This is a genomic window from Kribbella sp. NPDC050281 (assembly GCF_040655855.1).
GTDB lineage: Bacteria > Actinomycetota > Actinomycetes > Propionibacteriales > Kribbellaceae > Kribbella.
This window is the reverse complement of the sequence record NZ_JBFAKS010000017.1, coordinates 113,582-167,435: the sequence shown is the minus strand read 5'-3', so window position 1 is coordinate 167,435 and position 53,854 is coordinate 113,582. Positions and strand designations below refer to the sequence as shown.

At 69.1% G+C, this 53,854-nt stretch carries 43 protein-coding genes (1 of these 43 only partly in view); 24 read left to right on the top strand and 19 right to left on the bottom strand.

The features are described 5' to 3' along the window. Positions 1-74: 74 nt before the first annotated feature. The 4 genes from AB0I34_RS20410 to AB0I34_RS20395 all read right to left on the bottom strand — a co-directional run bounded on the left by AB0I34_RS20410 (position 75) and on the right by AB0I34_RS20395 (position 5,357). Entirely contained in the window at positions 75-2,000 is a 1,926-nt protein-coding gene (locus AB0I34_RS20410) for an ABC transporter ATP-binding protein (RefSeq protein WP_360447076.1), read from the bottom strand. Positions 2,001-2,143: 143 nt separating this feature from the next. Next, a complete protein-coding gene (locus AB0I34_RS20405; protein ID WP_360447062.1) occupies positions 2,144-3,877 on the bottom strand; it encodes an ABC transporter ATP-binding protein in 1,734 nt (577 codons plus the stop codon). After that, positions 3,871-4,545 carry a TetR/AcrR family transcriptional regulator gene (locus AB0I34_RS20400; RefSeq protein ID WP_360447059.1) on the bottom strand — a complete coding sequence of 225 codons (675 nt, stop codon included), beginning with the start codon at positions 4,543-4,545 and terminating at the stop codon, positions 3,871-3,873. Before AB0I34_RS20400 ends, AB0I34_RS20405 begins: the two co-directional genes overlap by 7 nt. Positions 4,546-4,586: 41 nt before the next feature. Then, a complete protein-coding gene (locus AB0I34_RS20395) occupies positions 4,587-5,357 on the bottom strand; it encodes a TetR/AcrR family transcriptional regulator (RefSeq protein ID WP_360447057.1) in 771 nt (256 codons plus the stop codon). Positions 5,358-5,535: 178 nt separating this feature from the next. Between AB0I34_RS20395 and AB0I34_RS20390 the strand changes: the two genes are divergently transcribed. The 10 genes from AB0I34_RS20390 (at position 5,536) to AB0I34_RS20345 (ending at position 19,664) form a co-directional block, all read left to right on the top strand. Then, on the top strand, positions 5,536-7,422 hold the full coding sequence (locus AB0I34_RS20390) for an ABC transporter ATP-binding protein (protein ID WP_360447074.1): 1,887 nt from the start codon (positions 5,536-5,538) through the stop codon (positions 7,420-7,422). Between the two features lie 48 nt (positions 7,423-7,470). Then, a complete protein-coding gene (locus AB0I34_RS20385) occupies positions 7,471-10,302 on the top strand; it encodes a DEAD/DEAH box helicase (RefSeq protein ID WP_360447055.1) in 2,832 nt (943 codons plus the stop codon). Beyond that, on the top strand, positions 10,299-11,489 hold the full coding sequence (locus tag AB0I34_RS20380) for an SWIM zinc finger family protein (RefSeq protein WP_360447053.1): 1,191 nt from the start codon (positions 10,299-10,301) through the stop codon (positions 11,487-11,489). The genes AB0I34_RS20385 and AB0I34_RS20380 overlap by 4 nt, the downstream gene beginning before the upstream one ends. Positions 11,490-11,672: 183 nt before the next feature. Next, positions 11,673-12,173 carry an N-acetyltransferase gene (locus AB0I34_RS20375; protein WP_360447051.1) on the top strand — a complete coding sequence of 167 codons (501 nt, stop codon included), beginning with the start codon at positions 11,673-11,675 and terminating at the stop codon, positions 12,171-12,173. Between the two features lie 183 nt (positions 12,174-12,356). Beyond that, positions 12,357-14,051: an ABC transporter substrate-binding protein gene (locus AB0I34_RS20370; protein ID WP_360447049.1), complete on the top strand. Its 1,695-nt coding sequence runs from the start codon at positions 12,357-12,359 to the stop codon at positions 14,049-14,051. Between the two features lie 49 nt (positions 14,052-14,100). Then, complete coding sequence (locus AB0I34_RS20365) at positions 14,101-15,054, top strand: ABC transporter permease (RefSeq protein WP_360447047.1); 954 nt, start codon at positions 14,101-14,103, stop codon at positions 15,052-15,054. Then, positions 15,054-15,935 (top strand): ABC transporter permease, encoded by an 882-nt coding sequence (locus tag AB0I34_RS20360; RefSeq protein ID WP_360447046.1) that lies wholly within the window; start codon positions 15,054-15,056, stop codon positions 15,933-15,935. Before AB0I34_RS20365 ends, AB0I34_RS20360 begins: the two co-directional genes overlap by 1 nt. After that, on the top strand, positions 15,932-16,927 hold the full coding sequence (locus AB0I34_RS20355; RefSeq protein ID WP_360447044.1) for an ABC transporter ATP-binding protein: 996 nt from the start codon (positions 15,932-15,934) through the stop codon (positions 16,925-16,927). The genes AB0I34_RS20360 and AB0I34_RS20355 overlap by 4 nt, the downstream gene beginning before the upstream one ends. Further along, positions 16,927-17,910, top strand: a complete 984-nt coding sequence (locus AB0I34_RS20350) for an oligopeptide/dipeptide ABC transporter ATP-binding protein (protein ID WP_360447042.1) — start codon at positions 16,927-16,929, stop codon at positions 17,908-17,910. Before AB0I34_RS20355 ends, AB0I34_RS20350 begins: the two co-directional genes overlap by 1 nt. Continuing rightward, a complete protein-coding gene (locus AB0I34_RS20345) occupies positions 17,907-19,664 on the top strand; it encodes a gamma-glutamyltransferase family protein (RefSeq protein WP_360447040.1) in 1,758 nt (585 codons plus the stop codon). Before AB0I34_RS20350 ends, AB0I34_RS20345 begins: the two co-directional genes overlap by 4 nt. On the opposite strand, the gene AB0I34_RS20340 is transcribed toward AB0I34_RS20345, so the two are convergent. Beyond that, entirely contained in the window at positions 19,646-20,323 is a 678-nt protein-coding gene (locus tag AB0I34_RS20340) for a GntR family transcriptional regulator (protein ID WP_360447038.1), read from the bottom strand. The genes AB0I34_RS20345 and AB0I34_RS20340 overlap by 19 nt on opposite strands. A gap of 90 nt (positions 20,324-20,413) precedes the next feature. Here AB0I34_RS20340 and AB0I34_RS20335 point away from each other — a divergent pair, with 90 nt between their 5' ends. After that, positions 20,414-21,295 carry a GNAT family N-acetyltransferase gene (locus AB0I34_RS20335; RefSeq protein ID WP_360447036.1) on the top strand — a complete coding sequence of 294 codons (882 nt, stop codon included), beginning with the start codon at positions 20,414-20,416 and terminating at the stop codon, positions 21,293-21,295. A 9-nt stretch (positions 21,296-21,304) separates the two neighbouring features. Further along, positions 21,305-21,685, top strand: a complete 381-nt coding sequence (locus AB0I34_RS20330; protein ID WP_360447034.1) for a tautomerase family protein — start codon at positions 21,305-21,307, stop codon at positions 21,683-21,685. Between the two features lie 231 nt (positions 21,686-21,916). Here the strand turns inward: AB0I34_RS20330 and AB0I34_RS20325 are convergent, their stop codons facing one another. After that, positions 21,917-23,683: a M1 family metallopeptidase gene (locus AB0I34_RS20325; RefSeq protein WP_360447032.1), complete on the bottom strand. Its 1,767-nt coding sequence runs from the start codon at positions 23,681-23,683 to the stop codon at positions 21,917-21,919. 130 nt (positions 23,684-23,813) lie between these two features. On the opposite strand from AB0I34_RS20325, the gene AB0I34_RS20320 reads away from it, so the two are divergent. Next, the gene (locus AB0I34_RS20320) at positions 23,814-24,758 is read left to right on the top strand and encodes a M28 family peptidase (protein ID WP_360447030.1); all 945 of its coding nucleotides are present in this window, start codon (positions 23,814-23,816) and stop codon (positions 24,756-24,758) included. On the opposite strand, the gene AB0I34_RS20315 is transcribed toward AB0I34_RS20320, so the two are convergent. Continuing rightward, entirely contained in the window at positions 24,755-26,098 is a 1,344-nt protein-coding gene (locus AB0I34_RS20315; protein ID WP_360447028.1) for a CapA family protein, read from the bottom strand. The two genes, AB0I34_RS20320 and AB0I34_RS20315, sit on opposite strands and share 4 nt — an antisense overlap. Before the next feature lie 78 nt (positions 26,099-26,176). On the opposite strand from AB0I34_RS20315, the gene AB0I34_RS20310 reads away from it, so the two are divergent. Then, on the top strand, positions 26,177-27,730 hold the full coding sequence (locus tag AB0I34_RS20310) for an adenylate/guanylate cyclase domain-containing protein (protein ID WP_360447026.1): 1,554 nt from the start codon (positions 26,177-26,179) through the stop codon (positions 27,728-27,730). On the opposite strand, the gene AB0I34_RS20305 is transcribed toward AB0I34_RS20310, so the two are convergent. Genes AB0I34_RS20305 through AB0I34_RS20295 form a run of 3 tightly spaced genes read right to left on the bottom strand, consistent with a single transcriptional unit; the run spans position 27,668 to position 30,023 of the window. After that, on the bottom strand, positions 27,668-28,426 hold the full coding sequence (locus tag AB0I34_RS20305; RefSeq protein ID WP_360447024.1) for a TioE family transcriptional regulator: 759 nt from the start codon (positions 28,424-28,426) through the stop codon (positions 27,668-27,670). The two genes, AB0I34_RS20310 and AB0I34_RS20305, sit on opposite strands and share 63 nt — an antisense overlap. Before the next feature lie 30 nt (positions 28,427-28,456). After that, positions 28,457-29,209, bottom strand: a complete 753-nt coding sequence (locus AB0I34_RS20300) for an SDR family oxidoreductase (RefSeq protein ID WP_360447022.1) — start codon at positions 29,207-29,209, stop codon at positions 28,457-28,459. A gap of 19 nt (positions 29,210-29,228) precedes the next feature. Then, the gene (locus AB0I34_RS20295) at positions 29,229-30,023 is read right to left on the bottom strand and encodes a GNAT family N-acetyltransferase (protein ID WP_360447020.1); all 795 of its coding nucleotides are present in this window, start codon (positions 30,021-30,023) and stop codon (positions 29,229-29,231) included. A 110-nt stretch (positions 30,024-30,133) separates the two neighbouring features. Between AB0I34_RS20295 and AB0I34_RS20290 the strand changes: the two genes are divergently transcribed. Beyond that, positions 30,134-30,928 carry a metalloregulator ArsR/SmtB family transcription factor gene (locus tag AB0I34_RS20290; RefSeq protein WP_360447018.1) on the top strand — a complete coding sequence of 265 codons (795 nt, stop codon included), beginning with the start codon at positions 30,134-30,136 and terminating at the stop codon, positions 30,926-30,928. A 3-nt stretch (positions 30,929-30,931) separates the two neighbouring features. Here AB0I34_RS20290 and AB0I34_RS20285 read toward each other — a convergent pair whose 3' ends face one another. The 3 genes from AB0I34_RS20285 to AB0I34_RS20275 form a co-directional block, all read right to left on the bottom strand. Continuing rightward, positions 30,932-33,064: a DEAD/DEAH box helicase gene (locus AB0I34_RS20285; RefSeq protein WP_360447016.1), complete on the bottom strand. Its 2,133-nt coding sequence runs from the start codon at positions 33,062-33,064 to the stop codon at positions 30,932-30,934. Between the two features lie 68 nt (positions 33,065-33,132). Continuing rightward, positions 33,133-33,612, bottom strand: a complete 480-nt coding sequence (gene soxR, locus AB0I34_RS20280; RefSeq protein WP_360447014.1) for a redox-sensitive transcriptional activator SoxR — start codon at positions 33,610-33,612, stop codon at positions 33,133-33,135. Between the two features lie 46 nt (positions 33,613-33,658). Next, entirely contained in the window at positions 33,659-34,933 is a 1,275-nt protein-coding gene (locus tag AB0I34_RS20275) for an MFS transporter (RefSeq protein ID WP_360447012.1), read from the bottom strand. A gap of 70 nt (positions 34,934-35,003) precedes the next feature. Here AB0I34_RS20275 and AB0I34_RS20270 point away from each other — a divergent pair, with 70 nt between their 5' ends. Beyond that, a complete protein-coding gene (locus tag AB0I34_RS20270; RefSeq protein WP_360447010.1) occupies positions 35,004-35,999 on the top strand; it encodes a helix-turn-helix domain-containing protein in 996 nt (331 codons plus the stop codon). A gap of 6 nt (positions 36,000-36,005) precedes the next feature. On the opposite strand, the gene AB0I34_RS20265 is transcribed toward AB0I34_RS20270, so the two are convergent. Continuing rightward, positions 36,006-37,133 carry a Xaa-Pro peptidase family protein gene (locus AB0I34_RS20265; protein WP_360447008.1) on the bottom strand — a complete coding sequence of 376 codons (1,128 nt, stop codon included), beginning with the start codon at positions 37,131-37,133 and terminating at the stop codon, positions 36,006-36,008. A 78-nt stretch (positions 37,134-37,211) separates the two neighbouring features. On the opposite strand from AB0I34_RS20265, the gene AB0I34_RS20260 reads away from it, so the two are divergent. The 3 genes from AB0I34_RS20260 to AB0I34_RS20250 are packed head-to-tail and all read left to right on the top strand — an operon-like array spanning position 37,212 to position 40,532. Beyond that, complete coding sequence (locus AB0I34_RS20260) at positions 37,212-38,030, top strand: alpha/beta hydrolase (protein WP_360447006.1); 819 nt, start codon at positions 37,212-37,214, stop codon at positions 38,028-38,030. 10 nt (positions 38,031-38,040) lie between these two features. Continuing rightward, on the top strand, positions 38,041-38,931 hold the full coding sequence (locus AB0I34_RS20255) for an SDR family NAD(P)-dependent oxidoreductase (protein ID WP_360447004.1): 891 nt from the start codon (positions 38,041-38,043) through the stop codon (positions 38,929-38,931). Then, on the top strand, positions 38,928-40,532 hold the full coding sequence (locus AB0I34_RS20250; protein WP_360447002.1) for an AMP-binding protein: 1,605 nt from the start codon (positions 38,928-38,930) through the stop codon (positions 40,530-40,532). Before AB0I34_RS20255 ends, AB0I34_RS20250 begins: the two co-directional genes overlap by 4 nt. Here AB0I34_RS20250 and AB0I34_RS20245 read toward each other — a convergent pair. After that, positions 40,518-41,312 (bottom strand): TIGR03619 family F420-dependent LLM class oxidoreductase, encoded by a 795-nt coding sequence (locus AB0I34_RS20245; protein ID WP_360447000.1) that lies wholly within the window; start codon positions 41,310-41,312, stop codon positions 40,518-40,520. The two genes, AB0I34_RS20250 and AB0I34_RS20245, sit on opposite strands and share 15 nt — an antisense overlap. A gap of 174 nt (positions 41,313-41,486) precedes the next feature. On the opposite strand from AB0I34_RS20245, the gene AB0I34_RS20240 reads away from it, so the two are divergent. From AB0I34_RS20240 to AB0I34_RS20230, 3 genes are all read left to right on the top strand, one after another. Next, positions 41,487-41,894, top strand: a complete 408-nt coding sequence (locus AB0I34_RS20240; RefSeq protein ID WP_360446998.1) for a universal stress protein — start codon at positions 41,487-41,489, stop codon at positions 41,892-41,894. A gap of 258 nt (positions 41,895-42,152) precedes the next feature. Beyond that, positions 42,153-46,085, top strand: a complete 3,933-nt coding sequence (hrpA, locus tag AB0I34_RS20235) for an ATP-dependent RNA helicase HrpA (protein WP_360447072.1) — start codon at positions 42,153-42,155, stop codon at positions 46,083-46,085. A 34-nt stretch (positions 46,086-46,119) separates the two neighbouring features. Then, positions 46,120-47,328 carry a PQQ-binding-like beta-propeller repeat protein gene (locus tag AB0I34_RS20230; RefSeq protein WP_360446996.1) on the top strand — a complete coding sequence of 403 codons (1,209 nt, stop codon included), beginning with the start codon at positions 46,120-46,122 and terminating at the stop codon, positions 47,326-47,328. Here AB0I34_RS20230 and AB0I34_RS20225 read toward each other — a convergent pair. Both AB0I34_RS20225 and AB0I34_RS20220 read right to left on the bottom strand, forming a co-directional pair. Further along, a complete protein-coding gene (locus AB0I34_RS20225; protein WP_360446994.1) occupies positions 47,304-50,126 on the bottom strand; it encodes a BTAD domain-containing putative transcriptional regulator in 2,823 nt (940 codons plus the stop codon). The two genes, AB0I34_RS20230 and AB0I34_RS20225, sit on opposite strands and share 25 nt — an antisense overlap. A 58-nt stretch (positions 50,127-50,184) precedes the next feature. Further along, complete coding sequence (locus AB0I34_RS20220; protein WP_360446992.1) at positions 50,185-51,027, bottom strand: AraC family transcriptional regulator; 843 nt, start codon at positions 51,025-51,027, stop codon at positions 50,185-50,187. A 69-nt stretch (positions 51,028-51,096) separates the two neighbouring features. On the opposite strand from AB0I34_RS20220, the gene AB0I34_RS20215 reads away from it, so the two are divergent. Next, on the top strand, positions 51,097-51,843 hold the full coding sequence (locus AB0I34_RS20215; RefSeq protein WP_360446990.1) for a phytanoyl-CoA dioxygenase family protein: 747 nt from the start codon (positions 51,097-51,099) through the stop codon (positions 51,841-51,843). A gap of 53 nt (positions 51,844-51,896) precedes the next feature. Here AB0I34_RS20215 and AB0I34_RS20210 read toward each other — a convergent pair whose 3' ends face one another. Both AB0I34_RS20210 and AB0I34_RS20205 read right to left on the bottom strand, forming a co-directional pair. Then, positions 51,897-52,313: a VOC family protein gene (locus AB0I34_RS20210; protein WP_360446988.1), complete on the bottom strand. Its 417-nt coding sequence runs from the start codon at positions 52,311-52,313 to the stop codon at positions 51,897-51,899. A gap of 191 nt (positions 52,314-52,504) precedes the next feature. Then, positions 52,505-53,161 (bottom strand): CGNR zinc finger domain-containing protein, encoded by a 657-nt coding sequence (locus AB0I34_RS20205; protein ID WP_360446986.1) that lies wholly within the window; start codon positions 53,159-53,161, stop codon positions 52,505-52,507. A gap of 51 nt (positions 53,162-53,212) precedes the next feature. Between AB0I34_RS20205 and AB0I34_RS20200 the strand changes: the two genes are divergently transcribed. Further along, a protein-coding gene (locus AB0I34_RS20200; protein WP_360446984.1) for an MFS transporter crosses the window boundary here: on the top strand, positions 53,213-53,854 show its 5' portion. 576 nt of this gene lie beyond the right edge of the window; the window shows 642 of its 1,218 coding nt (coding positions 1-642); its start codon is at positions 53,213-53,215; its stop codon lies off the right edge, out of view.

Sequence of the window (53,854 nt, the reverse complement as noted above, 5' to 3'; positions counted from 1 at the left end):
CCCACTCCGCCTGTGTGTCTGGGCACCACATTGGGTGTGGCGGGGGCCGCGGGGGTCGGCGCCCCCGGCCCGGATTATCGGCGTACGGCGGGGGCTGCCGCCGGGGTCGGCGTCAGGGCTGCGGCTTCCTCGTCGATGTCTACTACCGCGCCGCTGAACTGGGCGTTGTAGAGGCGGGCGTAGGCGCCGTCGGCCGCGAGCAACTCGCGGTGGTTGCCTTGTTCGACGATCGCGCCGTTCTCCATGACGAGGATGAGATCCGCGTCGCGGATCGTGGAGAGGCGGTGGGCGATCACGAAGCTGGTGCGGTCGGAGCGGAGTGCGGCCATCGCCCGCTGCACCAGGACCTCGGTGCGGGTGTCGACCGAGCTTGTCGCCTCGTCCAGGATCAGCAGTTGCGGATCGGCCAGGAACGCCCGCGCGATGGTCAGCAGCTGCTTCTCACCGGCACTGACGTTGCTGCCCTCCTCGTCGATCACCGTGTCGTACCCGTCGGGCAGGCTGTGCACGAACCGGTCGACGTACGTCGCCCTGGCCGCGGCCAGCATGTCCTCCTCGGTGGCCTTCAGGTTGCCGTAGAGGATGTTGTCCCGGATCGTGCCGCCGAACAGCCAGGTGTCCTGCAGCACCATCCCGATCCGCGACCGCAGGTCGTGCCGGGTCAGCTCGGTGATGTCGACGCCGTCGAGCGTGATCCGCCCGCCGTTCAGCTCGTAGAACCGCATGATCAGGTTGACCAGCGTGGTCTTGCCCGCACCCGTCGGACCGACGATCGCGACCGTCTGGCCGGGCTCGGCGACCAGGCTCAGGTCGGTGATCAGTGGCTTGTCAGGGTCGTACGAGAACGACACGTGCTCGAACGCGACCCGCCCGCGGGAGTCGGTGACCTTCTCCGGCGTCGCGTCGTCCGGCACCTGCTCGTCGGCGTCCAGGACCTCGAAGACCCGCTCGGCCGAGGCGACCCCGGACTGCAGCAGGTTGGCCATCGAGGCCACCTGGGTCAGTGGCTGGGTGAACTGGCGCGAGTACTGGATGAACGCCTGGACGTCGCCCAGCGACATCGTGCCGGAGGCGACCCGCAGGCCGCCGATGACGGCGATGACCACGTAGTTGATGTTCCCGATGAACATCATCACCGGCATGATCAGACCGGAGATGAACTGCGCCCCGAACGCGGCCTGGTACAGCTCCTCGTTCTTCTTCGCGAAGCTCTCCTCGATCTCCTTCTGCCGGCCGAACACCTTCACCAACTCGTGCCCGGTGAACGCCTCCTCGATCTGGCCGTTCAACGCGCCGGTATGACGCCACTGGGCGACGAACCGGACCTGCGACCGCTTGGCGATCACCGCGGTCAGGACCATCGAGATCGGGATCGTGACGAGCGCGATCAGGGCCAGCAGCGGCGAGACCACGAACATCATCGTGACCACGCCGATCACCGTCAGCAGCGAGGTGAGCAACTGACTCAGTGTCTGCTGCAGGCTGGTCGAAATGTTGTCGATGTCGTTCGTCACCCGGCTGAGCAGCTCGCCGCGTGGTGCGCCGTCGAAGTAGCTGAGCGGCAGCCGATTCAGCTTGCCCTCCACGTCGGACCGCAGCGCGAGGATGGTCCGCTGGACCACGCCGTTCAGGATGTAGCCCTGCATCCAGGACAGGAAGAACGCCCCGACGTACAGGCCGAGCACCATCAGCAGGACGTTGCGCAGGGCATCGAAGTCGATGCCGACGCCCGGGATCAGGTCGATCCCGCCGAGCAGGTCGGCCAGCCGGCCGTTGCCCGAGGCCCGGGCCTGCTCGATCACCTGGTCCTTGGTCAGACCGCTCGGGAACTGCTTGCCGATCGCACCGGAGAAGATGATGTCGGTCGCGCGGCCGAGGATCTTCGGCCCGAGCACCGACAGCGTGACGCTGCAGACCGCGAGTGCGACGACAACGCTCACCTGGAGCCGATGCGGCCGCAACCGCCCGAGCAGCCGCTTCGCCGACGGACCGAAGTTCATCGACTTGTCCCCCGGGATACCACCCGGAGGCCCGAACGCCCGGCCCGTGGTCGGCCGCTCGGTCGCCTTCACCGTCGCCGTACCACCGGCCGGCGCCGGCCCCTGTCCGTTCGGAGAGGGTTGCGGGGTCTTGTTCTCCTCGCTCATGCCGCCTCCTCCGCGGATCGCTGGGACTCGACGATCTCGACGTACGTCGGACAGGTGTCGAGCAACTCGTCATGCCGGCCCTTGCCGACGATCGCGCCGTCCTCGATCACCACGATCTGGTCGGCGTCGACGATCGTGGACACGCGTTGGGCCACGATCACCACACACGCTTGCGCCGTGATCGGCCGCAGCGCCGCCCGCAGCCGGGCGTCGGTGGACAGGTCCAGTGCGGAGAACGAGTCGTCGAACAGGTAGATCTCCGGCTTGCGGACCAGTGCCCGCGCGATCGCGAGCCGCTGCCGCTGACCGCCTGACACGTTCGTACCGCCCTGTGCGATCGGCGCTTCCAGCCCTTCCGGCATCGCCTCGACGAAGTCCTTGCCCTGGGCAATCTCCAGCGCGTGCCAGAGGTCCTCGTCGGTCGCGTCGGGGTTGCCGTAGCGCAGGTTGCTGGCGACCGTCCCGGAGAACAGGTACGGCCGTTGTGGCACCAGGCCGATCCGCTCCCAGAGCGCCTCCGGCTCGATGTCGCGTACGTCGATCCCGTCGACGAGCACCCGCCCGCCGGTGGCATCGAACAACCGCGGCACCAGCGAGAGCAGCGTCGTCTTGCCCGCACCCGTGCTGCCGATGATCGCGGTCGTCTGCCCCGGCGAGGCGACGAGGTCGATGTTGCGCAGTACCGGCTCGGCCGCCCCCGGGTACTGGAACGACGCGTTCTCGAAGACCAACTGACCGCGACCGGTGAACGACTTGATCGCGGTGACCGGCGGCCGGACCGAGGACTCGGTGTCGAGGACCTCGGAGATCCGGTCCGCGCAGACCGCGGCGCGCGGCACCATGATCATCACGAACACGCCCATCATCACCGAGAACAGGATCTGGATCAGATAGCTCAGGAAGGCGGTCAGCGCACCGACCTCCATCGTCCCGTTCTCGACCCGGGAGGCGCCGAACCACAGCACCGCGATACTCGACACGTTCAGGATCAGCATCACCGTCGGGAACACCAGCGCCATCAGCCGGCCGGCCCGGATGGCCGTGTCGGTCAGGTTCTGGTTCGCCTCGCCGAAGCGCTCGACCTCGTGCGGCTCGCGAACGAAGGCGCGGACCACCCGGATGCCGGAGATCTGCTCGCGCAGGACCCGGTTCACCCCGTCGATGTTCTTCTGCATCTTCCGGAACTGCGGGACCATCCGGCTCGCGATGAAGCCGACACAGATCGCCAGCAGCGGTACGGCGACTGCCACCAGCCAGGACAGGCCGACGTCCTCGCGGACCGCCATGAACACGCCGCCGATCATCGTGATCGGTGCGGCCACCAGCATCGTGCAGGTGGTGACCACCAGCATCTGGATCTGGGTGACGTCGTTCGTACTGCGCGAGATCAGCGTCGGTGCGCCGAACTGGTTGACCTCGCGCGCGGAGAACTCGCCGACCCGGTGGAACACCGCGGCGCGGACGTCCCGGCCGAACAGCGCGGCGGTCTTCGCACCGAAGTACACCGCGATGATCGTGCAGGTGATCTGGACCAGGCTGACAGCCAGCATCCAGCCGCCGGTCTGCATGATGTAGTCGGTGTCACCCTTGGCCACGCCGTTGTCGATGATGTCGGCGTTCAGGCTGGGCAGGTAGAGAGAGGCGATCGTCCCGATCAGCTGCAGGACGACCACTATGGACAGGTTTCCCACGTACGGACGCAGGTGCGTACGCAAGAGTCGAACTAACATCGATCATCCCCAGAGTCGTGATGGCGGGCACCGCCGAGTGCGTACTCGGCGACGCCCTCGGGGGCGGCATGCTGACCGGAGTCGTGCCAGCGGACACCGTCGAACGCGAAGTCGACGATCTCCTCGGCGGTCAGTACGACGCCACCGGAAATCATTGGGTGGGTGGCGGAGAAGGTGATCAGCCCGATCCGGCGGACCACCTCTTCGGGCGGGAAGCGCAACTGGTCCTGATCCGGGCGGAGCAGGTCGGCGAACGCGGCGTTGGCCAGGTCGGACTGGCGCTTGCGGTGGGCCTCGTCCATCGGCATGGACTTGAAGTCGGGCGGCCGGCGCATCCGTAGGGTGAACATGAGCTTGAAGACGCTGCGCAGGCGGTTCTGACCGACCTCGACCGCGGCGATGGTGCGCTCCCGAAGCGGCAGCGAGCGGTCGACGTTCTCCAGTGCCGTGATCAGGTCACTGGTGTCGAACGCGGTCGCCATCACGGCATCGATCAGCGCGTCCTTGCTGCCGAAGGCCCGGAAGATCGTCCCCTCGGCGATCCCGGCCGCTTCGGCGATCTGCTTGGTGCTCACCTCGGCGCCGAACTCCTCCAGCAACGGCAGCGCGGCCCGGACGATGGCGGCGCGCCGTTCATCGGGTGGCAGTGGTGTGGCTCGTGGTGTCACCCGTCGAGGTTAACTGAGTGAGTACTCACTCACAACTCTTTTCACACTTTCGGGCCAGACCGGTTCTCCACCAGCGCGGACACGCCGTCCAGGAGCCGCGCGAGACCGTATTCGAACGCATGATCGGAGTCGTACGGCGCGTCGAACTCATTCCCGACCGTCGTCCCCACCCGGGTCGAGAGCGGGAACCGCTGGGCGTCGGCGATCTTGTCCAGGTGCGGCACGTGCGCCAGCCACCACTCCTTGTCGGTCATTCCCGACCGCTGGATCACCTGCCGCGCCTCGACGTCGGTCCGTACGGCGCCGTGTACGTACCCGTTCACCAGAGCCACCGTGGCATCCATCTCGACGTCGGTCAGGCCGATGCCCTCGACCGCCGCGAGTTCGTACTCGTACTTCGCCATCACGTGCGGACCGAGCGGTGGGCGACTGACCGCGATCTGGAGCATCCACGGGTGGTGCAGGTACAGCTCGCGGTTCTCCCGGGCCACTTCGTCGAGCCGGGCTCGCCAGTCCCCGTCCACCTCGCGCCGCGGCAGTTCGCCGTACACGGTGTCGAGCATGACGTCGAGCAACTCGCCCTTGCCCGGGAAGTAGCGGTACAGCGTCATCGCGCCGGCGCCGAGCTCGTCGGCGACGCGGCGCATCGACATCGCTCCGATCCCCTCGGCGTCTGCGATGCGCACAGCGGCCTCGACGATCCCCTCCACCGTGAGCGCCGGCTTCGGCCCGCGGGTCGGCTGCGGCCGTCTGCGCCAGAGCAGCTCCAGGCTCCGCGCCGGGTCGCCACTGCCGCTGTACTCCTGATTCATGTGCGCGATTCCTCCGGATTGGCTACACTCAACCGCACTTCGTACAGCGTACTCAGTTTAAAAGTCGATTGACCTCAAGCACTGTCGAGGTTCTACGGTCGGGAACTGTCGGTGCTGTCCTGAATCATCGACCTTCCCGATCGACCGATCCCAGCGGAGCACAGCCGTGAGCATGGAGATGACCGCGTGGAACTCGCTGTACCACGCGATGAACGCCCAGGACGAGAAACGCCCGTTCTCACGGGCCACACTGCTGCGGATCCTCGCCTTCGCGCGCCCGCACCGGCGGCAACTGATCGCGTTCCTCGTGCTCAGCGTCGGCGCGGCCGTGCTCGCGGTCGCGACGCCGGTGCTGGCCGGGAAGGTGGTCAATGCGATCGTCGGTGGGAAGGCGTTCAGCTTCGTTCTGCAGCTGTCCCTCCTGATCGCGGTGATCGCGATCGCCGAGGCCGGGATCAGCCTGTGGACGCGCTGGCTGTCAGCGCGGATCGGTGAAGGACTGATCCTGGATCTGCGGACGGCGGTGTTCGACCACATCCAGCGGATGCCGATCGCCTTCTTCACCCGGACCCGGACCGGAGCGCTGGTCTCCCGGCTGAACAACGACGTGATCGGGGCGCAGCGCGCGTTCAGCGACACGCTGTCCGGCGTCGTCAGCAACCTGGTGATGCTGGTGCTCACCCTGGTCGTGATGATCGGGGTCTCGTGGCAGATCACTCTGCTCGCGCTGATCCTCCTGCCGATCTTCGTGATACCGGCCCGCCGGGTCGGGACCAAACTGGCCGCGCTGGAGCGGGAGGCAGCGAACTACAACGCGACCATGAGCACGCAGATGACCGAGCGGTTCTCGGCGCCGGGCGCGACGCTGGTGAAGCTGTTCGGCCGGCCGAAGCGGGAGTCACTGGAGTTCGCGATCCGGGCACGGCGGGTGCGCGACATCGGCGTGCGGACCGCGATGGTGCAGTGGATCTTCGTCACCGCGCTGACGCTCGTGTCGGCGCTCGCGCTGGCGCTCGTCTACGGACTCGGCGGGTTCTACGCGCTGCGCGACCAGCTCGACGCGGGTTCTGTCGTCTCGATGGCCTTGCTGCTCACCCGGCTGTACTCACCGCTCACGGCGCTGGCGAGTGCGCGGCTCGAGGTGATGACCGCGCTGGTCAGCTTCGAGCGCGTCTTCGAGGTGCTGGATCTGGAGCCGCTGATCAAGGACAAGCCGGATGCCGGCCGGGTGCCCGAGGGGCCGGTGGCGGTCGAGTTCGCGCAGGTCGGCTTCGCGTATCCGTCCGCGGACAAGGTCTCGCTCGCCTCGCTCGAGGAGGTCGCCAAGCTCGACACGCGCGGCGGTGTCGAGGTGCTGCATGATGTGTCCTTCCGCGCCGAGCCCGGGCAGATGGTCGCGCTCGTCGGCTCGTCCGGCGCTGGGAAGTCGACCATCGCGCAGCTCATCCCCCGGTTGTACGACGTCGATTCGGGCGCGGTGAAGCTCGCCGGGGTCGACGTACGGGACGTGTCGGCGGAGTCGCTGCGGGAAACGCTCGGCATGGTCACGCAGGACGGTCACCTGTTCCATGACTCGATCCGCGAGAATCTGTTGCTCGCTCGGCCGGAAGCTTCGGAGGCCGACCTGTGGGATGCGCTGACCCGGGCGCGGCTGGGTGAGCTGATCAGATCGCTGCCGGATCAGCTGGACACGGTGGTCGGTGAACGTGGGTACCGGCTGTCGGGTGGTGAGCGGCAGCGGCTCACGATCGCTCGGCTGCTCCTCGCGCAACCGCGGGTCGTGATCCTCGACGAGGCCACGGCGGCGCTGGACTCGACCAACGAGGCGGCTGTCCAGGCGGCGCTGACCGAGGCGCTGGCCGGACGTACGGCGGTTGTGATCGCGCACCGGTTGTCGACCATCCGGGCCGCCGACCAGATCCTCGTGATCGAGGCCGGCCGGATCATCGAGCGTGGCACCCACACGGATCTGCTCGCTGCGCGCGGTCGGTACGAGGAGCTTTACCGGACGCAGTTCGATCAGCCGGACAGCGGTGCGGCTGATGTGGAGGCTGTCACGGTCTGAGGTCGTTTGCCGCGGATCGCATGCGAAGTGGTGAGGGAGGACGTCGGGTTGGCGAGTACGGGGCAGCAGGAGCTGGCGGGGTGTGCGGTGGTGTTCAAGCCGGCCGATCCGCCGCGGGAGGGCCGGATCGCGTTCTGGGATCCGGCCGGTGGGCAGCTTCCGCTGGGCGTTGGTGAGCAGACGGAGTTGGAGCTGGTCGTCGACGCGGAGCCGCGCTCGGTCCGCGCGATCGAGCTGACCGTCGCTGAGGCCGTGCCGGTGCTGGGCCGCGCGCGGCGCGCGCCGGGTGCTCATCCGTCCGCCGCGTTCTGGGGCGGCGCCTCGCTGATCGCGCTGCAGTTGGTGGCCCGAGGCAAGCTTCTGCCCGGCGTCTCCCCGGCTGGCCATGACGCCTGGCGCGCCGGTCCGCTCGATGCGAGCGATGTCACCCGCCTCCTCGAACTAGCCGAAGCCATGCCACCGTCAGCCCGAGCCCTCCCCCTCGAACCAGATCTCCCGTCGGGTGGCTCGGCGCCGATCGGGGCTGCCGGTGGCGGTGGGGTGCGTTTGCCTGTTGCTGAGGATTTGGTGCGGGCGTTCGTGGATGCGGTCGCGGATGGGATGCCGCGGTCGCCGGCAGCCGCGAAGGCACATCAGACCGGGCTGTTCGCGGCGTCCACCCCGCAGCGGGCGGAGCGGTTGCGGTCGTGGGCCGACGAGGTGTCGGTGGGTTTGGACACCGGGGTCCGGATTTCGTTGCGGATCGAGATGGCCGACTCACTGGCGTTCTCGGCGGTAGTGCAACTGCACAGCCTGAAGGACCCGACTTTGGTGCGGGACGCGTACGACGTCTGGGCCGAGGACGTCGCCGGGTTCGGTCCGCGGGCGCGGATCGACGCGACACTGGCGATCCGGCGGGCCGCCCGCGTGTGGACACCCTTGGGTCGCCTCCTGGACTCCGCCGTACCGGATCGGATGGAGCTGGCCGACGAGGAGGTCGGTGAGCTGCTGGCGGGATCGGCGCAGCGGCTGACGGCAGCCGGGGTCGACCTGCACTGGCCGCGCAGCCTCGGGCGTGCGCTGACCGCTCGGGCCGCGATCACGTCGTCGGACGGACCGCCCAGTGACCTGCCGAGCTTCTTCGGCGGCGACGCCACCCTCGACTTCAGCTGGCAGGTTGCCCTCGGCAATGACCCTGACAGCGAGCCACTGACCGAGGCAGAGATGGATCAACTGGCCGAGGCGACCCGACCGGTGGTCCGGCTTCGCGACCAGTGGATGCTGATCGACCCCGACCTGGCTCGGAAGGCCCGCGAGCGGATCCTCAAACCAGTCACCGCGATCGACGCCCTCAGCGCCGCACTCACCGGCAGCGCCGAGATCGACGGCCGCCAAGTCACGATCGAGCCGACCCGCTGGCTCGCCGATCTGCGCGCCCGGATCGCCGACCCGGACCGCGCCGACGAACCGATCGAGGCACCGGCCGGCCTGCACGCCACCCTCCGCGACTACCAGCTCCGCGGTCTGCGCTGGCTCTCCCGGATGACCTCGCTCGGACTCGGCGGCTGCCTGGCCGACGACATGGGTCTGGGCAAGACGATCACGCTCATCTCGCTCCATCTGCACCGCCAGGAGTCGACCGCCACGGCAGGCCCCACCCTGGTGGTCTGTCCGGCGTCCCTGCTCGGCAACTGGGAGCGCGAGGTCCAGCGCTTCGCACCAGGCACCGCGGTACGTCGCTTCCACGGTTCCTCGAGATCACTCGACGACGCCGAGCACGGCTTCGTGCTGACAACGTACGGCACCTTGCGGCGCGACGCCGTACGGCTGGCCGGTCATCGGTGGGCGATGGTCGTTGCCGACGAGGCACAGCATGTGAAGAACCCGTCGTCGAGTACGGCGAAGGCGTTGCGGACTGTGCCGTCGCAGGCGCGGGTGGCGTTGACCGGCACCCCGGTGGAGAACAACCTGTCCGAGCTGTGGGCGATCCTCGACTGGACGACGCCCGGTCTGCTCGGCCGGCTCGGGACGTTCCGGAATCGGTGGGCAGCGCCGATCGAGGCGGACAAGGACGAGGAGGTCGCGGAGCGGCTGGCGAAGCTGGTGCGGCCGTTCCTGCTCCGGCGCCGCAAGTCCGATCCCGGCATCGCGCCCGAGTTGCCGCCGAAGACGGAGACCGACCAGCCGGTGTCCCTCACGCGTGAGCAGGCGGTGTTGTACGAGGCAACGGTTCGCGAGCTGATGACGGAGGTGCAGGCCAGCGACCGGATGGCGCGGCGCGGGCTGATCGTGAAGCTGCTGACCGGACTCAAGCAGATCTGCAACCACCCGGCGCAGTACCTGAAGGAAGGCGACGACGCGCGCCTGAACGGACGGTCCGGGAAGCTCGAACTGCTGGACGAACTGCTGGAGACGATCGTGGCCGAGGACGGCGCGGTCCTGGTCTTCACGCAGTACGTCGCGATGGCGCGGCTGCTCGAGCGGCATCTGGCCGACCGCGGCATCGGTACGCAACTGCTGCATGGTGGGACGCCGGTGCCGAAGCGTGAGGAGATGGTCGAGCGGTTCCAGGACGGCGAGGTGCCGGTGTTCCTGCTGTCGTTGAAGGCGGCCGGGACCGGGCTGAACCTGACCCGGGCAGATCACGTCGTGCACTACGACCGGTGGTGGAATCCGGCGGTCGAGGATCAGGCGACGGACCGCGCGTACCGGATCGGGCAGACGCGGCCTGTGCAGGTGCACCGCTTGATTGCCGAAGGCACCATCGAGGACCGCATCGCCACGATGCTGAGCAGCAAGCGTGAACTCGCCGAAGCCGTCCTGACCGGCGGTGAGGCGGCCCTCACCGAACTCTCCGACACCGAGCTCGCCGACCTCGTTGAGCTAAGAGGTGCACGATGACGGAGGCTCAGGGATTTCCTGCCTTTCCGGCACAGCGGCGGAGTACGCAAGGACGGTCGTGGTGGGCGCGGACGTGGGTGCAGGCCCTCGAGGACACCTCGCTCGATGCGGACCAGCTGCGGAAGGGGCGGCGGTACGCGAACTCCGGTCAGGTCGGCACGATCACGATCAGCCCGGGCCGGATCGCGGCGACGGTCTACTCCCCCGACGACACCTTCGAGGCCGTCGTTCACGTCGATGAGCTGAGTGCCTCCGAGTGGAGCCGCTTCCTCGACCGGGTGGCCGCTCGCGCGGGTCACATCGCCGCGCTCCTCGACGGTGAGATGCCGCACGATCTGGTGGAAGCGGCAGCCGACGCGGGCGTCTCGCTGCTCCCCGGTATCGGCGACCTCGACCCCAGCTGTACCTGCGACGGGTGGGAACTCCCCTGCCAGCACGCGGCGGCCCTTTGCTACCAAGTTGCCTGGCTACTCGACTCCGACCCGTTCGTCCTCCTCCTTCTCCGCGGCACCTCCCGCGACGACTTGCTCGACCAACTGCAAACGAGGAGCCAGACGGCACCGGCTGACGAAGCTGACGAAGCCGGCGCGTCACTGCGCGACGTACTCGCGACTCCGGTCGGCGAGCTGCCCGACGTTCCGGACCTGCCGGGGAAGGTCGTCATCGACGAGCTGGCGGTGACTGGGATCGAGGCGCCCGCAGGCTTCGGGCCGACTCTGTCGGCGCTGCTCGTGCTGGACGCCGCTCGGCGAGCTCGCGCGTTGTTGAGTGCGCTGCTCAACGGCACCGGCGAGCCGCAGAGGCTCGACGAATGGCAGGACGCCGTACGACTGGCCGCGGACTTCCCCGAGTTGAGTGACACTCTGGCCACCGCAACCGGGCGGAGCGAAGAGCTTGCCCTGGGCATCCAAGCCTGGCGGTACGGCGGAGCGCCCGGCCTCGACGTCCTCGACCACACCTGGACACCCGATCCCGCCGAGCTCGCCCGCGCCCGGACCGAACTGCTTGCCGCCGACGACGAGCTCACCATCCAGGTCCTCGGCAACCAACTCGCCCTCGGCCCGGACATCCAGCTCAGACTCGACCATCACGGCCGGTGGCACCCGTACCGCCTGGTCGACGACACCTGGACCCCAACGGCACCCGCCACCACCGATCCCCTCACCGCCCTGGCCACCGAGTCGTAAATCCGGTGCGACCACCTGACAACGTGGCTAAGGTGGCGGGAACTTCGGAGCATCGAGGAGGTGAGTTGATGTCGGCGCGAACGAGTGCTGCCGCACGCCCGGCAGCCGACACGCTCATCCAACTCACTCCGGGATCCGTCTGACCAAGACCGGCGGAACCCCTTGCCCGAAAGGGATTCTCCGTTGTCCATCACCTGGAACACCCGCGCCGAGACGCCGGCCGACGCCGACACGGTCCGTGACATCACCTGGCAGGCCTTCGGCCGCCAGTTCGAGGTCGACTTCCTCGATGCCCTGCGCATCGACCCGATCGCGATCTTGCCAGGGTTGTCGCTCGTGGCAACCACACCGGACGATCGACCGGTTGCCTACGCGCTCCTCACCCGCGCCCACGTCGGCGACACGCCGATCCTGTCTCTGGGTCCGGTTGCCGTGCTTCCGGCGTACCAGAGGCAAGGCGCGGGGAGCGCGGCGGTCATCGCGGCGCTCGACACCGCGCGTGATCGTGATGAGCAGACTGTCATCGTGCTCGGTCACGACACGTACTACCCGAGGTTCGGATTCCGGCAGGCGACCGAGTTCGGCATCCATCATCCGCAGTACGACGGACCGAACCTGATGGCGCTCGCCCTCGGTGATCATCGACCGCCCACTGGTGACCTCACGTATCCAGTCACGACCTGATCGACCGCGGGGCCGCCGGGGCGTAACACAGTCTCCGGCGGCCTCGCGGCGGTCGGCACTCGGGCGTTCGACAGTGAGTACGGCGGGCGGTCGTAAAAGGTTCAGCCAAACTCGCCGAATCACTTGCGCACCTGCCTTGTATACATGAAACAGTCGGCAGGACCGCCTACTCAGGAGCACGCGATGACTCGTCGACTTCCGTCCTTACTGAACCGCTCCAGCAGGAGCTACCGCCGCCGCCCGATGGTCGCCGGAACCATGGTGGGGGTGATCGCGCTCGCGCTCGTCGGAACGGCTTGCTCTCCCGTCGAGCCGGCCGGCAATGACGGGGGCGGGGAAACCCAGTCGGCGGAGGGCAAAGACGTGTTCGGCGACCCGGCCGACCCGGCACAGGTCAAGCAGGGCGGCACGCTCACGGTCGCGCTGTCCGCGGACCCGGACAAGCTCGACCCGTCGCTGTCGCGCAGCCTGTACTCGCGCTACGTCTTCCACACCATGTGCGAGAAGCTGTACGACCTCGGCCCGGACGCGAAGGTGGTGCCGCAACTGGCCACCGCGCTGCCGACCATCTCGGCCGACGGGCTGAGCCTGACCATCCCGCTGAAGCAGGGCGTGAAGTTCGCCGACGGCGGGACGATGGACTCGAACGCGGTGAAGATCTCGATCGAGCGCGGCCTGACGATCGCCGGCTCCGGCCGCAAGAGCGAACTCGGCCCGATCACCTCGATCGAGACGCCGGACCCGAACACCGTGGTGATCAAGCTGTCGAAGCCGTTCGCCCCGCTGACCGCCGCGCTGGCCGACCGGGCCGGCATGGTGCTGAGCCCGGCCGCGGTGTCGAAGCTCGGCGCGAACTTCTCCAACGCACCGGTGTGTGTCGGACCGTTCAAGTTCGCCAGCCGGGTCGCGCAGAACTCGATCAAGGTGGTCAAGGACCCGCTGTACTACGACGCCGCCAAGGTGCACCTGGATGCGATCGAGTACCGGATCATCACCGACTCCAGCATCCGTTCGGCCAACCTGAAGTCCGGTGACGCGCAGATCGCCGACTCGCTGTCGACGCAGGACGCGCCGCAGCTGCAGAAGGACAGCACGATGACCGTGCTGCAGTCGCAGTCGCTCGGGTACCAGGGCCTGACCATCAACGTCGCCAACGCGAACGGCGTCGGCAAGCCGCTCAAGCAGCTCGACACCCCGATCGCGAAGGACCCGCGGGTCCGGCAGGCGCTGGCGCTGTCGATCGACCGGGAGGCCCTGGTGGAGACGATCTTCAACGGGCTGAACACGGTCGCCTGCACGCCGGTCTCACCGAAGAGCGAGTTCACCTCCGACGCCGCGCAGGTCTGCCCGCCGCACGACCCGGCGAAGGCAAAGCAACTGCTGGCCGACGCCGGCGTGCCCACGCCGTACAAGGTCAGCATGATCACCTCCAACAACCCGGACAGTCTGCGGCTCGCGCAGGCGCTGCAGGCGATGGTGAAGGACGGCGGATTCGAGCTGGAGATCAAGCCGGTCGAGTACGCGTCATTGCTCGACCAGCAGGACCGCGGTGAGTTCGAGCTGTTGCAGCTCGGCTGGTCCGGCCGAGTCGACCCGGACGCGAACATCTACAACTTCGTCGGCTCGGAAGGCAGCCAGAACGTCGCCGGCTACAGCAGCCCCGACGTGGACAAGCTGCTGACCGACGCACGGCAGTCGACCGACAAGGCGCAGCGGATCAAGCTGTACGGCGATGTCGTGAGCAAGCTGCAGGAGGACGACCCGCTGATCTACATGTACCGCCAGCGCAACCTGACCGGCGTCTCGAAGAAGCTCCTGGGTGTCCAGACCTTCCCGGACGGCGTGATCCGGACGGCGTTCGCCGGATTCGCCAAGTGAGCGTTCTCTCCGCCGGCGGGCGGCGGGACCGAGCGAGGTGGTGGGGTTCGTGAGGCGATACCTCTTCCATCGGCTGTGGCAGTCGGCCGTCACGTTGGTGCTGGCAACGATCGTGGTCTTCGCCGGCGTACGGGCGTTGCCGGGTGACCCGGCGCTCGCCCTCGCCGGCGAGGACCGGGATCCGGAGTCGTTGCGGGCGATCCGGGAGCAGTACGGGCTGGACCAGTCGTGGCTCGTGCAGTTCTGGCAGTTCGTCAGCCACGCGGCCCGGGGCGACCTGGGCCAGTCGATCCGGACCGGTGCGCCGGTGCGCGGGATGATCGGCAGCGCGTTGCCGGTGACGATCGAGCTGTCTGTGCTGGCGATCCTGATCGCCAGCCTGATCGGTGTCGGTGCCGGGGTGGTCGCGGCTGTCCGCCGCGGCCGTCCGGCCGAGTGGGCTGCCAACGCGTTGGCGTTGCTCGGCCTGTCGGTGCCGCATTTCTGGCTCGGCCTGATGGCGATCCTGTACCTGTCCGTTGCCCTCGGCCTCTTCCCGGCGTCCGGATTCGTGCCGTTCTTCAGCGACCCGGCCGGCAACCTGCACCACCTGGTGCTGCCCGCGCTGATCCTCGGCACCGGTCTCGCCGCGGTCATCATGCGGCAGACCAGATCGTCGATGCTCGACGCCCTCTCGGCCGACTACATCCGGACGGCCGAGGCGAAGGGCCTGCCACCCAAGTCGGTGATCGGCAAACATGCCTTACGCAACAGCCTGATCGTGGTCGTCACGATCGTCGGCCTGCAGCTCGGTGCATTGATCTCCGGCGCGGTCGTCACCGAGCGCATCTTCGCCCTGCCGGGATTCGGCAAGCTCACCGTCGATGCGGTCTTCCAGCGCGACTATCCCGTGATCCAGGCGGTCGTCCTGGTGACCGCGACGGCGTACATCGTGATCAATCTGCTGGTCGACCTGCTGTACTCCGTGATCGACCCGCGCATTCGGGTGCGAGGTGACGCGTGATGGCCGTCGCTGAAGCAATCACCGCCGGTACGCCGCTGCGCAGCAACCGCAGCAAGGTGGTACGGCGGATCCTCCGCAACCCGCTCGCGATCAGCGGTCTCGTGGTGCTCGTGATCGCGGTGATCCTGGCGGTGTTCGCGCCCTGGCTGGCACCGCACGAACCGACGCAGACGAATCTCGGTCAGGCCTTCGCACCTCCGGGTACGCCGGGACACCTGCTCGGCACCGACGACCTCGGCCGCGATGTGCTGTCCCGGATCATGTTCGGCCTGCGAGCCTCGCTCCACGTCGCACTGCTCGCGGTTGCGACGTCGCTCGTGGTCGGCGTACCGCTCGGACTGCTGGCCGGGTACTTCCGGGCGATCGACGCGCTGATCTCCCGGATGACCGATCTCGTGCTCGCGTTCCCGTTCCTGATCCTGGCGGTCGGACTGGCCGCGATCCGCGGTGCCAGCCTCGGCAACGCGGCGATCGCGATCGGCATCGCGCAGATCCCCGGCATGATCCGGATCGTCCGGTCCGAGACCTTGCGGCTCAAGTCACTGGACTTCGTCTCGGCCGCGATCGTCGAGGGCGCCGGAGATACCTGGGTGATGGGCCGCCACATCCTCCCGAACGCGGCCTCGGTGGTCATCGTCCAGACCACGGTCGGGCTCCCGGCCGCGATCCTGGGCGAGGCGGTGCTGTCGTTCCTCGGTCTCGGCATCCAGCCACCGGCGCCGAGCCTCGGCACGATGCTGGCCGATGCTCAGCAGTTCGCGTCCCGCGCCCCGTGGGCCGCGGTGATGCCCGGCGTCGCGATCATGCTGCTGACGTTGGCGTTCAACGTCGTCGGCGACAGCCTGCGCGACGCGCTCGACCCGAAAGCGAGCCGCCGATGACCGCAGGAATCACCACAGCTCCGGTTCTCCAGGTGAACGACCTCTCGATCACCTTCCGGACCGAGGACGGCCTGGTGTCGGCCGTCGACCGCGTCAGCTTCGAGGTCGGCGACGGCGAGGTCCTCGCGGTCGTCGGCGAGTCGGGCTGCGGCAAGAGCGTCACCGCGATGAGCCTGGCCGGGCTGCTCCCCCGCACCGCCACGGTCGACGGCTCGGTGCGGCTCGACGGGGTCGAGTTGATCGGCGCCGACAAACGCACGCTCCGCACGATCCGCGGCCGCGAGGTGGCGTACATCTTCCAGGAGCCGATGACGTCGCTGAACCCGGTCTTCACGGTCGGGCACCAGATCGGCGAAGTCCTCCGTACGCACATCGGACTGAACCGGCAGGCGGCCCGGGACCGCTCGATCGAGCTTCTCAAGCTCGTCGGCATCCCGTCGGCCGAGCGCCGCATCAGCGACTACCCGCACCAACTGTCCGGCGGTATGCGCCAGCGCGTGATGATCGCGATGGCGGTCGCCTGCGATCCGAAGGTACTGATCGCCGACGAGCCGACCACCGCGCTCGACGTCACGATCCAGGCCGGCATCCTCGACGTACTGCGGGAGCTGCGCGAACGGCTCGGGACCAGCATCGTCCTGATCACGCACGACCTCGGAGTGGTCGCGGACCTCGCCGACCGGGTGGCGGTCATGTACGCCGGACGCGTCGTCGAGACGGCTGACGTGCACGAGCTTTTCGCGCATCCGCAGCACCCCTACACGTCCGGTCTGCTCGGTGCCTCACCCGCCGCCGGTCGCCACGCGGAGAGCCATCGGCTGAACGAGATCCCAGGTCTGGTGCCGGTCCTCACCCAACAGCCGGACGCCTGCACCTTCGCCGACCGCTGCCCGCGAGCAATCGACACCTGTACGGCGACAGAGCCGGACCTGACCCCTGGTCACCACCGGGTCGCGTGCTGGAACCCGGTCAGAGAACCAGTGGAGGTCTGATGAGCACCCTCGCTCTGGAGGTAGAAGACCTCGTCATGCACTTCGGGCCGGTCCGGGCGGTCGACGGGGTAACCCTGCGCATCCGCCAAGGCTCTGTGGTCGCTCTGGTCGGTGAGAGCGGCTCCGGGAAGTCCACGGTGGGACGCTGCATCGTCCGGCTGCTGGAGCCGACCGGTGGGACGGTCCGACTCGCCGATGCCGATGTCACGCACCTCACCCGCCGGCAGTTGCGTCCACACCGCCGGAACGTGTCGATCGTCTTTCAGGACCCAGCGGGCTCACTCGACCCGCGGCTGTCCGTCGGAGACATCGTCGGAGAGCCACTGCGGCTCATGCACCGCAAAGACATCTCAACCAAGGTGTCCGAGTCGCTGCGTCGCGTCGGACTGCGCCCGGAGGTCGCCCAGCGCTCACCACACGAGCTGTCCGGAGGGCAACGTCAGCGCGTCAGCATCGCTCGCGCTCTGATCTCAGAGCCGCGCCTACTGGTCGCGGACGAACCGACGAGCGCACTGGACGTGTCGGTCCAGGCGTCGGTCCTCAACCTGCTCGCCGACCTTCAGCGCGACCTCGGCTTCGCCTGCCTCTTCATCACTCACGACCTGTCCGCGGTCGAGTACCTGGCCGACGAGGTCGCGGTGATGTACCTGGGGCAGCTGGTCGAACAAGGCCCGCGTTCGCGCATCTTCGGCGTACCGGCGCATCCCTACACGCAGGCGCTGCTGTCCGCGGCGCCTGTGCCCGATCCGGCCGAGCAGCGGGCGCGGAGGCCCGTGCTGCTGGGTGACGACCTGCCATCGGCGATCGACCCGCCGTCCGGGTGCCGATTCCACACCAGATGTCCGGTAGCGGTCGACACATGCCGGACAGTCATTCCGGAGCCGCGCGTGATCGGAGAAGGTGGACACCAGGTCGCCTGTCATCTGGTCGACGACAACGGCACCGGTCCCGATGTTCGTACTGGAGAGGGAGTTGCCCGATGACCTTCACCACCCGGCCCACGCTGCGCGGCACGTTCGGGATGGTTTCGTCCACGCACTGGCTGGCGTCCCAGTCGGCGATGCGCATCCTCGAGCTCGGCGGCAATGCGTTCGACGCCGCCGTGGCCGCGGGGTTCGTGCTGCACGTGGTGGAGCCGCACCTCAACGGCCCAGGTGGTGAGGTTCCGGGGATCATCGCGACCGCGGACGACCCCACACCGCGCGTGCTGTGCGGTCAGGGCGTCGCTCCGGCGGGCGCGACGATCGATCACTACACCTCGCTCGGGCTGACGCTTGTCCCCGGCTCTGGACCGCTGGCTGCGACGGTGCCGGGTGCAGTCGACGCCTGGCTGCTCCTGCTGCACGACCACGGCACGCTGCCGCTGCGCGTCGTACTCGAGCCGGCCATCGACTATGCGCGCAACGGCCACCCGCTGGTGCCGCGGGTCGGTGAGACGGTCAGCACCGTGCAGCAGCTCTTCGAGGAGAACTGGAAGACGTCTGCCGCACTCTGGCTGCGTGACGGGCGGCCGCCGACCGGCATGTTCCGCAACGAGGCGTACGCCGCCACCCTCGAGCGACTGCTCACCGAGGGCGAAGCGGCCGGCGCGGATCGGCAGGCGCAGGTCGAGCGGGCCCGCAAGACCTGGCGTGAAGGCTTCGTCGCCGAGGCGGTCGACAAGTTCTCCAGGCTGCCGCATCGAGACTCCAGCGGCGAGGACCACGCCGGACTCATCACGGGCGACGACATGGCCGCGTTCCAGGCGACCTGGGAGGACCCGGCCACGCTGGACTGGAACGGCTACACCGTCGCCAAGACCGGACCCTGGGGTCAAGGTCCCGCTCTGCTGCAGTCGCTCGCCGTACTGGCCGAGCTCGGTGACGTCGACCTGGACAGCGCGGACGGCGTACACACCACCGTCGAGGTGATGAAGCTGTCGTACGCCGACCGCGAGGCCTGGTACGGCGACGACGCCGACGTACCGCTGAAGACCCTCCTCTCCCCCGCGTACGCCGCGGAGCGGGCGAAGCTGGTCGGTCCGGAGGCTACGCGCGAGCTTCGTCCCGGCCAGCCGGACAGCCGGAAGCCCGTCCTGCATTCGATTGCCGTGGGCAATGACCTCGGCGACGCCACGACCGGTGAGCCGACCGTCTCCTCGGACGGCGTGACGCGGGGCGACACCTGCCACGTCGACGTGATCGACCGTTGGGGCAACATCATCTCCGCCACGCCCAGCGGCGGTTGGCTGCAGTCGTCGCCGACGATTCCGGAGCTCGGGTTCTGTCTCGGCAGCCGGGCCCAGATGTTCTGGCTCGAGGATGGACTGCCCGCGTCGCTCGCACCCGGCAGGCGTCCGCGGACCACCCTCACGCCGACGCTCGTACTCCGCGACGGGCAGCCGGTGATGGCCTGCGGTTCGCCGGGTGGCGACCAGCAGGACCAGTGGCAGCTGCTCTTCCTGCTGCGGCACCTCGGCGCCGGCATGGATCTGCAGGAGGCGATCGACGCACCCGCCTGGCACACCACGGGCTTCCCGTCGTCGTTCTACCCGAGGGCGACCGAGCCGGGCGGTCTGGTGATGGAGAGGCGCCTCGGCTCAGCCGTCCGCGACGAGCTGGTACGGCGCGGGCACGTCGTCACCGAAGGCGATGCATGGAGCCTCGGCCGGCTGTGCGCCGTACGCAAGGAGGCCGATGGCGTGCTGGCCGCGGCCGCCAACCCCCGCGGGATGCAGGGCTATGCGGTAGGACGCTGACCTAGAGCCGCCTTCGCCGCAGCCGCCACGTGCAGGCCGGCTGCGGTGCTGGCGGCGTCCGGATCCTTGGCGGCGATGGCGTCGACCAGGCGGAGGTGCTCTTCCGTGGAGTGTGGCGCCCGCTGGGCGGCGCCGACGCGGAACACCCAGTGGACGTGGTGATACATCGCTGTCGAGATCGAGTGCAGCCAGCGGTTGCCGCTGACCTCGATCACCGCGCGGTGGAACGCGCTGTTCAGCTCGGCGAGCTGGTCGAAATCCTTGGCCTCGCTGGCCTTGTTCGCATCGTCGAGCAGCCGCCGCAACCGCGCGACGTCGGCGTCGTCGGCGCGCTCCGCCGCCAGCCCCGCGGCCAGCGTCTCCAGTTGCTGCCGTACGGCGAACAGGTCGCGCACCGCGGTCTCGTCGAGGGTGGCGACCACCGCACCACGCCGCGGCAGGATCTGAACGAAGCCCTCGGCCTCCACCACCCGCAGCGCCTCACGCACCGGGTTGCGCGACACCCCGAAGTCGTCCGCGAGCCGGGTCTCGGTCAGCCGCTCGCCCTGCCCGTACTCGCCGTCCACGATCCGGCGACGCAGCTCCGTCAGCACCTGCTCGCGCAAGGCGACATGGTCCGCACCGATCGTCCGTATCTTGGCCCCACCCGGCTGATCCACCCGGTGCTCCTCTCCCCGTCGGCTCCGAAGCACGGTAGCCGATGGAGCTGGCCAGAGGCACGTGATCCAGAGGCGCGATATGTTGCCGCCTTGAGCATCACGCTGACTCCCCTGACGGATCCCGACTTCCGGCCGTTCAGCCGCCGGATCGCCTGGCTCGCCGCGGACGCCGACGGCAACCCGGTCGGATCGGCCTTCCTCCGGCTCAACAGCCGCGAGTCCCATGCCCATCTGGCCGAGCTCGAGCTGAACGTGCACCCGGCCGAGCGCCGCCGCGGCATCGGCGCCCGTCTCCTCGACGCGGTCGTCGCCGCGGCCCGTGCGCACGAGGTCCGGACCATCCTGGCCGATACTCCGGACGACTCCCCGGCGTACCACTTCCTCACTGCACGCGGTTTCACGATCGGCCTGACGCTCGTCTACGCGCGTCTGCGGCTGGCCGACCTCAACGACGCCGTACTGATCGTTCCTCAGGACCCGGGCTACCGGTTGCAGTCGTGGGCAGGCGTCGTGCCCGATGAGTTGGCGCAGACGTTCACGGACGCGCGATCCGGGATGGACGACGCACCGTCCGGCGACATCGCGTACGGCGATGACACGTGGGATCTGGAGCGGACCCGGCACGCGGCCCGGGTGATCGAGCAGCGCGGTGATCACCTCTCGACTGTCGCGGCCGTGGACAGGTCGACCGGGACGATCGTAGGTTTCACCGAACTCGTCGTACCGGGGAACGGCAAGGGCGATGCGCAGCACTACGGCACCGCGGTCCTCCCGGCGCACCGTGGTCGCGGTCTCGCTCTGTGGATGAAGGCCGAGCAGATCCGCTTGGTCCGCACCCACTTCCCCGACCTCGACGGCCTCCTGACCGACACGGTCAGCACGAACCTGCCGATGCAGCGAGTCAACGACCACCTCGGCTACCTACCGACCGAGACCACGCACCGCTGCACCCTGGACGTCTGTACCTACTAGTATGTCGGCATGCCACTGATCCGGATCGACGCCCTCCGGGCCGGCCCCGACCGCCTCGCCGGCCTCGGCCGCGCGGTGCACGACGCGCTGGTCGAGACGATCGGCATCCCGCCCGACGATCTCTTCCAGGTGCTCACCAGCCACGACGGCACCACCAGCACACTGCGGTACGGCGGCTTCCCCGGCATCGAGCGCGACGACGCTGTCGTGTTCATCGTCATCACCTTGCGAGCCGGCCGACCCGACGAGGTCAAGCAGGCGATGTACCGCCGGATCACCGAGCTCGTCCACGACTACACCGGCACCGCTCCCCGCAACGTGCTCATCACCCTCACCGAGAACGCATCCCCCGACTGGTCTTTCGGCAACGGCGAAGCCCAGTACCTCTAAACCTGTGCAGCTCGACAGGAGGTGTCGCCGGTGAGCCCGGACTCGTGAGGCTCACCGGGCCGGGCCGATGGACGAATTCAGGGGACACGTCCTGTCGAGCTGCACGCTGATCGGGTGGTGGGTGCTAGAGCAAACAGGCCAGCCGGTACAGGACGCCGGCGACCGCGACGTTGAGGCTGGCTCCGGTGGCCATCGTCGACTGTGGTTCGTCGTCTGCCTACGCGAGCCCGATCACTCGCCGAGGATCTTCTGGACGGCGGCGGTGGTGATGGGGTGGTAGCCGGGGCGGGCCTTGGCGAAGACCTCGGCTGCGAACTCGCGGTCGGTGCCGGCCAGTGCACGGTAGACCGGCAGGACCAGCTTCATCCGGCCGACGTTCGTGAGGAACCCGGCCAGCTCGGCGTACGCCGCCTCGTAGCTGCTGGCGGCAACGATCTGGTACCAGCGGCGGGCGATCTCGCCGTTCGCCGTACCGGTCAGGCCGAACTCCCGGTCGAGCTGCTGCAGCTGCACCGCACCCAGCACGTCCGGCGCCGCGTCCAGGAACCGCAGCCACTCCTGCGTCGTCCACGCCGCCGCGCCCTGCGGCAGTTCGCCCGTGCCGAGCCACCTGTCCCGCGCCTCGTCGACCGCCTCGAAGCGATCCGACACCGCCCGCGCCGCGAACGCCGGAATGCCCGGCTCGTCCAGCCACGCCGCGACCTCGGCGTCCGTCACCACGCCCGGGTGTGGCTCCAGCAGGTGCTCGCGCAGGTGCGCGACGAAGTCCTCGGAGTTGATGCTGCGGAACGCGAACCGGTCGAAGTAGCCACGCAGGAACGGGTCGAACACCTCGCGCGTGAACCGCTCCTCGAGCCAGGACAGGAACCACGACCCCTTCAGCGGGCCGCACGAGGTTGTGCCGTGGTACTCGGACCGGTGATTCAGCCCGGGCAGCTCCACCGCCAGCTCGGCCGGCGTCAGCGGGTCCAGCTTCACCACGGTCGCATGCTGCTTGATCGCCGTCTCCATCACCGCGAACTCGGTGCCGTAGACCGCCTCGACGATCCGGTTCTCGACGTACGACGTGAAGCCCTCGTTCAGCCAGATGTCGTCCCAGCTGTCCTGGGTGACCAGGTTGCCGGACCAGCTGTGCGCCAACTCGTGCGCGACCACGCTGACCAGCGACTTGTCACCGATCACCACGGTCGGCGTCGCGAACGTCATCCGCGGGTTCTCCATGCCGCCGTACGGGAACGACGGCGGCAGCACGAGGATGTCGTAGCGCCCCCAGCGATACGGCCCGAAGAGCGCCTCGGTGACCCGCATCATCTCCTCGGTGTCGGCGAACTCGGTCGCCGCCCGCCGGGCCATCTCCGGCTCGGCCCACACGCCGGACCGCTCACCGATCGGCTCGAACACCAGGTCGCCCGCGGCGATCGCCAGCAGGTACGACGGGATCGGCTCAGGCATCACCACGTCGTACGAACCGGTGCGCCGGGACGTCGTCCCGTTGTCGGCGCTCATCAGCACCATCAGCTCGGGCGGTGCGGTGACATGAGCGGCGTAGCTGAAGCGGACGCTCGGAGTGTCCTGCACGGGCACCCAGCTGCGGGCGTGGATCGCCTGCGACTGGCTGAACATGAACGGCATGACGCCGCCCGCGGTCATGGACGGCTCCAGCCACTGCAGACCGGTCGCGGTCGGCGCGGTCCGGTAGCTGATGCGCACCCGCTGGTGCTGCGGCGTGCGGATCGTCAGAGCGGAGCCGAGCTCCTTGTCGGGTACGGCGAGGCTGTACTCGAGCGGCTCCCAGCCGTCTGCCGTCGCACCCTCCACCCCCAGCACAGTCAGATCCCGCGTGTCGAGCACGAGCCGGTCACTGGTGCCGGTCCAGGCGAGCGTGTGCGTGGCCGTGCCGGCCAGCACCTTCTCGTCGAAGTCCAGCTCGACGTCGAGCTCGAGATGGGTGGTCCGAACCAAGGCAGGTTCGGCATAGGAATGCCGGTCGTACGTCACAGAGTCTCCCCGAGAGAGGTGGTCCGGGGAACAGTACCCACGCTGGAGCATGATCAGGCGGCCAATCTGAGCCAACAGCACCACCGTGCCAAAACACTGCTGTCTTGGTGCGGCCCGGCACCATGGAGACATGCGGGCCGCGTTGGCCGCCATCCTCGTCCTGCTGACCGCCGCGTGCACCAGCAGTACCCCGCCACGCCTCCCGTCGCCCGCACCATCCTCGAGCGCACCACAACCCCAACCGACCCCTACTCCCACGCCCACCCCTCGGCCGACCCCAGCTGTCTTCGACAGCCGCACCGCACTGCAGACGGTCGGCCACCTCGCGGGCCTAGGTCCACGTGAGGCGACCAGTCCGGCGTACCTGCGCGCTCTCATCTGGCTGGAGCAGCGCTTCCGCGCCGCCGGCTACCAGACCAGCCGTCAGCCCGTGCGGGTGCCGTCAGGGGTCTCCTGGGGCGTGCCGGTCCGCGCCGGGACCAGCTGGAACCTGATCGCCGCCAAACCAGGTTTCGCACCCTCAGCGCCGCACCGCATCGTCGGTGCCCACCTGGACACAGTCCCCCAGGCGCCCGGCGCCGAGGACAACGCTTCGGGCGTCTCCGTCCTGCTCGGCACCGCTCAGCTCTACCAACGCCGGGCACCGAGGCTCCCGACCATCTTCGTTGCCTTCGGCGCCGAGGAGCCACGCGGCGACGGCGACAACCGCCACCACTACGGCTCGCGCACCTATGTGGCCGCGCTGCCGCCCGCACAACGCAGAGCGCTTCGCGGCATGGTGTCTCTCGACCGCGTCGGCGTAGGAACCGTCGTACCGATCTGCTCTGCTCAAGCGAACGCCGTCGCGTTGCGGAACGAGCTTCGGACGGTCGCAGCGCGCGCTCGCGTGCCGAGTCGAGCGTGTGTGAACAGGTCGAGTGACCACTGGTCGTTCGTCCGCTCCGGACTACCAGGCGTCCGGCTGGGCAGCACGCCGTACGCCGAGTATCACAGCGCCCGCGACCTCCCTCGGGTTGTGTCGCCCGCCCAGCTTGGCCGAATGGGTCGTGTGGTGACCGCCTGGCTCGACAGTTAGCGGATGTCCGACAGGATCTGCTCCGCCCGGGCGCCGGTCACGACCCGCGGGCTGAAGTCACGACCGATCACGTACGGCGTGAGCCGCGCGGCCTTGAGTGTCTTGCCCCAATAGGTGAGCTCCAGCAGGACGCCCTCCTGGGTCTGCTGGGAGAAGTCCATGTCGAACACCAGATTGCCCAGCGAGTGCGCGACCACCTTCCCGGCCGCGAACTGCACGTCCTGCACCCAGTGCGGATGCCCACCGATCACCAGATCCGCTCCAGCCTTGGTCAGCGCAGACCCAACCGTCCGCTGCGCGGGAAAGGGGGTGTGCGTGTACTGCTGACCCCAATGCGGCAGTACGACGACAATGTCGACGGCGGACTTCAACGTTGCCACGGCCTTCGTGAGCGCAGCCAGGTCGCCGGCGTTCAGCGGTCCTGTCCGTGGCGGCATCCGCACGCTGAGCGCACCGGGACTCGTTGACGTCGCGCGTGGCGTCTCGCCGATCGCGTTGAAGGCCAGGAAGCCGAACCGAACTCCATCACGCTCGACGATTGCGGGGCGGACGGCCTCGGCGACGTTGCGTCCGGCCCCTACCGGCTGGAGGCCGCCGGCTCGCACCAACCGGACCGTCTCCAGCAGGGCGCGATCCTGGAAGTCGCCGGTGTGGTTGTTGGCCAACGACAGCACATCGACTCCGGCGTCCCGCAGACCCTTCACCACACCTGGTGGGGCAGCGAAAGAGTCGCCGCCTTGCTGTGCCGTTCCTGCCCGGGACAGTGTGCTCTCCAGGTTCACGACGGTGACGTCGGCTGCGGCCAGCCTCGGTCCGATGACGCGCAGCGGTCTGGACACATCACCGGTCCTCGCCGCCGCGGTCGCCACCCGTCGGCCGAGCATGACGTCACCGCCGAACGTCACGTCGACGACTGGCCCGGTGGGCTGCGCGCCGACTGTCCGGAGCGGATACCGCGCGGGTTGCTTCAGCGGGTCGATCCCGCCGACCGTCAGCGGCCGCACACTCGGCCCGACCATGGCAGCAGGCACGACGGCGAGTGCGCTGGTAGATCGTTGCGCGTCCCGCAACGACATGACGCGGAATCCCTGCCAGGACTTGGTCGTTCCCCGCGCGATCGCCTTCGCGGTCGCGAGGTCGATGTCCTGTGCCGCCCGGGTCGGATGAATAACGAGAACGAGCGGTTGAGTTTCTCTGACCGTCGGAGTTTGTTGCGGACGGCTCGGCGAAGACTTCGGCGTACTCGAAGGGCTGGGCGAGGGCTGCGTTGTGGTGTTGTCCGAGCACGCGACCAGGGCGGCCGCTGCAGCAGCCAGCGAGACACGCCGCCATACCGCCATGGGTCCACGGTAGCCAGGCTCGCCAAGGAATAGGACGGTTGCGGGAACCGGGGTGGTTGCTAGCAGACTGTCACCATGATGTCCGAGGGGCGACCCGAACTCGTGCTGCAGCGGCGGCCGTTCGGATCGTGGTTGCTCGGACCGGCCGACCAGAGTACGACGCTGCTGCGGTTCCGGCTGCAGGTGCTGATGACAACGTTCTCGATCGTCACCAACCTGATCGGTGCCGCGGTCGTGTTCGTGCTGGCCGTCTTCGTGCTGCCCGGGCCGCCGCTGGTCGACGAGCTCCAGCTCGCCGAGGCGATCGTGATCCCGCTGTACTTCCTCTTCGCCGTGGCGATCGGCTGCATCTGGAGCACGCGGCTCACCCGCCACGTCACCCGGTGGGTCGACGAGGAACGGCCCGCCACCCGGAAGGAGCAGCTCGCGACGCTCCAGCTGCCGCTGCGGCTGACGTTGATCGAGGTGCTGCTCTGGTCGGTCGCCGGGGTGATCTTCACCGCGATGACACTCGCGCTCCAGCCGGAGAACGCGCTCCGCGTCGCGGCCACGGTCTTCGACGGCATGATCATCACCTGCACGATCTCCTATCTGTTGACCGAGTTCGCGCTCCGGCCGGTCGCCGCGCGGGCGCTGGCCGACTCCTCACCGCCGCGCCGGGTGCTCGCGGCGGGCCTCAAGGCCCGCATCGTGATCTTCTGGGCGGTCGGCTCCGGCGTACCAGTGGCCGGCCTGATGCTGGCGGCGATCGTCGCCCTGTTCGAGAAGGACGTCTCCACGACCCGGCTCTCGGTCGTGATCCTTGCCCTGGGCATCGTGGCCATCGGCAACGGGTGGTTGCTCACCGTACTGTCGGCCCGGTCGGTGGTCGCGCCGGTGCGCTCGGTCCGCAACGCGCTCACGCTGATCGGCGAGGGAGAGCTGAACATCCGCATTCCGGTCTTCGACGGTACCGAGCTCGGCTCGCTGCAGTCGGGCTTCAACCAGATGGCGGAAGGACTGCGCGAGCGCGAGCGGATCCGGGACGTCTTCGGCCGGTACGTCGGTCCGGAGGTGGTGCAGGAGGCGCTCGCGAGTGATCGGCTCGGCGGGGAGGATCGCTTCGTCGCCGTCCTCTTCGTCGATCTGATCGGCTCGACAGAACTCGCCGCCGAGCACCCACCGGCCGAGGTGGTGCAACTGCTGAACCGCTTCTTCACGATCGTGGTCGACGAGGTCGACCAGCAAGGCGGGTTCGTCAACAAGTTCGCCGGCGACGCCGCACTCGCGATCTTCGGCGCCCCGGCCGAGCTCCCGGACGCGGCCGGAAGTGCTCTCCGGGCCGCCCGCACGCTGGCCGCCCGGCTCGACGACGAGCTGCCCGAGGTCACAGCCGGCATCGGGGTCACCGCCGGCATCGTGGTCGCGGGCACGGTCGGCGACGTACGCCGGCACGAGTACACGGTCATCGGCGACCCGGTGAACGAAGCCGCTCGCCTCAGCGAACTCGCCAAGTCGACGCCCGGCCGGCTGATCGCCTCGATGACCGCTGTCTCGGAGGCAGTCCCCACGGAGGCGCAGAACTGGCACTCAAGTGACCAGGTGACCGTCAGGGGCCGCGCCGCCCCGACCCATCTGGCCATCCCACGCTGATTTCTCCTGCAGGAGCTGGTGCAGCAAGGCCGCGCCGTGGAGCATCGCATTGGTCTGGCGGTTGTGCGCGGCCCGGCGCTCGGCAAGCGCACTGCGAAGAGCCTCGGTGCTGCCGGTACGACGGAGACCGTCGAGGACAGGCCTGATCTGCTCGAAGTAGTAGCGCCCCTGCCGCAGCATGTGGATGATCCGGGCATCACGGATCTGTTCCGGTCCGTACTTCCGGTACTTCGTCCCGGGCTCCCGCATCGGCGACAGGAGCCCAGCCGCCTCCCAGACCCGCAGCGCCGAGGTACGCACGCCCAGCTGATGCGCCAGCTCACCGACCAGCAACGACGGACCGTTGGCCGGTGTCTCGTCCAGGAACTCGGCCGCCATCGCCCCGAGCGCCTCGCTGGCCGCATCGGTCGCCAGCCGTTGGTGGTGGAGTCCCGCGTGCGCGGCGTCGACCAGCCGGTAGGCGAGCTCGTGGTCTCCCGCATGTACGGCCTGCATGATCGACGTCGCCACCTCAGGCCCGAACCCAGGTCCCAGGGCCCGATAGGTCAACAGCGCGGACAGATGCTCATCGCCGTACTGGCGGTACCCGCTCGCACTCCGCGGTGCCGGCGGCAGGATCCCGGCCGCCTCGTAGTTGCGCACCAACTGCGTCGACACCCCAGCCCGCCGCGCCAGATCCACCGGCCGCAACCCCACACCACACCTCCTCTTCAAGAGCTCCGGCGGTCAGCGGCCGCCGGAGACGTCGAGGGTGGTGCCGGTCATGTAGGACGAACGATCGGAAGCGAGGAAGGCGATCGCCTCGGCAACCTCCTCTGGCTTGCCAGGGCGGGCCAGCGGCGGCGTGGTGCCGATGCGGTCCAGCCGGCCGGGCTCGTGGATGTCGGTCTCGATCAGTCCGGGGCGGACGCCGAGAACGCGAACGCCCTCCTCCGCCACCTCGCTCGCCAGGCCGATCGTGAGCGCGTCGACGGCCGCCTTGCTCGCGGCGTAGTCCACGTACTCGCCCGCCGAGCCGAGCACGGCTGCTCGCGACGACACGTTGACGATCACGCCCCCGGTACCGCCGTACGCCGTGGACATCCGCCGTACCGCGGCGCCCGCGACCAGGAAGGCGCTGATCGAGTTGATCCGGAAGACCCGGTCCAGCCGTTCGGCGTCGTACTCCGCCACCCGCCCCAACGGTGAGACGATGCCGGCATTGTTGATCACGGCACCGATCGGCCCGAGTGCGGCGGTGATTGTCTCGAAGAGGTGCTCGATCTGGTCCGCCTCGAGCACGTCGGCCTGGACCGCGATCGCGCGCCGTTCGAGCTCCGAGCACGCCTTCACGACGCGTGCCGCTTCGTCCGCGCGAGTCCGGTAGTTCACGCCCACGTCCCAGCCGTCGGCCGCCAGAGCGACCGCCGCCGCTGCACCGATGCCGCGGCTCCCACCGGTGATCAGAGCGACCCCGCGCCGTCCGTCAGTACCAGTCATGCCCCTACCCTGTCATGCCTCACGAGGCAGGCGGCAGGGTGAACTGCAGCTGGGTTTCCGTGTCCTGGAAGCCGAGCGCGCGATACAGCCTGATCGCGAGGTATTCCGGGTCCGCCACCATCACGAGCGTCCGCGCACCACCGTCGGTCAGCCCGTACGTCGACGCGTGGTGGACCAGCGTGCTCGCGATGCCACGATTGCGGTCGTCCGGGTGGGTCTGCACGTGCTGGAATCGCGCGAGACCCTTGCCGTCGAACATCAGCCCGAGCGAGCTCTGCAACCGGTCACCGTCGAACGCACCGAACCACTGCCCGTGCCCGGCCGCCACCAGCGCACGGTGCGCCGCGTCCCTGCGCCGGGTGAACTCGACGTACCCGTCGTCGACCTCCATCGTCGCGGTCGCCAGGCCGAGTTGGGTCACCTGCTCCCAGTCGTCGTCGCTGGTGATGAACCGGTACGTCGACTCGTCGTTGGGCCGGCGGGGTGGGACGACCCGGCTCGCGGTCATCACCACGTTCCGGTCGACCGTGAACCCGGCCGCGGCGAGCTCGTCCTCGGCGCCGATCTCGCCGTCGACGCTGTCGATGCCGAAGGCAACATGCTTCCCGGCCGGGAACTCGGCGCGGTACGTCTCCAGCCGGGACTTCACGTCACCGGGGGCGAAGATCGAGCGGTACAGCAGGAAGTTCCCCCACCAGTACGTCGGGTTCGCCGGCGTCCGGATCACGACGTACTCACCGGCGTCCTGGAATTCGCTGCCGCTCAGCTCCAGTAGCAACAGATCGGTCCGGTAGCCGAGGCTCTTGATCTCCACCCGCTCATCCTCCAGCGCACGTCAATCGGATTCGAGCATTGACATGCAGCCGATTGGCTGCCTATTGTCGGTCATGCAGCCGGACGGCTGCATATCCTGATCGGAGAGCGATGGACGACGAGGTGTTCCGCGCCCTGGCCGACCCCAGCCGCCGGCAGTTGCTCGACATGCTGAACGCGCGCAACGGCCAGACGCTGCGGGAGCTCTGCGCCGGCCTCGACATGGCCCGGCAGTCGGTGAGCAAGCACCTCACCGTCCTCGAGACGGCGAACCTCGTCACCACCGTGTGGCGGGGCCGGGAGAAGCTGCACCACCTGAACGCCGAGCCGATCAACGCCATCGCCGAGCGCTGGATCAACCGGTACGACCGCCGGCGGGTCGAGCTGTTCGCCGATCTCAAGACGGTTCTGGAGGCCGAAACCATGGGCGACAACGACTTCGTCTACACCACGTACATCAAGACCACGCCGGAGCGGCTGTGGCAGGCACTGACCGACCCGAAGTTCACCGAGCAGTACTGGGGTGTCCAGTTCGAGACCGACTGGACCGCCGGCTCCGAGTTGGTCTGGCACCAGGGCGACGTCACGATGGCTGGGCCGGGCCAGGTCGTGCTGGAGCACGACCCCTACACGCGGCTGTCCTACGCCTGGCATCACATGACGCCCGAGTTCGCCAAGGCGGTGGACCTGGATGACGACCTCTACCGCAGGGCCAGCGCCGAGCCGCTGTCCACGGCGACCTTCGAGCTCGTGCCGGCCGGCGACCAGGTCAAGCTGACCGTCGTCCACAGCGGCTTCGGGCCGGGCAGCGCCATCCGCGAGATGGTCAGCGAGGGCTGGGTCGCACTCCTGTCCGACCTCAAGTCCTTCGTCGAATCCACCCCTGAACTCGCGGCCGTGAAGTAGTCCCTACGGACGCTTGTGGATGAGCAGTGGGAGGACTGCCGCCGCACCGGATTCGCGGAGCTTGGCGGCGCAGACAGTGACGGGCCACTGGGAGGAGCTGGCGTCGACGAGGAGAAGTACGGTGCGGCCCGCGACCGACTGTGCGGTCTGGTCGTCGACGTGGAGGCCGTCCCGCCAGACCTTGGCCTCCTCGGCTGAGGACAGGTCGTCGGTGAAGCCGGTCGGGTTGATCGTGAGCTCGGCGCGGTCCAGGTGGCCGACGGATGCGACGTGGTCGGCGATCGCCGAGGTCAGTCGGCCGTGGCCCGCGGCCGGCAGCGGTACGACGACCTCGGGGCGACCTGACCAGCTGCTGCGCCAGCGCGACAACGCGGCGACAGCGCCGGACTTCAAGGCTTCGAGAGGCTCGGCTGGGAGCTCGGCATCCGCGTTGAGGGTGGCACGGAGGACCTCGCGCCATTCGGGAGCGTCGGCGTAGATGAGGCTCCGGCCGGGCTCGGCCATCAGCTCCGCGGGGATTCGTCCCTTCGCACCGAACGCGCCGCCCGGCCACATCTTCCGCGGCTCCAGCACATGCACCTCGCCACGCAGCAACCGGGTGACCGTCGCCACCGTCTCCGCCTGCGCCGAAGGCAGCAGCGGATCCGGCAACGCCCCGAGGCAGACCGAGCATCGCCGGCACGGCTCGGCCGACGGGTCGTCCAGCGACTCCTGGAGCAGTTGCATCAGGCAACGGTCGCCACGCGTGTAGGCGCGCATGATGTCCGCCTCGCGCCGCCGTACCGCGACGATCCCGTCGTAGTGCGCGGCGTCGAAGCTCCACTCCACGCCGGTCCGCACCCAACCGCGCTCGACCCGGTCGACCGCACCGTCGACCGCCAACTGCTTCAGCATCAACTCGACCCGCGTCCGGCGCAGTCCGGTCTCCGCCTCGAGCATGGGAACAGTGGCCGGCTGATCAGGCCCGTAGCCTTCGAGCGCCTGCAGCAGACGATTCACGTTCTCCGGAACAGGGATGGTCGCGGTCGCGAAGTAGTCCCACACACCGGCATCCGCGTCCGATGGCAGCAGCGCCACAATCGCGTGGTCGATGCCACGCCCGGCCCGCCCGACCTGCTGGTAGTACGACACCGGCGACGGCGGCGATCCGACGTGCACCACAAACCCCAGGTCCGGCTTGTCGTACCCCATGCCGAGCGCGGAGGTCGCGATCAGCGCCTTCAACTGGTTCGCGCGCAGCGCGTCCTCGAGACTCTCCCGCTCCCCCGCCTCCAACCCACCCGTGTACGCCGCCACTGGCACATCGCGCCCGTGGACCTCCTGGATCGTCGCCGCCAGCCGCTGCGCGTCGGCCACAGTGAGCGTGTAGACGATCCCGGATCCCGGCAGCTTCGGCAGGTGATCGACGACCCACGCGAACCGATCCAACGGCGACAGCGCATCGACCACCGCCAGTTGCAGGCTCGATCGCGCCAGCGGACCTCGCAGTACCAGCGTGGACTCCCCCAACTGATGCGCGACGTCGTCGGTGACGCGTGAGTTCGCCGTCGCCGTGGTCGCGAGAACCGGGGTCTTCGGGTTCAGCTGCTGCAGTACGTCGGACACCCGGCGATAGTCCGGCCGGAAGTCGTGACCCCAGTCCGACACCGCGTGCGCCTCGTCGATCACCAGCAGCCCGACCTGGCCGGCCAGTCCATCGAGCACCCGCCGCCCGAACCCCGGATTCGCGAGCCGCTCAGGCGACACCAGCAGTACGTCGATGCCCCCGGAACGCAGGTCGTGCTCGATACTCGACCACTCGTCGATGTTGTTCGAGTTCAGCGTCGCCGCGCGCAGCCCGGCACGGCTCGCGGCCGCGACCTGGTCCCGCATCAACGACAGCAACGGCGACACGACAAGCGTCGGCCCAGCCCCCTCGGCCCGGCGAATCGCGGTCGCCGCCCAGTACACAGCCGACTTCCCCCACCCGGTCGCTTGGACGACGAGCACTCGGGCGCCCGCCTCGCACAGGGCGGCGACCGCCGTCTCCTGATCGGGCCGCAACCGCGCGCTCTCCCCCGCGATCGCCTGGATCACGCCACCCGCGATCCCCGCGCGCGTGTCGGTCAGAGTGAGCGTCGCACTGGAGTCAGCCATGCCGAAACCCTAGACGCCCGCACCCCCAGTTCGCTGGGCGCGGCCGCCAACCTGTGGAAAACCCTCGGTCAGGCGCACTTTCCGGGATGACACGGCTCGCCATTCGCCGCCAGCAGTCGCTGCGGGCCCGGTCCGTTCGCGGCCAGAGCGTCGTACGGGTTGGCGAGGGCGCAGCGGTCGAGGGACAGGCAGCCGCAGCCGACGCAGTCCTTGAAGTCGTCCCGGAGTTGTTCGAGGTGCAGGATGCGCTTGTCCAACTCGGCCTGCCAGCACTCCGAGATGCGCTCCCAGTCCTGCCGCGTCGGCGTGCGGCTCTCGGGCAGCAACGCCAGGATCGCCGCCACCTCCGCGAGCGGGATTCCGACCCTCTGGGCGATCCGGATCAAGGCGACCCGGCGCAGCGTGTCGCGCTTGTACCGGCGCTGGTTGCCCGACGTACGGCGACTCACGATCAGGTGCTGCCGCTCGTAGAAATGCAGCGCCGAGATCGCCACGCCACTGCGCTGCGACAGCTGCCCGACCGTCAACTCACCTGGCTCGATGTCCACCGCTCCGCCCTCCGACCTCAACCTAGATCGAGGCTAGCTCAGAGAGTCAGGCGGTCACGAGTCGGCGTCCGATGCTCGCGGACATCAGCGCGGCCGCCGCGCACAGTCCCCCGGCCAGGTACCAGGCGAGGTTGTAGCTGCCCTGCACGTCGCGGATCGCACCCGCACCCGTGGCCGCCAGCGCGGCTCCGATCTGGTGCGACGCGAACACCCAGCCGAACACGATCGGCCCGTCCACTCCGAACCACTCCCGGCACAGCGCCACCGTCGGCGGCACGGTCGCGACCCAGTCGAGGCCGTAGAAGACGATGAACACCCAGACGCTCGGCTGCGCGGTCGGGCCGAGCAGCGACGGCAGGATCAGCAGCGACAGCCCGCGCAGCGAGTAGTAGCCGATCAGCAGGTACCGCGGATCCCACCGGTCCGTCAGCCATCCGGACACGATCGTCCCGCCGACGTCGAACACACCCACCAACGCCAGCAGCGACGCCGCAGTCGTGGCCGGCATGCCATGGTCGTGCGCAGCCGTGACGAAGTGCGTGCCGATCAGACCGTTGGTCGACGCTCCACAGATCGCGAACCCACCCGCGAGCAGCCAGAACGCCGGCCGCCGCATCGCGGTCCACAACGCGGTCAGCGCGCGCACCGCGCTGCTCCCGGTCGACTCGACCCGTTGTCCCGCCGTGCTCCCCTCCGGAGCGCCGTACGCCCTCAGTCCGACATCGCTCGGGTAGTCGCGCAGGAACAGCAGCACCAGCGGTACGACGGCCAGTGCGGTGCCGGCTGCGACCAGGGCCGGTACACGCCAGCCATAGTCGGCCGCCAGGTTCGCGATCAGCGGCAGGAAGATCAGCTGCCCGGTCGCACCGGCCGCTGTGAGGATCCCGGTGACCAGTCCGCGGCGGGCGACGAACCAGCGACCGGTGATGGTCGCGACGAACGTCATGGACATCGATCCGGTGCCGACACCGACGAGTAGGCCCCAGCAGAGCAGCAACTGCCAGGACGAGTTCATGAAGACCGTCAGTCCGCTGCCGAGAGCAATCAGCACCAGCGCACCGCTGACCACCCGGCGCAGACCGAGCCGGTCCATCAGCGCCGCGGCGAACGGCGAGATCAGGCCGTACAGCAGGAGGTTGATCGACACCGCCGACGAGATCGTCGCGTGCGACCAGCCGAACTCCTCGTGCAGCGGGTCGAGCAGCACGCTCGGCACGGACCGGAACCCGGCCGCGCCGATCAGGGTCACGAACCCAACAGCGGCGACTGCCCAGGCCAGATGCACCCGGGCAGCCTTCTTCGTCGGCAGAATCTGCGTCACCCGCCTAGATTGCCGTCCGAAGGGACGCCGAACCAGTGGCCGAACTGCCACCATATGTCAAGATATGGCCATGACAGCCCGAGGCAAGCGGCATCTGGCCGCGGTCGGCCCGCACCGGGTCGCCGTCCTGGCCCTCGAACCGGTGGTCGGCTTCGACCTGACCATCCCACCGGCTGTGCTCGGCGCCGCGGCCCGCGCGGACGGCAAGTCGCTGTACGACGTCCGCGTCTGCGGCCTGGACAGGTCGCCGGTCCGGACCAGCGCCGGATTCAGCCTGCTCCCGGACTACGGACCCGAGGAACTGGCGGAGGCCGACACGGTCATCATCCCGGGGACGTACTACCCGAAGCCACGCAACGAGGGCATCCTGCCCGACGACCTCGCCGCGGCCCTCGCCACGATCCGTCCCGGCACCCGGATCGCCTCGATCTGCACCGGTGCGTTCGTGCTCGCCGCGGCGGGTTACCTGGACGGGCGGCCGGCCACGACGCACTGGAAGCGGGCCGAGCTGTTCCGCCGCATCTACCCGCACATCGACCTGCAGGAGGAGTTGCTGTTCGTCGACGACGGCGACGTCGTCACGTCCGCCGGTCTGGCCGCGGGCGTCGACATGTGCCTGCACCTGGTCCGCCGCGACTTCGGCAGCGAGGTCGCCAACCGCGCTGCGCGGAGCTGCGTCGTACCGCCGTGGCGGGACGGTGGCCAGTCCCAGTTCATCGAGCGCGTCGTACCAGACGAAGGCACCGACGGTACGGCGCCCACCCGGGCTTGGGCGCTGCAGCGGCTCAACGAGGAGCTGACCTTGCCGGGGCTGGCCGCGCACGCCCGGATGAGCGTGCGCACGTTCAGCCGCCGGTTCAAGGCCGAGACCGGGCAGTCGCCAGGAGCGTGGCTGTTGCAGCAGCGCGTGCGGCATGCCTGTGAGCTGCTGGAGACGACCGACCTCTCTGTGGACCGCGTCGCCGACGCTGCCGGTCTGGGCACCGCGGCGTCATTGCGGCACCACCTCCGGTCCGAGCTCGGGGTGTCGCCGCTCGCCTACCGCAAGACCTTCCGCGCCGGCTGACGGGCGTCAGAGCACGACAAGGTCGTGCGGCCGCTGGTTCATCGGCTCGACGCCGTCCTCGGTGACGACCACGATGTCCTCGATCCGTGCACCCCACCGGCCCGGCTGGTAGATGCCTGGTTCGACACTGAACGCCATCCCCGGCTCGAGCAGCAGTCCGTTCCCACCGACGATGTACGGCTCCTCGTGGACGTCGAGCCCGATCCCGTGACCGGTCCGGTGGATGAAGAAGTCGCCGAAGCCGGCTGCCGCGATCACCTCTCGCGCCGCCGCGTCGATCGATTCCGCGGACACCCCCGGCCGCACCGCGTCCACCGCCGCTTGCTGCGCATCCCGCAGTACGGCGTACGTCGCGGCGACGTCGGCGTCACGCGGTGTGCCCACGGCGTACGTCCGGGTCGAGTCCGAGTTGTAGCCCTCGGCAACGGGTCCGCCGATGTCGACCACCACGATGTCGCCCGCCTCGATGACCCGATCGGACAGGGCGTGGTGCGGGCTCGCACCGTTCGGTCCGCTGGCGACGATGACGAAGTCGGCCATGACGTGACCCTCCTCGACGATCGCGTCCGCGATGTCCGCGCCGACCTCCGCCTCGGTCCGGCCGGGCCGCAGCCACTCGCCGACCCGGGCGTGCACGCGGTCGATCGCCGCGCCTGCCTTCCGCAGAGCCTCGACCTCCGCCGCGTCCTTCCGCATCCGCAACTCACGCACGATCGGACCGGCCAGAGTCTGCTCCGCCTTGGGCAGTGCGTCCCTCAGCGCCAGCACGTGGAGCGCGGGCGTGAAGTCGCTGACCGCGACCCGGTCCGAACCGCGCAGCCGATCCGCCGCCAGGCCGTACGCATCGTCGCCGTCCACCCAGGTGACGACCTCGACCCCGAGTTCCTCCAGCGGCAGGCCGTCGTACCCAGGTGCTTCCAGCTTCGGTACGACGAGCGCCGGGGCCCCGTCGGCGGGGATCACCAGCGTCGTGAGGCGTTCGAAGGATCCGCCGGGCTGACCGAGGAGATAGCGCAGGTCGGAACCGGGCGCGATCAGAAGACCGGTGCCGGCCGCGGCTTCTCGGGCACGCTCCAGGCGGGAACGGAGGACCGCGGATTCAGGGACAGGACCAAGGGGTGAGCGACGAGCCATGAGGTCGACTCTAGAACTGTCGGCGGCGATTGCTACAACTTGTTTCGCCCTGACCGGGCTTGGCGAAAGGCGATTCTGATGACACTGCACCACGTGTCCTTCGGCGACGGCACTCCCGTGCTGGCGCTGCACGGCTGGACTCCCGACCACCGGCTGATGACCGGCTGCCTCGAGCCGATCTTCACCGACCTGCCCGGCTATCGCCGGCTCTACCCCGACCTGCCCGGCATGGGGCAGAGCCCTGCCGGCGACATCGACAGCTCGGACGGGATCCTCGCGGCCGTGCAGAGCTTCGTCGACGAGCAGATCGGCGCCGAGCCCTTCCTGCTCATCGGGGAGTCGTACGGCGGCTACCTGGCGCGAGCCCTGGCTCGGGAGAGACCGGAGCAGGTGCTCGGTCTCAGCCTGATCTGCCCGATCGGCACGGTCGTCGAGAACGCGGACCGCACCGTGCCCGAGCACGTCGTGCTGCGATCGGAGCCGGGCGTCGTCGAGTCGCTGACCGAGGGTGAGGACTTCACCGAGCTGGCCGTCGTGCGGACCGCCACGGCCTTGGCCGCGTACCGGAAGGACGTTGCGCCGGGGCTCGCGCTCGCCGACACCACAGCGCTCGATCGCATCGAGAGGAAGCGCAGGCTGTCGGTCGATCCGGAGAGCGGTCCCGTCTGGACCCGCCCGACGCTGATCGTCTGCGGCCGGCAGGACTCGATCACGGGGTACGAGGACACCTATGTCCTGCTCCCCCACTACCCGCGGGCGAGCTTCGTCGTCCTCGACGTGGCGGGGCACAACCTCCAACTCGAGCAACCGGAGCTGTTCGCTGCTCTGACCCGCGAGTGGTTGCAGCGGGTCGCCGACGACGCGCAGGGCCTGCCACAGCCGACTACCAGCGGGTAATGTCACGGTCATGGTGACTGGGAAGCGGTCGATCGGGTGGTCGTTGCTGGTCGCGCTGACCAACGGGCGGGCGCGGATCGCCGACGACCAGCTGGCCGCTGCCGTCGGTGGACAGGTCGTCCTGGTGACCGGGGCGTCGTACGGGATCGGTGAAGCGACCGCGCGGCGACTCGCCCGGGCCGGAGCGACCGTGCTGCTGGTGGCTCGGACGGCCGACCAACTGGAGGTGGTGGCCGGCGAGATCCGGTCAGCAGGCGGTACGGCGTTCGTCCACCCCACCAACCTGGCTGATCCGGCCGCGGTCGAGGACCTCGTGCGGACAGTGCTGGCCGAGCACGGACATGTGGACGTGCTGGTGAGCAACGCGGGCAAGTCGATCCGCCGGTCGATCGCCGACTCCTACCAGCGCTTCCACGACATCGAGCGGACGAACGCGGTCAACTACCTCGGCCCGGCCAAGCTCGTCCTCGAGCTGCTCCCGTCGATGCGCGAACGCCGCTCCGGCCACATCGTGAACGTCTCGACCGCCGGAGTCCGGACACCGCCGATGGCCCGCTGGTCGGCGTACCTGGCCTCGAAGAGCGCGTTCGACGTCTGGTTGCGGTCCGTGGCGCAGGAGATCCGCGGCGACGGAGTCACCACGTCGACCGTCTACATGGGTCTCGTGCACACGCGGATGAGCGAGCCGACCCCCTTGCTGAACAAGATGCCCGGACTGTCGCCCGAGCAGGCCGCCGATCAGGTGTGTACTGCGGTCGCCGAACGCCCGCACAACATCACGCCACCGATGGTCCGGCCGGCGGATGCCTTGGGCAACCTGTTGCGCGTGCCCACCGACCGGCTCTTCGAGCAGTACTTCCGACGTACCGACGGGAGATCCAAACGCAGGGGGCAGCCGTGAGGGCGCCGCGGCCGATCGCGCCGATCCGGCCTCCGGAGTGGCTGGTCCAGGGCGCAGCCGAGGTCGGCGGTGTGTCCGTCGCGTTGCTCAGGTCCGGAGTCTGGCGGTCCGCTCGACCTTCACACCTCATCGGGATCGAGCGCGCTCTGCGCCACTGGGGCCAGTCGATGGCCGCACTGGGCGTGATCGCCGCGATCCGCTACCCCGATCGCGCCGCCGTGATCGACGAGGACGGCAGTACGACGTACGCCGAGCTGGACCACCGGTGCGAACGGATCGCGGCGGCGATGCACGCGCAGCACCAGATCGTTGCCGGCAGCAAGGTGGCGGTGCTGTGCCGGAACCACCGTGGCTTCCTCGAGGCGACGCTGTCCGCATCCCGGGTGGGCGCGGACGTGTTGTTCGTGAACACCGAGTTCGCTCCCCCGCAGCTGGCCGCGGTGCTGGAGCGGCATCGACCCGATCTACTCATCCACGACGCGGAGTTCAGCCCACCGGCGGACATCCCGTCCGTGCTCTCGGATCTCGACGAGCTCGCCGCATCCGATGCACCTGAGGCGCCGAAGCCGGACTCGCCCGGGCACATCACCATCCTCACCTCCGGTACGACCGGGACGCCGAAGGCCGCGCCCCGGGTGCCGACCGCGCTCGGCCTCGCCGGACTGACCGCGAGTGCGCTCAATCGCATCGGGTTGCGGTCGGGCGAGCCGATGGTGATCTGCCCGCCGCTGTTCCACGGACTCGGTCTGCTGACCTCGATGCTCGCCCTCTTCCTCGGATCGCCGCTGGTGCTGGCCCGCCGGTTCGACGCCGGCGCGGTGCTCACCTCGGTCGAACGGGCCAGAGCCGGCTCGATGGTCGCCGTACCGGTGATGCTGCGGCGGATGCTGGAGCTCGGCCCGACGGAGATCGCGACGCATGATCTGCGGTCGCTGCGGGCGGCGATCTCCGGTGCGTCCGCGCTCGGCGCGCCACTGGCCGAGCGGTTCATCACGCAGTTCGGGCCGGTGTTGTGTGACGCCTACGGATCGAGCGAGGTCGGCATCGCGACCATCGCGACGTCCGCCGACCTGATCGCCGCGCCCGGGACGGTCGGGCGGCCGTGTCTCGGCAGCTCGATCCGCATCCTCGACGACAACGATCGGCCGGTGCGCACCGGCGAGACCGGTCGGATCTTCGCCGGCGGCGGGCTCGTGTTCGGCGGCTACTCCGATGGCTCCAGCAAGACGGTCGTCGATGGGCGGATGAGCACCGGCGACCTCGGTCACCTGGACCGGCTCGGTCGGCTGTTCGTGGACGGCCGCGAGGACGACATGATCGTGTCAGGCGGCGAGAACGTGTACCCAGTCGAGGTCGAGGAGTGCCTGGCCAGTCACCCCGCGGTCGCCGAGGCCGCGGTGGTCGGCGTACCGGACGAGGAGTTCGGCCAACGTCTGATCGCGTACGTCGTACTGCGCGAACCGGTGTCGGAGGACGACCTGATGGCGCACGTCCGGGCGAACCTGGCCCGCTACAAGACGCCCCGCGAGATCCGCATCGTGGAGGAGTTTCCCCGCAACGCCACCGGCAAGGTCCTTCGCAATCGGCTACTCGACGGCTAGTCCGAAAGCGTCGCGGAAGCGGGTCATGCGGTCCAGGGTCCGGTTGTGGTCGCCGAAGGAGACTGCCAGGGAATCGGCGCCGACCTCGGTGAGTTCGGTGCCCTGCCGGACGACGGCGTCGAGTTCCGACGCTGCGCCGGACCAGTGCAGGCGCCTGCCGACCTTGACGTGACGGTCTGTCTGAGCGCGGATCTTCGCGACGGCCGCGCGGAAGGACGATGAATCGAGGCCCAAGCCCTGCCACTCGTCGCCGAAGCGTGCGACGCGACGGAGGGCTGGCGCACTGTCGCCACCGATCATGATCGGGAGCGGGGCGCGCGGCTTAGGCTCGAAGACACCGCCGCGGTCCTCACCGTCGAACAACCCCCGGATGATCTCCAGCGAATCGTCCGTCCGTCGCCCCCGCTCGCGAAACGGAGCACCGACGGCGGCGAACTCGGGCTCGGTCCACCCCACGCCGACGCCGAGCACCACTCGCTCGCCGGACAGCCGATGCAGGGTCGCTGCCTGCTTCGCGACGACGTATGGGTTGCGCAGCGGGAGGATCATCACCGAGGTCCCGAACCGGATCCGCGTCGTCCGTGCCGCGAGGTAGCCGATCGTCACCAGCGGCTCGTACACCCCGCCGTACTCGGAGCCGAACTCGCCCGGCGGCAGGATGTGATCGGGCAACCACGCCGTACCGTAGCCGAGTTCCTCCGCGGCGACGGCCAGTTCGACCAGCCGTTCGGGTGGCATAGTCGCCGACTCGTCCGGCAGCACCACTTGCAGTTCGACCATGCGGTCGACGCTATCGCCTCACACCGGTGTCAGAGTCAAGCAACCGGGGTGGGGCGGACGTGCGCCACTCCACAACCACGCGGATCGCCTGGACGAGGCGCTGGATGAGCGTGAGCCGGTCGGCTTCCGCGTCGTTGATGAGTGGCACAGGTCCGGAGATGGGAGAGTGAACCTGTGAAGATCCTGGTCGGTTATGTGCCAACTCCCGAGGGTGAGGCCGCGCTCACGGCGGCGGCTGTGGAGGCCGAGCTGCGGGGGGCGTCGGTGCTGCTGCTGAACACCAGCCGTGGCGACGCGTACATCGACGCTCGCTATGCCAACGCCGACGAGCTGGCCGCCGCCGCGGCTCGGCTTGGGGAGCGTGGCGTCGAGGTGACGATCCAGCAGGCCGTCTCCTCGGGCGACGTGGCCGGCGAACTCCTCAAGGCAGCCGGCGCCGAAGACGTCGGCCTGATCGTTCTGGGCCTCCGCCGCCGCAGCCCGGTCGGCAAACTCATCCTCGGCAGCACCGCCCAAAGGGTCCTCCTCGAGTCCCCCGTCCCCGTGCTCGCCGTGAAGGCGTCGTCTCGGGACGAAGACTGAGCAGCCGGACCTCCACGCCATCACAATCCACGCGGACGGAACGTTCGCCCGCGTAGGCCTGTGCGGAGGCGACGGTTGTGATGGCCTGGCGGTCCACTAAACCCAGGTGAGGCGCTGGGGTGGGGCGCCTAAACTGGTGGGGTTATGCCAGAAGCCCGGACCGAGTCCCCCAGTCCCTCCCCTGCTCCCACCAACCGGCGTCCCCGTCGCCGGGGGCGTGGCCCGAAACCGCCATCGGATCAGACTCCGGCCGCTGAGCTGAACCTGGGTGACGTGGTGGCGCGGCTCGAGGGGCTTTCGGTGTATGACCGGGAGCAGCTCGGGCGCCGGCTGGAGCGGGTTCGGAGTACGAAGGAAGCTCACAAGCGCGAGCAGGCGTTGCAGGGTGTGCTCGGGGCGGTGGAGCAGGCTGAGCAGCGGGTGGAGTTGCGCCGGCTGGCGGTGCCCGAGATCACGTATCCGCCGGAGCTGCCGGTCAGTCAGCTGAAGGACGACATCGCGGCCGCGATCCGGGACCACCAGGTCGTGGTCGTCGCCGGCGAGACCGGCTCCGGGAAGACGACCCAGCTGCCGAAGATCTGCCTCGAGCTCGGCCGCGGCATCCAGGGCATGATCGGTCACACCCAGCCCCGGCGTCTCGCCGCACGCACCGTGGCGGAGCGGATCGCGCAGGAGCTCGGCACGGAGCTCGGCGAGACCATCGGGTTCGCCGTACGGTTCACCGACAAGGTCAGTGAGCGCTCGCTGGTGAAGCTCATGACCGACGGCATCCTGCTGAACGAACTGCAGCGCGATCGCGACCTGAGCCGGTACGACACGCTCATCATCGACGAGGCGCACGAACGCAGCCTGAACATCGACTTCATCCTCGGCTACCTCAAGCGCCTGCTCCCCCGCCGCCCGGACCTCAAGGTCATCATCACCTCCGCGACCATCGACCCGGAGCGGTTCGCCGAACACTTCTCCGACAGCCAGGGCAACCCCGCGCCCATCGTCGAGGTCTCCGGCCGGACCTACCCGGTCGAGGTGCGCTACCGCCCGATCAACGATCCGGACGACCCGAGCACGCTGGACCGCGACCAGACCCAGGCGATCCTGGACGCCGTCGACGAACTCGAGCACGAGGCCCCGGGCGACGTACTGGTGTTCCTCAGCGGTGAGCGGGAGATCCGCGACACCGCCGACGCGCTCAACGACAAGTACGCCGGTCAGAGCGGCCGGCCCGGGGCCGTCGAGGTCCTGCCGCTCTACGCCAGACTCTCCAACGCCGAGCAGCACCGCGTCTTCCAGCCGCACTCGAACCGCCGCATCGTGCTCGCGACCAACGTCGCCGAGACCTCGCTGACCGTCCCCGGCATCAAGTACGTCGTCGACCCCGGTACGGCGCGCATCTCGCGGTACAGCCATCGCACCAAGGTCCAGCACCTGCCGATCGAGCCCGTCTCGCAGGCCAGCGCCAACCAGCGCAAGGGCCGCTCCGGACGGACCAGCGACGGCATCTGTATCCGGCTGTACTCCGAGGAGCACTTCGAGAGCCGGCCCGAGTTCACCGACCCCGAGATCCTGCGGACCAATCTCGCGTCCGTCATTCTCCAGATGACCTCGATCGGGCTCGGCGACATCGCCGCGTTCCCGTTCATCGACGAGCCGGACAAGCGCAGCATCAGCGACGGCCTGCAACTACTCACCGAGCTCGGCGCGATCGAGTCCGCGAAGGCGACCGAGCGGCACCGCAGGCTCACCCCGATCGGCCGCCAGCTGGCCCAGATCCCGCTGGACCCGCGGCTGGCCCGGATGATCGTCGAGGCGGACAAGCACGGCTGTGTCCGTGAGGTGATGGTGATCGCCGCCGCGCTGTCGATCCAGGATCCGCGCGAGCGGCCGACGGACGCCGAGGCGCAGGCGCAGCAGGCGCACGCCCGTTTCCGCGATCCCACCAGCGACTTCCTCGGGTTCCTGAACCTCTGGAACTACCTGAAGAAACAGCAGAAGGAGCTGTCCGGCAACCAGTTCCGCCGGATGTGCCGCAGCGAGTACCTCAACTATCTGCGCGTCCGGGAGTGGCAGGACATCTTCGCCCAGCTCCGCCAGGTCGCGTCCCAGATCGGCGTCACGCTGAACAGCGGCGAGGCGGCCGACCCACAGGCCGTCCACGTCTCGCTGATGTCCGGTCTGCTGTCCCATCTCGGCATGAAGGACCCGGCCAACCAGCACCAGTACCTCGGTGCCCGCGGCACCAAGTTCGCGATCTTCCCCGGCTCCGGACTGTTCAAGAAGCCGCCGCAGTTCGTGATGGCCGCCGAGCTGGTCGAGACCTCGCGGCTGTGGGCGCGGGTGAACGCCAAGATCGAGCCCGAGTGGGCCGAGGACATCGCTCCGCACCTGATCAAACGCACGTACTCCGAGCCGCACTGGGAGCGCAAGGCCGGCGCGGTCATGGCCTACGAGAAGGTCACCCTGTACGGCGTACCGATCGTGGCGCGGCGCAAGGTCAACTACGGCAAGGTCGACCCCGAGGTCTCCCGCGAACTGTTCATCCGGCACGCGCTGGTCGAGGGCGACTGGGACACGCACCACAAGTTCTTCCACGAGAACCGCAAGCTGGTCGAGGAAGTCGAGGAGCTCGAGGAGCGGACCCGGCGGCGCGACCTGCTGGTCGACGACGAGACGCTGTTCGCCTTCTACGACGAACGCGTCGGCGCGGAGGTCGTCACCGGTCGGCACTTCGACACCTGGTGGAAGAACGCCCGGCAGCGTGACGCCGACCTGCTCGACTTCGAGCGGTCCCTGGTCGTCCGCGAGGGTGCCGAGGTCAAGGAGGAGGAGTTCCCGCTGCACTGGATGCAGAACGGGATGACCTTCGACCTCACCTACGCCTTCGAGCCGGGCACCGACGCGGACGGCGTGACCGTACACATCCCGCTGCTGGTGCTGAACCAGGTCACCGCGGACGGCTTCGAGTGGAGCGTGCCCGGCTTCCGCGAGGAGCTCGTCACCACCCTGATCAAGTCTTTACCCAAGGCAATCCGGCGGAACATCGTGCCTGCCCCGGACCACGCCCGCCAGATCCTCCCCCACCTCGACCCGGCCTCCGGACCGCTCACCGACGCGATGGCGCGAGAACTGCGCAACCTCCGCGACGTACTGATCGAGCCGGGCGACTGGGACTGGAGCCGGGTGCCCGAGCACCTGCGGATGACCTTCCGCGTGATCGACGACAAGCGCAAGACGGTGGCCGAGGGCAAGGACCTGGCCAAGCTCAAAGAACGCCTCAAGCCGAAGACCAAAGCCGCCATCTCGCAGGTCGCGTCGAAGGCCGTCAGCGGGCTGGAGCGGTCCGGCCTGACCGACTGGACTTTCGGCGACCTGCCGCGCAGCTTCTCCGAACACCGCAACGGGCTCACGGTCGCCGGCTACCCGGCGCTGGTCGACGAGGGCAAGACCGTCGCGATCAGACTGCAGGAGACCGAGCGGGACCAGGCCGCCGCGATGTGGAACGGCACCCGCCGGCTCCTGCTGCTGACGATGCCGTCCGTGATCGACGTGGTCCAGCGCAACCTGACCAACCAGCAGAAGATGACGCTGATGGCAGGCCCGCACCGCAGCGTCGGCGAGCTGCTCGACGACGCGATCACCGCGGCCGTCGACCAGTTGATGACCGCGGCGCACGGCCCGGCGTGGAACCTGACGGCGTTCTCCGTACTGCGGGACGCCGTACGGTCGGAGCTTGCCGACACGGTGCTGACGATCCTTCGGCAGGTCGAGCAGGTGCTGGCCCACGCGCGGACGGTGGACAAGCTGATCTCGCGGGCATCGAGCCCGGCGCTGCTCGCGGCGTTGTCCGACGTTCGCGGCCAGCTGGAAGGTCTGGTCCACCCGGGCTTCATCACCGAGACCGGAGCCACCCGGCTGCCCGATCTCGTCCGCTACCTGCGCGGGATGGAGCAACGGCTCGACAAGATCGGCGCCAACGCGATGCGCGACCGCTCGGGCATGGCGATCATCCAAACGCTCGATGCCGACTATCGCGCCCGGTTGAACGCCGTACCGACCGGCAAGTACCCGAGCCCGGAGCTTCTCGAGGTGCGGTGGATGCTCGAGGAGCTGCGGATCAGTCTGTTCGCGCAGACCCTCGGTACGCCGTACCCGGTCTCGGAGAAGCGGATCCGCAAGGCGCTCGCGACGGCTTGATCGATCGTTGATGCCGGCGCGGGATCGTCGGGTCATGACTGGACGATTCTTGAGGGTGCGGGCCCTCTGCGCGCTCGCTGCGCTTGTCATGACGCCGCTGGTGGCTACAGCCCCGGCGAGCGCCGTCGCGACCGGTGACTGGACCCAGTTCCGCAACGGGCCTGCTCACCAGGGCGTCAACACTGCCGAGACAGCGCTGTCGGTGTCGACCGTCGGCGGATTGCGGCAACAGTGGGTGACCAAGATCGGAGGGAGCGTCTGGTCGTCACCGGCGACCGCCGACGGCCGGGTGTACGTCGGCGGGCTGGACGGCCGGCTGCACGCGCTCGACGCGGCCACGGGCCAGCAGCTGTGGGCGAAGCCGGACAGCGCGCTGACCGGCGACTGGACGTTCACGTCGCCGGCCATCGGCGACGGCGTGGTCTACCTGGGGATCAACCGGCCGGCCGCCGAGATCTGGGCCTTCGACGCGGTGACCGGAGCGACCCGGTGGCGCACTGGAGCCTCGGTCAGCAACATCAACGGATCTCCCGTGGTCGCCGGCGGAGTGGTGTACGCCGCCACGACCGAGGACCAGGTGCTGGCCCTGGACGCCGCCACCGGTGCGCGGATCTGGGACGCCAAGCCCAACGGCGGTCGCGGTTCCGGCTTCTACTCGAGCCCGACTGTTGCCGGTGGCAAGGTGTTCGCGGCGTCGCTCAACCAGCAGGTCTATGCCCTGGATGCGGCGACCGGCGCCGTTGTGTGGTCGTTCCCGACCGGCGGGCACAACTCCTCGACACCGGCCGTGGTCGACGGCACCGTGTACTTCGGCTCGCGGGACGGCAATGTGTACGCCGTGAACGCCGAGACCGGCGTACAGCGGTGGAAGGTGCGGTACGGCACGAACATCCTCGCGTCGTTCCAGTCATCGCCGGCAGTCGTCAACGGCACGGTCTACATCGGCACGAACAACGACCGCCGGGTACTCGCACTCGACGCGGCGACCGGCGCCATCAAGTGGAGCTTCCGTACTGGCGGCGTGGTGATGTCATCGCCGGTGGTGGCCAACGGCGTCGTGTACGTCGGGTCGGACGACCGCAGCGTCTACGCACTGCGCGCAACCAACGGGCAGCGGCTGTGGTCGGCTCGGGTGTCCGGCGCGGTCGACTCCGGACCGGTCGTGGCCCAGGGCAAGGTCTACGCAGGAACGTACGGCGACACCGGCGGCGGGAACGTCTACTCGTTCGCACTCAGTCGTTGACCCTTGCCATGCGGCCCGGCCTGGCGAAGGGTCTCGCGGATCAGCCGTAGGCACCGCGCCGCACCACGCTGGTCGTCGGTGCGCTCACAGATCGCCAGCGCGGACCGCAGACACTCGAGCGCATGGTCGACGCGGCCAAGGTCGCGATGGGCGAGGCCGAGGCGGGTCAGGCAATGCGCCTGGCCCGCCTCGTCGGCCAACTCGCGGAAGATCGCGAGTCCCGCGGTGAACCTCGGGAGCGCCTCGCCAGGTGAGCCGGCGGCCTCGTGGACCTCACCGAGATTCGTGACTGCTGCCGCCTGGCCACGACGGTTGCCCAGCGCGGCGAAGATCGCTCCTGACTCGGCGAGATACCGCAGGGCTTCGTCGTACCGGCCGAGTTGCCCCAAGACCGGACCGAGGTTGTTCAGGTAGACGCCCTGGCTGTGCGGGTCGCCGAGGCGGCGGGCGATGGACAGCGCCTGCGAGAGGCAATCCGCAGCCTGGTCGTAGCGTTGCAGGCTGTCGTAGACAGTGCCGAGGCCGTTCAGACACGAGGCCTGCCCAGTGTCGTCACCCGCCTCGGTGAACAGTTGCAGGCCAGCCCGCAGATGCCCCGCAGCCTGATCGAAATCGCCCTTCAGTTCGTACGCCGCACCCAGGTCGCGATGCGCGAACCCTTCGGCGTGCGCATCCTTCGTACGGCGTGCGACCGCCAACGCGGTCTGGTTGAGCCGGATCCAGTCGGCCCGATGACCGCGAATGTGGAAGAACGCGAACAGCGCCCGCGCCAACTCGCCAGGGATCTCGTCCGGTACGCCGTCCGTCGCGGCAGCCTGCTCGGCACTGGCCAGCAGGTTGGCCCGCTCGGTCTCGAACCATTCGAGTGCTGCCCTGACCCCGGTGAACGTCGTACCGCCAGCGGCCCACGCACCGGCGGTCTCCAACCGTGGGTCGCCCGGGCGCAGCATCGCATACCCACTCCAGGCGGTGGCGACCTGCCAGCGCATCGCGCGGGTCAGTGCGGCGGTCCTCTCGTCAACGGATCGCTCCGCGCCGACCTCACGGGCCAGTAGCCGTAGCAGCTCGTGCAGCCGGTACCGACCCGGCGCAGGACTCTCCAGCAACTGCGCATCGACCAGCAACTCCAGCACCGGCGTCGCGTCCACTGCTCCGAGGAGACGTTCGGCGAACGGCGGACTCAGGTCCGCGGCGTCGGGCAGACCGAGCAACCCAAAGGCCGATGCAGCTGCACGCTCCTCCACCGAGCCGGCCGCGAGCAACCGGTGACCGACCTGCAGGGAGGCCCGGACGTCGAGATCATCAGCGCGCAACTCGTCGAGGCGGCTGCGGGCATTCGCAAGCCGATCGGTCAGGGTGCGGACCGGCCAGGTGGGCCGTGCCGCCAGCCGGGCGCCGGCAATCCGCACCGCCAACGGCAGTCCCCCGCACAACCCGACCAGCTTCCGCGCGGCGGCCGGATCCGCGGCGATCCGGTCAGCCCCGGCCAACCGGCCGAGCAGCGTCGTGGAGTCGCTGGGAGCCAACGGACGAAGGTGCAGGTGTCGTACGCCGTCCAGCGTCGCAAGCACCCGGCGACTGGTGACCAGCACCGCACAACCAGGCCCGGCCGGCAGCAACGGCCGTACCTGCGCGGCATCCGTCGCGTTGTCCAGTACGACGAGCACGCGCCGGGTCGCGGTCTCGGCCCGGAACCGGCCTGCTGCCTCGGTCAGGTCGTACCGCCCACCATCGGGTACGTCGAGCGCCCGCAGGAACCGGCCGAGTGCGCCGATCGCCGTGCTGTCCGCGGACAGGTCGGCGTACAACTGTCCGTCCGGGAAGCCACTCGCGACGAGATGCGCGGCGTGAACGGCGAGCGCGGACTTGCCAATGCCCGCTACTCCGTCGACCGCGCCGATCGGCGGGATGCGGTCGTCCGGGTCTCCTCGTAACAGGTCCGCGAGTTCGGCCAGCTCGGTGCTGCGGCCAGTGAAGGACGCGGCGTCTGCCGGTAGTTGACGTGGGACCACTGTCCGCGTTCCTTGCGACACCTCGCCGGGCAGATCGAGCTTGGGGTCCGCGGCCAGGATCTGCGCGTGCAGGTCGCGGACTGCGCGGGCCGGCTCTGTCCCGAGTTCGCCGGCAAGGCGGTCCCGGAGACGGCGGAAGGCAGCGAGTGCATCGGCCTGGCGGCCGGCGCGGTACAGGGCGAGCATCCACTGTTGCCAGAGCCGTTCGCGGAGTGGGTTCTCCTCGACCAGAGCGCGCAGCTCGGCGGTCAGTTCGGTGTGCTGCCCGAGTGCGAGACGGGCCTCGACCAGGGTCTCGCTGGCGGCCAGGCGCCGTTCCTCCGCAACGACCAGCCGGCCGTTGGGGTCCGCGTCGACCGCTACATCCTCGAGCGGGCGGCCGCGCCACAGAGCCAGCCCCCGGCTCAGCAGCTCCGTAGCCGCCAGTGGGTCGCCGTCCCGCAGTGCCTGCTCGCCGCGGGTGGTGAACTCTTCGAACGCGAGCAGGTCGAGGTCAGCGGCCGTCACATCCATTCGATAGCCGGCGGCGTCGGTCACCAGCCGGGGTGGCGCGTCGTTCAGTTGCAGGTCGCGGCGCAGCGTCGAGACGTAGGTACGAAGCGCTCCGATCGCCGTTGGCGGCCGACGGTCGGGCCACACCATCTCGACCAGCCGGCCGGCGGGCAGGGGCCGGTTGGCGCTCACCAGGAGCACTGCGAGGACGGCACGCAGCTTCGCCGAGCCGAGTTGCACCGGCTCGCCGTGGCCGTCGCGAATCTCCAGCGGTCCGAGCACCTTGAACCGCACAGTGCGCCCTCCCGTCCTCACCTTGACCAACGGATGACCACCCTCTGGGGTTCACCCACTACGGCACGAACGCTCGCTGCGAGCGACGGCGGAAGTCCCGGGGCGAGAGCTGGTGCGCGGCGGTGAAGCAGCGGGTGAAGTACGACTGACTGGTGAAACCGCAGCGGGCCGCGATCGCGGCGACCGGGTGATTGGTTGCTGCGAGCAACGATGCGGCGTGTTCCAGGCGGAGATCGGCGACGAAGGCGGTCGGCGTACGTCCGTAGGCCGCCCGCATCGAGCGGGACAGGTGGGCCGGGCTGACACCGGACAGCTCGAGGAGCCTCGGCACTCCTCCGCGCAGATTCTCCTCGGCCCGCATCGACCGGCAGGCCTTCGACAACCAGTCCGGTGCGGTCGGCGTGCCGGCGGGTGAGGCGAGTTCCTCCGGCGAGACCAGTGGCAGCAGGTCGATCCAGAAGCGCGTCAGATCGTAGGCGCCGGGCTCGTCCTGGAAGCGGTCCAGGGCGTGTTCGAACACGGCGATCGCGGCGGGCGTGTGGAAGGCCACCGGCCCACGCGCGGTGGCCCAGCTGCCGGTCGGGTTCGTCCTGGTCAGGTCGAGGAATCCTCGCCAGGCCGAACTCGGGAAGGCGACGTTCACGAACTCCAGCCCGTCAGGTGCCGCACCGCGGACCGCGTGCCGATCCTGCGGCCGCACGAGTACGACGTCGCCGGCCACGAGACTCTGCGTACCTGTGGTCAACAGGTGCTCCCCGCTGCCGGACACCACGCCCATCAACTCATGGAAGTCCGCATGGGTGTGCAGTTCGGTGTCGCGCGCTCGGGCGGCGATCCGGACGCGGGCCGCGTGATACGGACGGCCGAACGCGTGCGACTCGAAGCGCAGCGCCTGATCCACATCAACACGCTACAAGTTCTCGTCAGCTTGCTGCTAGTAGCCGATGTCTCCACACCGCAGCATGGAGACATGTTCGAAGACGACGGCTATGTGACCTTCCGAGATGTCATCGATCCGGCCCTGATCAAGGAAGTGAATGATCATGTCGAGTGGCTGCAGGCCCGGCACCCCGACGTACGGCCGGAACAACTCGGGCACGTGTACCTGCGCGACGACCCGTTCTGGGTGCGGTTGGTGAGTGACGAACGGCTGCTCGACATCGCGTCGCAGTTCGTCGGACCCGATCTCGCGCTGTTCGCGTCGCACTACATCTCCAAACCGCCGTACTCCGGGCAGCCGGTGCTGTGGCACCAGGACGCGGCGTTCTGGCCACTCGACCCGATGAAGGTCGTGACGCTGTGGCTGGCAGTCGACCACTCCACACCGGAGAACGGCTGCGTGCGGGTGATCCCGGGCAGTCATCGCTCAGGGGTGGCCGGGATGCGCGACAACACCGAGGTGGAGAGCGTTCTGGGTAAGGAGATCGCGGTCGAGGTCGACGAGTCCGCGGCCGTCGACATGGTGCTCGCGCCGGGTGACGTCGAGGTGCACCACCCGAACATCGTGCACGGCAGCAACGCGAACACGTCGCCGAACCGGCGGTGCGGACTGACGATCCGCTACATCCCCACGTCGACGCGGATCACGGATCCCGAGGTCCCATACCCGAGCGCCTTCCACCTGCGCGGTGAGCCGGGGGTCAACAGCTACCAGCCACGGCCGAAGTACGTCGAAGGCACGCATTTCCCGTTCACCGGAAGCAGTGCGTGGGTCTGACACAGCGAGCGCCCGCCCCGGCCGATAGCTGGGGCGGGCGCTGGACGGTCGCCCTACTCGAGGCAGATCCGGAACGGGTGCCCCGCGGGGTCGGCGTAGATCCGCCAGCCGCGACCGTTGCCGGCCGGTGGCGGGTCCAGGGGGTCGAGCGGTTCGGCCCCGAGGGCGACCACGGTCGCGTGGCCGCTGGAAATGTCCTCGACGATCAGGTCGAGATGGAGATCCTGCGCGTCGGTGCCGGGCCAGGTGGCCGGCACGTACTCCTCCGAGCGGCGGAAGGCCAGCGCCGAGTTGCCCAGCGACGAACCGGGGCCGGTCAGGCTCCGCCAGTCGTCGTCACCGTTCTCGTCGATGTCCAGCCCCAGCAGCGCTGAGTAGAACTGGGCGAGCTCGAGTGGGTCCGGGCAATCCAGCACCACCGAGCCGAGCCGCCCGGCAGTACTGCCCGGCTGCTCTGCCACCTGCGTCATCTGTCCTCCAGCTTCTGTTCACCAACTGCCCGCCCCTGTCTGGGGCAGGACCGGCCAGGCCCGTCGTGGTCGGAAGGCCCGGCCGCCTACGATGACAGGTCCGACGGACACTTCGCATCTTTCGACACGCCTTCTTGACGGGTCAGCCGGTCGCGGACAGTGAACAGCCGCCAGAACTACCGGCATAACTGCTAGACAGTGGTAGCGCGCCGCCGCTCGGACAGCTTGCGGATCTTCGCGCGGGTGCCGCAGTCCTCCATCGAGCACCAGCGGCGCGATCCGTTCCGGCTCCGATCGAGGAACAGCCAGCCGCACCCACCGTCGTCGATCGGGCAGGCGCGCAACTGCCGCAGCTCGACCGTCCGCAACAGCTCGACCGCGGCACCCACCAACCGGTCCGGGATCATCAACGCCGGCGCGGTGCCGACACGCAGGTCGACGACCCCGGGACCGTCGGTCCGCGCGACCAGCATCGAGCGCGCGGCCGCCGCGGCCCAGCGCAGCATCAACCGTTCGTAGACGGACTCCTGCGAGGTTTCCGCCGGCAGCGCAGAAGCCCCGCCCGCGCGCGGAGCCAGAACGGCGTACGTCGCCTCGCGGATCTCGGCCGTCGCCCGGAGAGCCTTCTCGGCCAGGTCCGGGGCACCCTCCCAGACCGCCGCGATCGCCTCACCCTCACCCAGGTCGACGAGCTCGATCCGGCGGCTCCAGTCGAGCAGGTCCGTCGGCCGTCTCAGATAGTCGTGCAGGTCGGGACGGCCCGGAATCCGGGGCGTTACCGTGTTCACGAGGTCAAGGGCCGGATGCCCACCGACAATCCTGAGCTCGTCGCGGAAACTGTCGGTCATGGGTGAGATGCTACCACCGTACAGTCATTCAGTGGAATCGCAGGTGAGGTCATGCCCATCACATCCCGCCGGGCCAACGCGGCCCTGCTCATGCTCGCCGTCAGCACCTTCTCGTACGTGACGATCGAAGTTCTCCCGATCGGCCTCCTGACCGTGATCGCCGGCGACCTCGATCGATCCCGGTCCGAGGTCGGCCTCCTGGTCACCGGGTACGCCGCCGTCGTGGTGCTGGCCTCGATCCCGCTCGCCCGTCTGACGCTGCGGCTGCCCCGCCGCCTCGTGCTGGGCAGCACGCTCGGCGTCCTGGCCGTGTCGACCGCGCTCTCCGCCGCCGCGCCGACGTACGAGATCCTCTTCGCCAGCCGGCTGCTGACCGCGCTCTCCCAGGCACTGTTCTGGGCGATCGCGCCGCCGATCGCGACCAGCCTGTTCCCACCGCAGGTCCGCGGCCGGGTGGTGGCCAGACTGGCGATCGGCACGGCGCTCGCGCCGGTCCTCGGCATCCCACTCGGCACCTGGCTCGGCGAGCAGGCCGGCTGGCGCGTCCCACTCGCCGTGATGGCCGTTCTCGGCGCCGTCGCGTGCGCCGGCATCCTCTTGCTGCTTCCGGCCGTCGAGGGTCGCAACGGAGCGACCGGCCGCGGCAGTTCGCCCGACTTCCGGCGGTACGCCGTGATCCTCGCGACCTCGGCG

What these genes read in the sequence shown, in the direction of transcription:
- AB0I34_RS20260 (WP_360447006.1), top strand. Translation starts at nt 37,212, where the DNA reads ATGACACTGCACCACGTGTCCTTCGGCGACGGCACTCCCGTGCTGGCG.
- AB0I34_RS20245 (WP_360447000.1), bottom strand. Translation starts at nt 41,312, where the DNA reads ATGGTCGAACTGCAAGTGGTGCTGCCGGACGAGTCGGCGACTATGCCA.
- AB0I34_RS20380 (WP_360447053.1), top strand. Translation starts at nt 10,299, where the DNA reads ATGACGGAGGCTCAGGGATTTCCTGCCTTTCCGGCACAGCGGCGGAGT.
- AB0I34_RS20410 (WP_360447076.1), bottom strand. Translation starts at nt 2,000, where the DNA reads ATGAACTTCGGTCCGTCGGCGAAGCGGCTGCTCGGGCGGTTGCGGCCG.
- AB0I34_RS20330 (WP_360447034.1), top strand. Translation starts at nt 21,305, where the DNA reads ATGCCACTGATCCGGATCGACGCCCTCCGGGCCGGCCCCGACCGCCTC.
- AB0I34_RS20255 (WP_360447004.1), top strand. Translation starts at nt 38,041, where the DNA reads ATGGTGACTGGGAAGCGGTCGATCGGGTGGTCGTTGCTGGTCGCGCTG.
- AB0I34_RS20285 (WP_360447016.1), bottom strand. Translation starts at nt 33,064, where the DNA reads ATGGCTGACTCCAGTGCGACGCTCACTCTGACCGACACGCGCGCGGGG.
- AB0I34_RS20405 (WP_360447062.1), bottom strand. Translation starts at nt 3,877, where the DNA reads ATGTTAGTTCGACTCTTGCGTACGCACCTGCGTCCGTACGTGGGAAAC.
- AB0I34_RS20355 (WP_360447044.1), top strand. Translation starts at nt 15,932, where the DNA reads ATGACCGCAGGAATCACCACAGCTCCGGTTCTCCAGGTGAACGACCTC.
- AB0I34_RS20270 (WP_360447010.1), top strand. Translation starts at nt 35,004, where the DNA reads ATGACAGCCCGAGGCAAGCGGCATCTGGCCGCGGTCGGCCCGCACCGG.
- AB0I34_RS20205 (WP_360446986.1), bottom strand. Translation starts at nt 53,161, where the DNA reads ATGACCGACAGTTTCCGCGACGAGCTCAGGATTGTCGGTGGGCATCCG.
- AB0I34_RS20345 (WP_360447040.1), top strand. Translation starts at nt 17,907, where the DNA reads ATGACCTTCACCACCCGGCCCACGCTGCGCGGCACGTTCGGGATGGTT.
- AB0I34_RS20390 (WP_360447074.1), top strand. Translation starts at nt 5,536, where the DNA reads ATGACCGCGTGGAACTCGCTGTACCACGCGATGAACGCCCAGGACGAG.
- AB0I34_RS20310 (WP_360447026.1), top strand. Translation starts at nt 26,177, where the DNA reads ATGTCCGAGGGGCGACCCGAACTCGTGCTGCAGCGGCGGCCGTTCGGA.
- AB0I34_RS20315 (WP_360447028.1), bottom strand. Translation starts at nt 26,098, where the DNA reads ATGGCGGTATGGCGGCGTGTCTCGCTGGCTGCTGCAGCGGCCGCCCTG.
- AB0I34_RS20265 (WP_360447008.1), bottom strand. Translation starts at nt 37,133, where the DNA reads ATGGCTCGTCGCTCACCCCTTGGTCCTGTCCCTGAATCCGCGGTCCTC.
- AB0I34_RS20350 (WP_360447042.1), top strand. Translation starts at nt 16,927, where the DNA reads ATGAGCACCCTCGCTCTGGAGGTAGAAGACCTCGTCATGCACTTCGGG.
- AB0I34_RS20230 (WP_360446996.1), top strand. Translation starts at nt 46,120, where the DNA reads ATGACTGGACGATTCTTGAGGGTGCGGGCCCTCTGCGCGCTCGCTGCG.
- AB0I34_RS20290 (WP_360447018.1), top strand. Translation starts at nt 30,134, where the DNA reads ATGGACGACGAGGTGTTCCGCGCCCTGGCCGACCCCAGCCGCCGGCAG.
- AB0I34_RS20320 (WP_360447030.1), top strand. Translation starts at nt 23,814, where the DNA reads ATGCGGGCCGCGTTGGCCGCCATCCTCGTCCTGCTGACCGCCGCGTGC.
- AB0I34_RS20215 (WP_360446990.1), top strand. Translation starts at nt 51,097, where the DNA reads ATGTTCGAAGACGACGGCTATGTGACCTTCCGAGATGTCATCGATCCG.
- AB0I34_RS20300 (WP_360447022.1), bottom strand. Translation starts at nt 29,209, where the DNA reads ATGACTGGTACTGACGGACGGCGCGGGGTCGCTCTGATCACCGGTGGG.
- AB0I34_RS20210 (WP_360446988.1), bottom strand. Translation starts at nt 52,313, where the DNA reads ATGACGCAGGTGGCAGAGCAGCCGGGCAGTACTGCCGGGCGGCTCGGC.
- AB0I34_RS20370 (WP_360447049.1), top strand. Translation starts at nt 12,357, where the DNA reads ATGACTCGTCGACTTCCGTCCTTACTGAACCGCTCCAGCAGGAGCTAC.
- AB0I34_RS20360 (WP_360447046.1), top strand. Translation starts at nt 15,054, where the DNA reads ATGGCCGTCGCTGAAGCAATCACCGCCGGTACGCCGCTGCGCAGCAAC.
- AB0I34_RS20395 (WP_360447057.1), bottom strand. Translation starts at nt 5,357, where the DNA reads ATGAATCAGGAGTACAGCGGCAGTGGCGACCCGGCGCGGAGCCTGGAG.